Here is a 56772-nt window from a genome sequence, read left to right as displayed (position 1 = left end):
GCGAGCTCGTTCAGGCTCACCTGCGCCACGGGCATCTCCGTGAGCATCGAAGCGGCCGTGTCGAGGATCGCCTGACGGCGCGCGGCGCGCTGCTCCTCGCTGCGGGCGCGCTGGAAGTTCTTGGGCAGAGTCACCCCACCAGCTTACAGACCTGCGGTCTGTTGTTATCAGACCAGCGGTCTGCTACTTTCGAAAGGAAGCAACAGACCGCCGGTCTGTTAGTGATCGCCTTCCCTTCGAGGAGCACCCCATGTACACCGTCCCCGACCAGTCCGGAAAGCTCGCCGTCGTCACCGGCGCCAACAGCGGCACCGGCAAGGAAGCCGCGCGCCGGCTCGCCGAGGCGGGTGCCCGGGTCGTACTGGCCGTCCGTACGCCCGCCAAGGGCGAGCAGGCCCGCGCCGAGATCCTGGCCCGCCACCCGCACGCCCAGCTGGAGGTGCGCCGGATCGACCTGGCCGACCTCGCCTCGGTCGCCGCCTTCGCGGACGGGCTCCTCACCGACGGCGCCCCGCTCGACCTGCTGGTCAACAACGCCGGGGTGATGGCCCCGCCGACCCGGATGACCACCGCCGACGGGTTCGAACTCCAGCTGGGCAGCAACTTCCTCGGCCCGCTGGCCCTGACCGTACGGCTGCTCCCGGCGCTGCTCGCCGCGCCCGCGCCGCGCGTGGCGACCATGAGCAGCTCCGCCGCCAACTTCGCCCGCATCGACTTCGCCGACCTCCAGTGGGAGCGGCGGCGCTACAGCCCGATGCTCTCGTACGCGCAGTCCAAGCTGGCCGACCTGATGATGGCCCGGCACCTGGCCGATCTCGCGGCCGAGCACGACTGGCCGCTGCGCAGCACCGCCGCGCACCCCGGATACACCAAGACCAACCTCCAGACGGCCGGGGCGAGCCTCGGCGGCGACAAGCCCTCCCGGCTGCGCGGCGCGCTGACCAAGCTCGACTTCCTCCCCAAGCAGGAGGTCGGCCCGGGCACCGAGCCGCTGCTGTACGCCGCGACCAGCCCGGACGCGGCCGCGGGCGGCTACTACGGCCCGGGCGACCGGTTCGGCCTGGTCGGCCCGACGGCGCAGGCCCGCATCACCCGCCGCGCCCTGGACCGTACGGCGAACGCCCGCCTCTGGTCCGAGGCGGAGCGCCTCACCGGCGTGACGACCGCGGCGGCCCGCTGAGCGCCCCCCGCGACGCGTCCCCCACAGGGCCGCCACCGGCCCGGCTCCCCCGCAGCGGTGTCAGCAGCCCCGCCCCGACGATGGCCAGGCAGAACACCCCGGCGGCCACGCTGACCGCCGGGACCCCGTGCCGGGCGGCCAGTACGGTCAGGGCGGCCGCGCCCACCGGACCCGCGGCGTTGTGCACGGTCCAGAAGGCGGAGGTGACCCGCCCGAGCAGTGGATCCGGGGTCACCTCCTGGCGCAGGGTCATGGAGCAGACCGCGCCCAGGGTCAGCCCGAACATGAACACGGCGGCCAGTACGGCGATCACCGGCAGGCTGCGGCTGACCCCGGTCCCGGCCACCGACACGCCGATGAGGGCGGTCGCGCCCAGCCAGCAGGCGCCGAACCCGAAGGTCCGGCGCAGCGGCGCGGCCGCGAAGGCCGCGCCGACCACACCCAGCCCGCTCACGGCGATGACGTAGCCGACGGTGGCCGAGCCCAGCCCGAGATCGTGCCGGATCCGGAAGACCAGCAGGTCGGTGGCGCCCATGGTGACGAAGGTCAGCAGCGTGAGCAGCACGGTCAGCGCCCGCAGCACGGGGTGGGCCCACAGGAAGCGGACCCCGTCGAGGAACATCCCGACGAACACCTCGCGCAGCTTCCCCGCTTCGGGGGCGCCCCGCTCCGAGACCCCCTGCTCTGAGACCCCCGGCCCGTCGGCGCCCTCGCGCCCGAAGGCCACCCACCGCAGGCTCACGGCCGAGACCAGGAAGGTCGCCCCGTCCACCCCCAGGGCCCAGTCCGCGCCGACCCCGGCGGCGATGAACCCCGCGGCCGCCGGCCCGCACAGGGTCCCGAAGGCGAAGGCCGCCGTCAGCCGCCCGTTGGCGGCCGTCAGATCCTCGGCGCGGACCAGGTTCGGCACCGCCGTCACGTACGCCACGTCGAACAGCGTCTTCAAGACGGTGACCAGCGCCGTCAGTACGTACAGCACCCAGATCCGCGGCCCGGCCAGCCAGATGAACGGGACCGCGCCCAGCAGCAGCGCCCGTGCGAGATCACAGGTGATCATCAGGCGGCGCCGGTCCGTCCGGTCCACCACGTACCCGGCGAACAGACCCGTCGCGATGGCGCCGACCGCCGAGATGACCGTGATCAGGCCCATCTGGACGACGGACCCGGTGGCGTCGAGGACCAGCAGGGGCAGCGCGAGCAGCGAGATCGACCCGCCGAGGACGGACAGCGCCTGGCCGAGCCAGAAGACGTTGAAGTCGCGGTTGTGCCAGAGCGAGGGGTGGTGGACCGGGGCCGTCACCCCGCTCAGCCCAGCAGGGCGTAGACCGTCGACGCCGTCGCGGACGGCTCCTCGGCGCCCTCGGGGGTCATCGTGATGTCGGCGAAGGCCATGCGCTTGCCGAGCTTGGTCACCCGGACGCCGATCAGCACGTCCGCGCCGACCACCGGCCGCTGGAAGCTGGTCGACTGCTGGACCGTGGTCATCGGCCCGTACGCCCCGCGCGCCGCGGAGATCGCGATGACGGTGGCGGTGTCGGCGGCCGCCATCAGGGCCTGCCCGGACAGGCCGCCGCCGTCCCGGGCCAGCGCCTCTGACCAGGGCAGCCGCAGTACGGCGTGCCGCTCGCCCGTCTCCTGGACGGTCAGCCCGAGGGCGAGCACCCAGGGGGCGAAGTTGTCGGCGAGGATCTTGTCTGCGTCTGCGGGTGTCAAGGTCACCCGCAGATTGTGGCGGCCCGCCCCGGCCGCCACAACACCTTTCAGCGCAGCACGCGTTCCAGCCACGCCAGCAGGTCGGCGACGACCTCGCCCCGGTCCGTCTCGTGGAACAGCTCGTGGCGGGCGCCCTCGTACGTGCGGTACTCGACGTCCGGGTGGCCGGCCGCGCGGTAGCGCTCGACCACCAGATCGCTGAGCTCCAGCCCGTAGTTGAGCGGGTCCGCCGAGCCGACGGCCACATAGAGCGGAACGGCGGGCGGCGCGCCCGCCGGGTCGTGGAACCGGGTCGAGGCGGCCTCGTACAGCTCCCCCATCGCCCGGTCGTCGATCGCGAAGCCGCAGAGCGGGTCGGCCAGGTAGGCGTCGACCTGGGCCTCGTCCCGGCTGAGCCAGTCCGCGGGCGTACGGGCCGGCTCGAACGGCGCGTTGAAGGCGACGAGCGGATCCGCGCCGGCCTCCACGACCCTCAGGAACATCCGGTCCACGGCGGTGGTGCCGTACAGCGCGACGGCGTCGGCGTGCTCCGGCCAGTCGAGCAGGTAGTGCTGCGCGGCGAAGGAGCCGAGGCTGTGGCCGAGCAGCACCAGCGGTATGCCGGGGTGCAGTCCGCGGACCGTCTCCGAGAGCGCGGCGAGGTCGTCGACGAGCAGCTGCCAGCCGTTCTCGCCGAGCACGCCGGGCCCGGCGTTCATCGTCAGGCCGTGGCCCCGGTGGTCGGGCGCGTAGACGGCGTAGCCGCGCGCGGCCAGCTCGTCGGCCAACGGGGCGTACCGCAGGGCGTGTTCACCCATGCCGTGGGCGATCAGGACGATCGCCCGCGGATCGGGGCCGGCCGGTCCGGGGAGCCACGTGTGCACGGTCACGGTGGTGCCGTCGCTGCTGTCGAACGTGAACATCGTGACTCCCGAACCGGGTCAGAGGGTCGCTGCCAGTTCCGTACCCTGGCGGATCGCCCGCTTGGCGTCCAGCTCGGCGGCCACGTCCGCGCCACCGATGAGGTGCGGCCGGCCGCCGGCCGCGAGCAGGGCCTCGTACAGGTCGCGGCGCGGCTCCTGGCCGGTGCAGAGCACCACCGTGTCGGCGGGGACGAGCCGCTGCTCGCCGCCGACGGTGATGTGCAGGCCCTCGTCGTCGATCCGGTCGTACGTGGCGCCCGCGACGGAGACGACACCGCGGTGCTTGAGCTCCGCGCGGTGGATCCAGCCGGTGGTGGTGCCGAGGCCGGCGCCGACCTTGGTGGTCTTGCGCTGGAGGAGGTGGACCTGGCGCGGGGGCGCGGGCCGCTCGGGGGCGGTGAGCCCGCCGGGCCCGGCGTACGCGGTGTCGACGCCCCAGTGGCGGAAGTACGTCTCGGGGTCCTGGGAGGCGCCCTCGCCGCTGTCGGTGAGGAACTCGGCGACGTCGAAGCCGATGCCGCCGGCGCCGACGACGGCGACGCGCTCGCCGACGGGGGCGCCATCGCGCAGCACGTCGAGGTAGCTGACCACGTTGGCGCGCTCCACGCCCTCGATGTCGGGGGTGCGGGGGGTGACGCCGGTGGCGACGACGACCTCGTCGTAGCCCTGGAGGGTCTCGACGTCGGCGCGGGTGTTCAGCCGGACCTCGACGGCGCGGGCGGCGAGCTGGGTGCCGAAGTAGCGGATGGTCTCCTCGAACTCCTCCTTGCCCGGGATGCGGCGGGCGATGTCGAGCTGTCCGCCGATGTGGCCGGAGGCCTCGAAGAGGGTGACGGCGTGGCCGCGCTCGGCGGCGGAGACGGCGCAGGCGAGGCCGGCCGGGCCGGCGCCGACGACGGCGACGCGCTTCTTCAGCTGCGTGGGCGAGAGGACGAGTTCGGTCTCGTGGCAGGCGCGCGGGTTGACGAGGCAGCTGGTGATCTTGCCGCTGAAGGTGTGGTCGAGGCAGGCCTGGTTGCAGCCGATGCAGGTGTTGATGGTCTCGGAGCGGCCGGCCGCGGCCTTGGCGACGAAGTCGGCGTCGGCGAGGAAGGGGCGGGCCAGCGAGACCAGGTCGGCGCGGCCGTCGGCGAGCAGCTCCTCCGCGATCTCCGGGGTGTTGATGCGGTTGCTGGTGACGAGCGGGACGGAGACCGCGCCCATCAGCCGCTTGGTGACCCAGGTGTAGGCACCGCGCGGGACGGAGGTGGCGATGGTGGGGATACGGGCCTCGTGCCAGCCGATGCCGGTGTTGATGATGGTGGCGCCGGCCGCCTCGATCTCCTTGGCGAGGCGGACGACCTCGTCGAGGGTGGAGCCGCCGGGGATCAGGTCGAGCATGGAGAGGCGGTAGATGAGGATGAAGTCCTCGCCGACGGCCGCGCGGGTGCGCCGGACGATCTCCAGCGGGAAGCGCATGCGGTTCTCGTACGCGCCGCCCCAGCGGTCGGTGCGCTTGTTCGTCGCGGCGGCGATGAACTCGTTGATCAGGTAGCCCTCGGAGCCCATGATCTCGACACCGTCGTAGCCGGCGAGCTTGGCGAGGCGGGCGGCGCGGACGAAGTCCTCGACGGTGCGCTCGACCTCGATGTCACTGAGCTCGTTCGGGACGAAGGGGCTGATGGGGGCCTGGAGGGCGGTGGGGGCGACCAGGTCCTTGTGGTAGGCGTAGCGGCCGAAGTGGAGGATCTGCATCGCGATCTTCCCGCCCTCGGCGTGCACGGCCTCGGTGATCACCCGGTGCTCGGCGGCCTCGTCCTCGGTGGTGAGGCGGGATCCCCCCTCGAAGGGGCGGCCGGCGTCGTTCGGGGCGATGCCGCCGGTGACGATCAGGCCGGCGCCGCCGCGGGCACGCTCGGCGTAGAAGGCGGCGAGCCGCTCGAAGCCGCCCTGGTGCTCTTCGAGGCCGGTGTGCATCGACCCCATGATCACGCGGTTCGGCAGCGTGGTGAAGCCGAGGTCCAGGGGGCTCAGCAGGTTCGGGTACCGGCTCTGGGAACTCTGCGTGCTCATGGGGGGCGCCTCCTTGCGCGGGGGTGATGAACCTGTTCTAGCGAGGAGGGCCCGATTGTGCAACTAGGTGCATAACCAAGTGGCGGAGTTCACGCCGGCTCCTGCATGGCCGAGACCTTCCGTACGAAGACGACGGCGAAGCCGGCCGCCACGACGAAGAGCAGGTCGGACGCCATGGCGACGAGCGCGGCGGTGCGCAGCCCGGCCTGCGCCTCGGCGGCGGCGCCCATCCTGCTGGAGACCAGCGAGGCGAGCATCGCTGCGCCGAAGGAGACGCACCAGGCGGTGACGGGAGCCGCGGAAACGGGCGCGGCGGCGCGAGGGGACTTCGGCGCACTGGCCGCCCACACGCTGGTGGCGATCGCGTACGCGAGGAAGGTCCAGCCCACGAAGGGGATGAACCAGATCCCGATCGCCCAGCCCGGGCCCCGGCGGAACAGCTCCGGGGCGAAGACTCCCGCGTTCACCCGGACCCGGTGGAACCAGACGACGAACACCACGGCCGTGGGGAGCATCGCCAGCAGCGACAGGCTGGTGGCCACCGCGAACAGCCGCCCCGACGGATCCGCGTCCCGGGCGCCGTCGAGGGCCAGGTACCAGTCGGCGTCGGCGGCCAGCAGGAGCAGCCGGGTCGCCGCGCACACCCCCAGCAGCACGGTCAGGGCCAAGGCCAGCGCCCGGGGCGAGCGGAGCAGCGAGCGCGCCGGGGGCGCGCCGAGCGGAGGCAGCGATCTGGTGCCGAAGGACATGACGAGGGACCCCCCACGGGTTCACGGTGGCATGAAGAAGCCCGCCGACTCGGGCGGGCAGCCAGGACCCTACGTCACCGTCAGGACCCCGTCCACGCCGCCCCGCCCCGCCCGCCGGCGCCCGAGCAGTTCGCGCGGACGGTGCCGGGCTTCCTCCCGCAGGGCCGGGCGGCGGAAGCCGGGCCCGCGCAGGCCGGATTCCGCCGCCGTGGCCGGTCAGGCCCGGCGCAGGCGGACCGTGACGATCTGGAAGGGGCGCAGGGTGAGGGCTACCGCACCGTCCGCCGCCGGGGCGGATACCGCCGGGCCCGGCAGGGGGCGCTCCAGGAGGTCGGTCTCCGTCGCCTCCGCGATGCGGAAATCCGCCTCCAGGGACGCCTTCGCGCGGCCCCCGCGGGATTCGTAGAGGCGGACGATCACGTCACCGCTGCGGTCCTCGGCCAGTTTGACCGCCTCGACCACCACCGCGTCGTTGTCCAGCGCGAGCAGCGGGGCGACCGGGGCCGCCCCGTGGACCACCCGCTCCGGCAGGTTCAGCGCGTGGCCCTCGCGCACCGCGTCCGCGATCTCCGCGCCCGGCGCCAGTGAGAACCGCAGGGTGTGGGCGCCCTGGTCGGTCTCCGGGTCCGGATAGCGCGGGGCCCGGAGGAGGGAGAGGCGGACCGTCGTGGTCTGGCCCCCGTCCGGCCGCATGTCGCGGGTCACGTCGTGGCCGTACGTGGAGTCGTTGAGGATCGCCGTACCCCACCCCGGCTCCTCCACGTGGATCCACCGGTGCGCGCAGATCTCGAACTTGGCCGCCTCCCATGAGGTGTTGGTGTGCGTCGCGCGGTACACGTGCCCGAACTGGGTCTCCGAGGCGGACCGTTCGGCCTTCACGTCCAGCGGGAACGCGGCCTTCAGGAACTTCTCCGTCTCGTGCCAGTCCACCTCCGTGACCATGTCCACCGTCTTCGCCCCCGCCCGCAGCGTGATCGACTGGACCGCCGCCGAGCGGCCGAAGGAGCGGGAGACCCGGACCGTCACCGCGTCCGGACCGGCCTCCACCACCTCCAGCGCGTCCAGCTCCACCAGGTCGGTCACGCTGTTGCGGTAGAACGCGTCGATGTCCCACGCGTCCCACATGTTCGGGAAGTCGGGGTGGATCTGGAGCAGGTTCGCGGCCCGTCCCGGGGCCACCGCTTCCCGGCGCGCCTCCAGGTCGTACGCCGACACGACCAGCCCGCGGCCGTCGATCTCCACCAGCAGTCGCCCGTTGGCCAGGACGTGCCCGCCGCCGTGCCGCTCCTCCACGGTGGCCGGCTGGTGCCCGGCCGCCGCCTCCGGCAGGCCGGCGCCGCCGGCCGGGATGCCGCGCCGGGCGTGCGGGGCGCAGTTGAAGACCAGCTCCGCGGTGCCCTCCCCGGCCAGGGCCAGCTGCGCGGCCAGCGTGATCCCGCGCAGCTCCTCGCGTACCCGCGCGTACGTCCCGCGCGCCTCGCGGTGCACCCAGGCGATGGACGATCCTGGGAGGATGTCGTGGAACTGGTGGAGCAGCACGGTCTTCCAGATCCGCTCCAGGTCCTCGTACGGATACCCGTACCCCGGCACCCGGACCGCGGCGGTCGCGGCCCACAACTCGGCCTCGCGCAGCAGTGATTCGCTGTGCCGGTTGCCCTGCTTGGTCTTGGCCTGCGAGGTGTACGTGCCGCGGTGCAGCTCCAGGTACAGCTCGCCGGCCCAGACGGGCGCGTCCGCGTACTCGGCGTGCGCCTTCTCGAAGAACGCGTCGGGCCGCTCGATCTCCACGCGCGGGGAGCCTTCGAGGTCCCGCTGCCGCCTGGCCCGGGCCAGGTGCTCCCGGGTGGGACCGCCGCCGCCGTCGCCCCAGCCGAAGGGGACCAGTGAGCGCGAACCCCGGCCCTTCTCGCGGTAGTTGCCCGCCGCGTGTGCCAACTGCGCGCCGCCGAGATCGCTGTTGTAGGTGTCGACGGGCGGGAAGTGGGTGAAGACGCGGGTGCCGTCGATGCCCTCCCACCAGAAGGTGTGGTGCGGGAACGCGTTCACCTGCGACCAGCAGATCTTCTGCGTCAGGAACCATTTCGAGCCGGACAGCTTGACGATCTGCGGCATCGCGGCGGTGTACCCGAAGGAGTCGGGCAGCCAGACGTTGTGGGTCTCGATGCCGAACTCGTCCAGGAAGAACTTCTTCCCGTACAGGAACTGACGGGCCATCGCCTCGCCGCCGACCATGTTGGTGTCCGACTCCACCCACATGCCGCCGACCGGCACGAACTGCCCGTCCGCGATCTTCTTCTTGATCCGCTCGAAGAGCTCGGGCCGGTGGGTCTTGATCCAGTCCAGCTGCTGCGCCTGCGACATGGCGAAGACGAACTCGGGATGCGCGTCCATCAGGGCGACCATGTTGGACGTGGTCCGGGAGACCTTGCGGACGGTCTCGCGCAGCGGCCACAGCCAGGCGGAGTCGATGTGGGCGTGCCCGACGGCGCTGATCCGGTGCGCGGAGGCGTGGGCGGGGGCGGCGAGTACTCCGGTCAGGCGGGCGCGGGCCGCGGCCGCCGTGCCGGGGATGTCGCCGAGGTCCACCGCGTCGAGGGCGGCGTCGATCGCGCGCAGGATCTCGTACCGCCTGGCATCGGCCTCGCCGAGCTGCGTCATCAGGTCGTAGAGGACCTCCAGGTCCTGTACGAGCTCCCAGACCTCGGTCTCGAAGACGGCGAGGTCCATCCGGGCGAGCCGGTAGAGGGGCTGGTCGCCGCTGGTCTGCCGGTCCCCCTCGTACGTGGCCGAGTGGTCGACCAGGACGGGGTTCGAGGCGGCCTCCACGTACCACTCGACCTGCTCGCCGCCGGCCGCCGAGTCGGCGACGCGCACCCAGTCGTTGTACGGGTTCAGCGCCTTGACCTCGCTGCCGTCGGCCCGGTGGACGAGTCCCTCGCACTGGAAGCCGGGCATCATCCGGTCGAAGCCGAGGTCGAGGACGGCCTCGACCGTACGGCCCGCCCAGTCGGCCGGGACGGTGCCGGTGACCTTGAACCAGGTGGTGCCCCAGGCCGGGCCCCACGTCTCGCCGATCGCGCAGGGCTCGTACGGGGCCGCCAGGCCGTCGGCGACCGGCACGGGCTCGCCCGGCGCCTCCCAGCGCCCGATCGCCAGCGGGACCGGGCGGGAGTGGACGGCGGGCTTGATGCGCTCCTTGAGGACCCGGCGCAGGCGGTGTTCGGTGATGCTGCGGTCGTCGTGCATGACGGCTGCTCCAAGGGAGGGAGGGGTCGTATGACGGCAGGACGTGTGCGGCAGGACTCAGGTCTTGACGGCTCCCTCGCCCACCCCCTTGAAGAAGAAACGCTGGAGGGCGAAGAAGAGGAGCATCATCGGCAGGAGCGCCGCCATCGCGCCGGCGGCGATGATCCGCTGGTCGTTGGTGGTGGTGGCGCCGGCCAGGGTCTTCAGGCCGAGCTGGAGGGTGTAGTGGTCGCTGTTCGTGAGGACCAGCAGGGGCCAGAGGAAATCGTCCCAGGCGCCCATGAAGCTCGTGATGCAGACGACGGCCAGGGCTCCCTTGGCGGCGGGAAGGAAGAGCCGGGTGAACCGGGTCCACTCGTTCGCTCCGTCCAGGACGGCGGACTCCTCCACCTCCTTGGGCACGGCCAGGAAGGCCGAGCGCATGACCATGATGTTCAGGACGGAGACCGCGCCGGGGAGCCACACGCCGACGAGGGTGTCGACCAGGCCCATCTCGCGCACGGTCAGGAACATCGAGATCATCACGGACTCGAAGGGGAACATGAGCGTGGCCACCAGCACCGTGAAGACCGATTTGCGGCCCTTCCACCCGGCCCGGGAGAGGGCGTACCCGCCCATCGCCGCGAACAGCATGTTCGAGGTGATCGCGAGGACGGCCACCACCAGCGTGTTGCCGACGTACTGGAGCAGCGGGAAGGAGTCGGCGACGAGGACGTAGTTGTCGAGGGTGGGCCGCGCGGGCAGCACGCCGTCGTACACGTTCTCGGTGCGGCCGCGGATCGAGGTCAGGAACTGCCAGACGATCGGCCCGAGCATCACGACGAGCATCACGACCAGCGTGGCGTACCGGGCGGCGAGCCCGATCCGCCGGCGCCTGCGGTCGGCTCCGGTGCCGGCCGCGGTGCGCGCCGCAGCCGTGCGTGCCGTGGTGGGCGCCGCAGTGCGCGGCGTGGTGCGTGCCGTGGTGCTCAACTCTCGTCCCCCTTCGACAGGCGGCGGCCCAGCAGGCTGAAGACCAGGGTCAGCAGGAACAGCAGGATCGAGATGGCGGAGGCGTAGCCGGTCTCGCCGGAGAAGCCGAGGCCGACCTGCCGGATGAGGAAGGGCAGGGTGCGGGCGCCGCCACCGGGGCCGCCGCTCTCCCCGCCCAGGATGTAGATCTCGGTGAAGACCCGCAGCGCGGAGATGGCGGAGAGCGTGCCGACCAGCAGCATCATCGGCTTCACCTGGGGGACGGTGATGCTGAAGAAGCGGCGCACGGCGCCGGCGCCGTCGAGCGCGGCCGCTTCCTGGAGCGACGGCGAGACGTTCCCGAGGGCTGCGAGGTAGAACACCATGTAGTAGCCGAGGCCCTTCCACACGGTCACGATCATGGCGGAGACCAGCAGCATGGTGCTGTCGGTCAGGAACGGGATCGGCTCCGAGACGATGCTCAGCTTCCGGAACACGGTGTTGACGAGCCCGTCGCTGCGCAGCACCCACTGCCAGATCAGCCCGACGACCACGGCGGAGGCGATCACCGGGGTGTAGAAGGCGGAGCGGAAGAACCCGATGCCCGGGATCTTCGCCTGGACGAGCACGGCGAGGGCGAGCGGGAGGAGGACCAGACACGGCACGACGACGACCAGGTACAGCACGCTGTTGCCGGTGGCGGTCCAGAAGTCGGGGTCGGCGAAGGCGCGGGTGTAGTTGTCGAAGCCGACGAAGGTGCCGCCGCGCAGGATCTGGGCGTCGGTGAGGGACAGGATGACGGTGTTGACGAACGGCCAGAGGCTGAACAGGGCCACCATCACCAGGCCGGGGGCGAGGAAGAGGTAGGGGGTCCACCACCGGCGGTGGACCAGCCCGGTCTCGGCCTCCATGGCCGCGAGGGCCGCCTTGCGGCGCCGTCCGGCGGAGCGGGCCGGGCGTGGCGTCATTTCTGCGCCGACTTGGCGAGCAGCTGGTTCGCCTCCTCCTGGGCCTTGCGTACGGCCGTCTGCGGATCCTGCTCGCCCTGGATCGCCTTCTGCATCTCGCGGACGACCGCGTCACCGACCTGGTTGGTCCACTGGACCGGGGTGTTGGCGTCGAGTGCCGCGCTCTTGAGCTGCTCGGCGCCGACCGCGCGGGCGACCGTCTCGGCGTCCTTGCCGTCGCCCCGGTCGGCGAAGCGCGGATCGGCCAGGCCCTGGGCGTTGGACGGGTAGATGGTCGCGTTCTTCGAGAACTCCACCTGGTTGGGGCCGTTGGTGACCCACTTGGCGAACTCGGTGGCCGCGTCGAGGTGCTTGGTGTCCTTCTTGATGCCGAGGGACTGGGCGTAGATGCCGATGTGGCCGAGCTTGCCGGTGACGGCCCCCGCGACCTGGGTGCCGGCGTAGATCTGCGGGGCGTTCTGCTTGATGTCCTTGACGAAGCCCGGGGAGCCGGGACCGAAGACGAGCTTGCCGCCGCCGTAGAGCTGGTTGATGTCGTCCGACTTGAGGAGGGACTCCTTGGGCATGGCGCCCTTGGCGTACAGGTCCTTCATCCGCTGCACCCACTCGACGGCCTTGGGGGTGTCGAAGACGAAACGATCCTGCTGCTCGTTCAGGATCGCTACGCCCATCTTCTGCCAGTCCCCGGGCAGGCGGCCCTTGGGGTCGGCCATGAAGGCCGAGTAGCGGCCGCCGGACGCGGCGGCGATCTTGTCGGCGTAGTCGAAGAACTGCTCCACGCTGGTCGGCGGCTGCGCCGGGTCCAGGCCGGACTTCTCGAAGAGCTCCTTGTTGTACGTGAGGATCTCCGGGGTCACGTACCAGGGGTACGCGTACACGCCGTCGCCTTTCCCCGGGAGCTTGAACTGCTCCCACGACCCGGGGACGTACTCCTTGGCGACCTCGGGGTCGAGCCCCGCCACGTCGGCGAGCAGGCCGCGGTCACCGAGGAGCTGGAAGGAGTCGGTGGAGAGGTTGACCACGTCGGGGAGGGCGCCGGCCTGGGCGTCGGCGACGAGCTTCTCGTTGTAGCCGTCGCCCGGGACGTCCTCCCATCTGACCTTCGCCTCGGGGTACTTCTTCTCGAAGGCGTCGATGACGCCTTGTACGTAGGCCGTGAACTTGGGCTTGAGCTGGAGGGTGCGGAAGGTGATCTCCCCGGCGACCTTGCCGGTCTTCCTGCCCTCCGGCACGTCCGCCGCGCCGCCGCTGACCCCGCAGGCGGAGACCGAGAGGAACGTGCCGGCCACGAGCGTGGCGACGGCTGTACGGGTCGCGTTCGAACGGGTCATCGTCGCCACCTTCGGGGGGAGTTCCGGCCTCACTGCCGGAGCGCGCAGCCCACGCTGACCCCAAATCCAGATCGCGTCAATGCGGCCGAAGTCCGGATGGGCGGGTACCGGTGGGTCCCGATGGGTCCCGCATCACGACGACAGACGTACAGGCAGATGAAAGAGGCACAGTCAACACCGCGACGACCAGCACTAATGCGCTTTAGTTCCAGGCCGCCCCAAGGTGATATCGATTCCATAACATCGCCCGCCGGACCCCGCATGTTGACTTCTTATCGGCGGTGCAAGTGGCCGCGCACTAATGCGCTTTACCTCGCACGGGCCCAAAGCCCCGTTGCGCAGATGGGCTTCGGATGGTTGGGTTCGACCACACGGCGTGTAGCTCAGCAGCCAGAGCACCGACCTGCACAGTCGGAGGACGCAGGGGCAGAACCTGCCACGCCGGCCATGGAAGAGAACGCCGACCACCAGCCCCGGAAGCCGAAGCCCGCCATCGAGGCACAGCGCGAAGCGCTCGCCGTCTGGCGGCCGTTCGAGGACGAACTGCTGGCCCATCGACTGCGCGCCGACGCCGAGGCCCGCACGGCGCATTGGCATGCCGAGGGAGCCGCCCTCCTGGAGCGCTACCGGGCCCTGGCCGCCGAGCACACCCGGTGCACCCGGCACCTCGACCCCAAGTCCAACGCCGCCGTCCTGCGGCGCGCACTGGAGGAGGCCGTCGCGGGCCGGACCCCGTCACCGCGGTTGTCCGGTCTGCTGGGGCATGCCGTCGCGTCGATGGTCGCCAAGCGCGGCATGCCCGGTTCCGCCGAGCACACGGCACTGCGCGGGATCCAGGCCGCCGAAGCCGCCCGGCCCCCGCACCACGAGCGACACGCGCCGCTCCCCCGCGCGCTCCACGGATCCGTGGCCGAGCTGTTGGAGGACGGGGCGGTCCCCTCCGCCGAGGTGTTGGCCGAGCTGATACCGCCGCCGGCCACCACCCACACCGCGGCGCAGGCCCGGTTGGAGCTGCGGGCCATCGGCGAACTCGCCGTGGAGGCCTTCCCCGGCGCGGGGATCCCGAACCGGCTGGCGGGCACGCTGGCCCGGCTCGCGAAACCGGCCGGGCTGCCGGTGCCCATCCTCACCGAGCCGTTCGCCTCCGCCACGACGTGCGCGGTGAACGCCGACCTGTTCCCCGCCGCGTGGACGGCCGCCGACCTCCTCAAGGGCACACCGTACGAGCGCTACTACGGCATCGACTTCGCCGCGCTGCGGGACCTGGCGGAGAGGGGCGACCCGGCCGAGTTCGCCGAGCTGTGCGCCCGGCGGGCCGGGCTGCCCCCGCACCGGTGCACCGGGCCGGACGGCCCTCAGGTCGTCGCTCTCGCCCGTGAGGCGGCCGTCGACGAACAGGCGCGCATCCTCACCACGTTCAACATGGCCACCCTGGTCCGCGTGGTCGGCATCGACCCGCCGTCCGGGTGGGACGGGCTGGCGCGTGGGGCGTTCACCGCCGCCCGGCGCCGGTCGGCGACGCCCAAGAGGGCAGCCTGCGCGTGGCGGCAGCTGGTGTTCCACCTCTCGCTGTGCGACGCGGGCCGGCAGGCGGCCGTACTCGCCTGGACCGACGCGGAATGTGCCCGCCTCCCCCGGCCCGTGGCGGCCCGCCTCTCACCCGCCCTCGCGCGGCTCCGGGCGGCCGTCGCTCCCCCTACTTCATCCGGTACTCGACTTTTTCGGCGAGTTTTCCGTCCTTGAAGCAGAAGCGGTACACCGTCTCCCCCTCGGTGTCCGCGGCGGACACGTACCAGGAGCAGGCGCTGCCCTCGGGTTCGGCCGGGCCGCCCGACTTCAGGGCGCCCTTGATGAAGCTCTCCCCGGACGGCATCTTGGCGCGGACCGCGTCCTCCGGGTCTCCGACGTTCACGGACTGGTAGACGCCGGGTTCGAGCAGCGTCTTGCCCGCGGCGTCCACTACCTTCCCGACGCCGAAGAGGAGGGCCACGACGGCCGCGATGCCGAGCACCAACGCCACCCCGCAGCCGATCAGACAGCCCTTGCGCTGCGCCACGTCCGTTCCTCCGTACCTTGCCGAACCTTGCCGATCTCCTGACAACCAGACCTTCGCAAGCCACCGGCACCGCGCGCTGTCCTCCAAAGTCTTCGGCTCCCGCAACGATCGTCGCCGTTCGAGGTCGGACCCCCTCATCCGTGTATACAAGAGGCAAAAGCGAGAACGATGCGTACGATCCGGACGAAACGAGAGGAACCCACTGTGAGTGAGACCATCGAGCCTCTGATCGTCGTCGGCGTGGACGGTTCGAACCACTCCAAGGAAGCCCTGCGCTGGGCCGTCGCCCAGGCCAAGGCCATCGGCGGCCGGGTGCACGCCGTCATGAGCTGGCAGTGGAACACCAACCCGTTCGCCGTGGGCACCGGCACACCGGACGAGCTGGTAGGCGCCGAGGAGACGGCCCGCCGGCGCCTCGCGGACACCGTGGCCTCGGCCGTCGGCACCTCGCCCGGCGTCCCCGTCTTCCGCCGGGTCGAACAGGGCTCGCCGGCCCAGGTGCTGGTGGACGCCTCCAAGGAGGCGGACCTGACGGTCGTCGGCACCCGGGGCTACGGCGGCTTCAAGGGCGCCCTGCTCGGCTCGGTGAGCCAGCAGGTGGTGCAGTACGCGGCGAGCACGGTGGTCGTGGTCCGCGAGGGCGAGGACGACGACCAGGACGAGGACTGGGATTAAGGCTAGGACGATGACCCGGGGGCCGTCAGGTCACCGGGGTCGGTGTTCGCGCCGCACAGGATGACGGCCACGCGCTCGCCCAGCGGCTGCGGAGCGGTCCGTACGGCCGCCAGGGCGGTGGCCGCGCCCGTCTCGACCACGATCCGGTGCTCCTCCCACAGCGCGCGCCGGGCCGCCGTGATCGCCTGGTCCGGGACCAGGACGGAGCGTGCGTTCTTCTCCTGCGCGGCGGCCAGCGCGGCCGCCGACACCCGGGTGGCGCCCAGTGAGTCGGCGGCGACCGAGTCCACGGCCACGTCGACGATCCGGCCGGACTCCAGGGCCGCGTTCAGGGCCCGGCAGTTCTCCGGCTCGGCCGCGATCACCTGCACGCCGTGCTCGCGCGCCGCGGCCGCGACCCCCGCGAACAGCCCGCCGCCGCCCACCGCGACGACCACGGTGTCCAGCCCCGGCAGCCCGGCCCGGATCTCGTCCAGCAACGTACCCGCGCCCGCCGCGATCAGCGGGTGGTCGTACGCATGGCTGCTCAGCGCGCCGCTCTGCGCCGCGAACTCCTCGCACGCGGCCAGCGCTTCGGCGTACCGGTCGCCGACGAGCCGCACCTCGGCCCCGTACCCGCGCAGCCGCTCCACCTTCACGCGCGGCGCGTTGGCGGGCAGGAACACGGTGGCGCGGACGGACTGCGCACGGGCCGCCCAGGCGCAGGCGAGGCCCGCGTTCCCGCCGGAGGCGATGGTGACGCCCGCGTCCGGGAGGGTGCCGGCGTCCCGGTGGGCGGCCAGGAAGTTGCGGGCGCCGCGGGCCTTGAAGGACCCGGTGTGCTGGAGGTACTCCAGCGCGTACCAGAGCCCCTCGGCGGCGGGTACGACGGCGACGGGGCGGACCGATCCGGCTATCCGGTCGGCGGCGGCGCGTACGGCGGCGTAGTCGAGCTGCTGTTCCATGACGGGGTCCCTTCGTACGGCTTCGGACGGCTTCGGACGGCTTCGGACGCCTTCGGGCGGCTTCCGGCAACTGCGAGCGGCCTCAGGCGGCGGCGGGCCGGTTGGCCTCGATCAGCTGGCGCAGGGCGCCGTAGTACACCTCGTGGTCGGTCAGGGCGGGCAGTACGTCGGCCAGCCCTCCCGCGAGCACGGGGAACCCCTGCGGATCCAGGGCGGCCAGGGCCGCCCGCGAGGCGGCGGTGGCTCCGGCCGGATCCCGGTGGTCCACGAAGGCGGCGCTGCCGAGGGTGAGCAGGTACATGCGGCGGTACGCGGTCATCGCCTCGGCGGCGCTCATCCCGGCGGCCACGCTGTCCGCGAGCGCGGGCTCGACCAGCCGGGCCAGCAGCTGGCGGCCGAGCCACGGGCGGCCACCGCGGAGCATCAGCAGCCCGGGGTGCGCGACGAGCAGCCGGTACAGCGCGGTGAAGCGCAGCTCGGTGGCCTGCGCCCAGCCGGTCCCGGCCGGGATCTCGGGGAGCCGGCCGGCGAGGTGCTCGGTGCAGAGGTCGAGGAGCCCGGCGAGGTCGGTGCAGCGGCGCTGCACGGTGGCGTGGGAGACCTCCAGCCGGTCGGCGAGGGCCCGGAAGCTCAGCGCGCCCGGCCCCTCCTCGTCGATGAGGCGCAGGGCGGCGACGGCGATCACCTCGGGCGTCGCACGGTCCAGGGCTGCTGATCTCCTCGGCATGAGATACACCGTATCAGACGTCGTAACATACGCCGTAACAGACTGCGTACCGATGCACCCCCTCCCCGATCGTGTGACGCCGACTACGGCCATATTGCTGGTCATTGAGCCATAACCATCGACTTATGTTGACAGTGGGTAGTCGCACCGCTGCACTGAGCGCACTTGCAGCCCCACCTCAAGGAGTCTCCGTGCCGCCTCGCCTGCGTGCGTCGCTCCCCTGCCTGACCGCGGCCGCCCTGCTCGCCCTCTGCCTCGCCCCCGCCCCCGCGGCGGCCGAGCCCTACGCGACCTCGGACGCCCCGCTCGCGCTCACCCCGCCCATGGGCTGGAACAACTGGGCGCACTACATGTGCGACATCGACGAGGCCAAGGTGGTCGCGAACGCCGACGCACTCGTCTCCAGCGGCCTCGCGGCCAAGGGCTACGACACGGTGACGGTCGACGACTGCTGGATGACCAAGAGCCGGGACGCGGACGGCAACCTGGTCGTCGACACGCAGAAGTTCCCGCACGGCATGGCCTGGCTCGGCGAGCATCTGCACGCCAAGGGCCTGAAGTTCGGCATCTACGAGGACGCCGGCTCCCTCACCTGCGAGCGCTACCCCGGCAGCGGCTCGCCCGACGGCGGCGGCCCCGACCACTACGCCCAGGACGCCCGGCAGTTCGCGTCGTGGAAGGTCGACTACGTCAAGATGGACGGCTGCAACCTGTGGGTGCCGCCCGGGCGGACGAAGGAGCAGGCGTACCGCGACGCGTACAACGCCGTCGCCGAGGCCCTGCGTACGAGCGGCCGCGCCATGGTGCTCTCCGCCTCGGCCCCCGCCTACTTCCAGCAGGGCGAGTGGGGCGGCTCCGACTGGCACAAGGTCCTCGGCTGGGTCGGGGAGACCGGGCAGCTGTGGCGCGAGGGCAAGGACATCAAGGTCTACAACCCCACCGCGCCCGCGACCTCCCGGTGGAGCTCGGTGCTCGGCAACTACGGCTACAACCGCTGGCTCGGCCGGTACGCGGGCCCCGGCAACTGGAACGACCCCGACTTCCTGATCGCGGGCGCCCCCGGGCTCACCGAGGCCGAGAGCCGCAGCCAGGTGGGGCTGTGGGCGATGATGGCGGCCCCGTTCATCCTGTCCTCCGACGTCTCCAAGCTCACCCCGGCCGGGCTGGCCGCCCTGGGCAACACCGATCTGATCGCGCTGGACCAGGACCCGATGGGCCGCCAGGGCGCGGTGCTCTCCGCCAACGCCACGTTCGAGGTGCTGGCCCGGCCGCTGGCGGGCGGCGACCGCGCCGTCGCCGTGCTCAACCGGTCCGGCAGCGCGCGGGACGTCTCCGTACCGCTCACCGACATCGGGCTGTACTCCTGCACGGTCGACGCCAAGGACCTGTGGAGCGGCAAGAGCACCGAGGTCTCGACCTCCCTGACCGGGAAGGTGGCCGCGCACGACACGGCGGTCTTCCGGCTCACCCCGCACGAGGGGTGCGGCGCCGCCGTGCCGACCGGGCAGATCACCGGGAACGGCGCCCAGTGCGCGGACGGGGTCAACACCAGCGGGGTGGGCGCGGTGGTCCTGGCGCCGTGCACCGCGGCCGCCGACCAGCGCTGGGTGCTCGGGGCGGAGGCGAGCGTACGCCTGACCGGCAAGTGCCTGTCGGCGGGCGAGAACGGCGCCGTCGAACTGGCCGGCTGCGCGCCCGGTGAGCCGGGCCAGCGCTGGACGCACCGGCGGGACGGGGCGCTGGTCGAGGACGTGAGCGGACTGTGCCTGACGGCCCCCGCCGCGGCCGCGACCCCCGACGCCCCGGCGGAGCGGCTGCGCCTGACCGACTGCGGCGAGAACCGCGTCGACCAGGCCTGGTCCCTGCCCGTCTGACCCCGGACCACACGACGGATCGGTGACTCATCGGATGACGAACCCCACTCCCCGGCGCCCGCGGCGCGCGCAGCTGCGCCGCCGGCTCGCCCTCGCCACCCTGGTGGCCCTGCTCGGCGCCGGCTCCCCCGCACTGGCCGGCCCGGTCGACGGGGGCCACGTACGGGGCCGTGCGCCCGCGCCGGTACCGGAAGGCCCTCCCGGCTCCCCCGGCTCCCCCGGCACCCTCCACTCCCCCGCTTCCTCCGGCTCCCCCGGCGCGCCCGGGCCACGGGCCTTCGACGCCGGGCCGGCGCGGGAGGCGCTGGAGCGGCTGCTGCCGCGCCACGCCGACCAGTTCACCCTCGTGCCCGACCCGGCCGCCGGGGCCGACCGGTTCACCGTGTCCGGGTCGGCCGGCGCGATCACCGTGCGCGGATCCACGGGGGCCACCCTGCTCACCGGGGTCGGCTGGTACCTCCAGCACGTCGCCGGGGCCGACATCGGCTGGCCCGGCGAGAGCATCGGGATGCTGCCCGCGCGACTGCCCGCCGTCCCCGCGCCGGTCACCCGCAGCGCGCTCGTCCCGCACCGGTACGCCCTCAACGACACCGACGACGGCTACTCGGGCGCGTACCGCACCTTCGAGCAGCACCAGCGGCAGATCGACCTGCTCGCCCTGCACGGCATCAACGAGGTGTTCGTCCAGGCCGGCGCCGAGTACCCGTACTACCGGGCGCTCCAGGGCTTCGGCTACTCCGCCGCCGAACTGCGCGAGTGGATCCCCGGCCCCGGACACCAGAGCTGGTGGCTGCTGCAGAACCTGAGCGGCTTCGGCGGCCCGGTCTCCGAGCGGCTGATGCAGGAGCGCGCCGAGCTCGGCGGGCGGATCGCCGAGCAGTTGCGCGGGCTCGGCATGACCCCGGTGCTGCCCGGCTACTTCGGGACGGTCCCGCCGGGTTTCGCCGCCCGCAACGCGGGCGCGAAGACGGTGGCGCAGGGCGACTGGGCGGGCTTCGACCGGCCCGACTGGCTGGACCCGTCCTCGCCGGTGTTCGGAAAGCTGGCCGCCGCGTACTACGCGGAGCAGCGCGCCGTGTTCGGGGACAGCACGATGTACCGGATGAGCCCGCTGCACGAGGGCGGGACGGTGGGCACCGTCGACGTGAAGGCGGCCGCCCGGGCGGTCCAGTCGGCGCTGCACGCCGCGCACCCGGGGGCGATGTGGGCGGTGCTGGGGTGGCAGGACAGCCCGAAGGCGGAGCTGCTCGCCGGGGTGGACACCTCGAAGCTGCTGATCCTGGACGGGCTGTCCGACCGCTACAACCGGCTGGACCGCGAGGCCCGCTGGGGCGGGGTCCCGTACGCGATGGGCACGATCTACAACTTCGGCGGGCACACCACGATCGGCGCGAACACCTCGGTGTGGATCGAGCGGTTCGGCCCCTGGCGGGCCAAGGCCAACAGCGCGTTGAAGGGCATCGCCTACCTGCCGGAGGCCACCGGGACCAACCCGGCCGCCTTCGACCTGTTCACCGATCTCGCCTGGGAGCCCTCCCCGATCGACCAGCGCAAGTGGTTCGCCGATTTCGCGGGCCGCCGCTACGGCCGGCCCGACAAGGAGGCGGCGGCCGCCTGGGAGGAGCTGCGCACGGGTCCGTACAGCACCTCCTCGGGCCTGTGGTCGGAGTCCCAGGACAGCCTGTTCACCGCCCGGCCGAGCCTGGCCGCGGTGGGGGCGGCGTACTGGAGCCCCAAGTCGATGCGCTACCCGGCCGACGGGGTGCGCCGGGCCCTGGACCACCTGCTCAAGGTGGATCCGAAGCTCCGCGGCTCCAGCGCCTACCGCTTCGACCTGGTGGACACCGCCCGGCAGGCCCTGGCCAACCACTCGCGGGTGCTGCTGCCGAAGATCAAGGCGGCGTACGAGGCCAAGGACCTGACCCGGCTGCGCGCACTGACCGCCGAATGGGCGGACGGGGAACGCCGGTTGGACGCCGTCACGGGCTCCGATCCGAACTTCCTGCTCGGCAACTGGCTGTCGGCGGCCCGCTCCTGGGGTGCGGACGAGGCCGAGCAGGACCGGTACGAGTACGACGCCCGCTCGATCCTGAGCGTGTGGGGCCGACGCAGCACCAGCGAGGGCGGTTTCCTGCACGACTACGCCAACCGCGAATGGAGCGGCCTGATCCGGGAGTTGTACGCGCCCCGCTGGGCGGCCTACTTCGAGTCGCTGGAGGAGTCCCTGGTCCGGCGGGCGGCGCCCCGGGAGATCGACTGGCACGACTTCGAGGAGGAGTGGGCCCGGCGCACCACGCGGCACCCGAGCGGGGCGAACGGCCCGAGCGGGGATCCTTACGCCCTGGCGGCGGACATCGCGGCGGCCCTGAAGTCCTCGGAGGGGGCCGCCCGCTGACCTCCTACACCACGCGGGACGGCGGCGATCGGATGATGCGCTGATCACCACCCGCCCGTGGGAATCCCGCTACCCGTGCGGGGGAGAACCTGTCAGGTGGTTCGACGCGCGGGAGGCGCACTCGGTTGACTGGCTCGGAACGACCACCAGGGGCGGCCGTCGGAACATCCGGCGGTCGCCCCTTCCGACGCCGTCACACGGCCCGAAGCCTTCAGGAGTGCACCGAGCATGTCCCAGGACACCCCGCCCGCCGAGGACCGCACCCCGCCCGTGACCCTGGAGCTGCTGACGCTCCTCGCCGCCGGGGTCGCCGATCTGGCACTCGACCAGTTACGGCAGTCCGCCGAGCGGGCCCAGGACGTACTGCACCGCTCCGATCTGCGGGAACTGCTCACCGACGGGGTCGTGGAGCTGCGCAAGCGCGGCGAGCTGGCCACCCGCCGGTCGGGCGCGGGAGCGGAGAACCACCTGGAGACCATGGCCCGGCGGGCCGCCGAGCGGGTCGCCTCCGAGGGCCACCCCCGTGCATGACCACACCGGCTTCAAGGAGCGCATCGACGAGGTGCTGGTCCGGCTGGCCGACGAGGAGGAGCGGGCGCTGCTCGGCCTGCACGTCGAACTCTCCCCGCTGTCCGAGCAGTTACGCCGCTCGCTGGCCGGCGGGAAGCGGATCCGGGCCGCGTACCTGTACTGGGGCTGGCGGGCTGCGGGGCAGCCGGACTGTGAAGGGGTGATCCGGGCCGCGGCCGCGATGGAGCTCGTGCACGCGGCCGCCTGCACGCACGACGACATCATCGACGACAGCCGGATGCGGCACGGCAGGCTCACCGCGCACGCCGCGTTCGCCGCCGCCGGGCAGCGTTCCACCCCCCTCGCGATGATCCTCGGCGATCTGCTGATGGGGTACGCCGGCCACGTCTTCAGCTCCTGCGGGCTGCCCGGCGCCTACCTGGCCCGGACCGTCCCCCTCTGGGCCACGCTGCTGCGCGAGACCATGGCGGGCGAGTTCCTGGAGGTGCTCCGCACCCGGCCGGAGCCGATCCCGCAGGTGGCGGAGTCGCTGGAAGTGGCCCGCTTCAAGACGGCCAAGTACACCGTCGAGCGGCCGCTGCACCTGGGCGCCACCCTCGGCGGGGGCTCCCGCGGCCTCCTCGACGCGTTCTCCGCGTACGGGCTGCCGCTCGGCGAGGCCTTCCAGCTGCGCGACGACCTGCTCGGCACCTTCGGCGACCCGGCCAGGACCGGCAAGTCGAACGTGGACGACCTGCGGGACGGCAAACCGACCGCGCTGCTCGCCCTGACCGTCGCCGCGGCCGGCGGCGACGACCGGCGGCTGCTCGCGAAACTGGTCGGCCGACCGGACCTGGGCACCGAAGAGGCCACCGCCGTACGCGCGTTGATGGAGCGCTGCGGGGCCCGGCAGCAGGTCGAGGACATGATCCGGGAGCGCATCGCCCGGGCCACCGGCGCGCTGGACACCGTACCGATGCCCGCGGAGGCGCGGTCCGCGCTGCGCGAGCTCGCCGGTACCGCCGCCGAGCGCTCGCTGTAACCGCGGGCCGGCTCCCTGCGCCGGGGCCCGATGCCCCGCCCGGGACGCGACGCCCCGACCTGACCCGTCCCGCCCCGCCCCGCACCCGCCCCCGTACACACGAGAAGGACGAGTGAAGTGACCACCGCCGAGAACCGCGCCGAGACCGCCGCCACCCCGCCGCGCCCCCGCTACGACGACGCCGCGCTCGACGCCCTGTCCACCCAGGGCGATCCGCAGGCCGACGAGACCGTCGCCGCGATGTTCCACCGCAACGAGGTGGGCGACTTCAACACGCTCATGCGGTTCTTCACCACCGCCGGGGACCCGCTCCCCGACCGGCTCCCGGCCTCCGCCCGCGACTACTTCGAGGCCACCGCCCTGCCCCCGGCCTGGGTCGACTGGGACGTCATGGAGCAGGCCCGGCTGTTCTTCATGGACAACGCCGCCCACATCAACACCGGCCTGTCCTTCGCCGCGATGCCCGTCAGCTACGCCGTCCCCCGGATGGCCCGGCTGCTGTCCTCGACGCACTCGCTCGCGTACCCCTCTCGCCGGATGGCCAACACCGGCCAGTTCGTCACGTACCTCATGCGGACGGACTCCTTCGCCGAGGGCAGCAAGTTCATCCCGGCCGCCCAGAAGGTCCGGCTGCTGCACGCGGCGGTACGCCACCACCTGCGCCACGGCGGCCACTGGGACGTCGAGCGGGACGGCATGCCCATCTGCCAGGAGGACATGATCGCCGGGCAGACCTTCTTCTCGCTGCTGGTGCTCGACGCCATGCACCGGCTCGGCATCCACATGAGCGAGGAGGGCGCGGAGGCCTACTACTACGCCTGGCGGGTCGTGGCCGCCCTGCTGGGCTGCGACATGGCGGCCGTACCGGAGAACCTCGCCGAGGCGCGCGCGTACTGCGACCTCTACCTCCAGCGCCACCTCGGCCCCTCCCCGGAGGGCGTGCTCCTCAACGCCCAGCTGATGCGGCTGTACGAGGACGTGGTCCCCGGCACGCTGTTCGACCCGATGGTCCCGGCCACCGTCCGCTACCTGGTCGGCGACACCATCGGCGACTGGCTGGAGGTCCCGCGCAGCCCCTGGGACGCGGCGGCCAGGGCCGTCCCCGTGGTGCTGGGGCTGCTGGAGACCATCGAGGACAGCAGCCCGCTGGCGGAGTGGGCGCTCGACAAGGCGGGCTCGCTGCTCGCCGGGTTCGAGCTGTCCGCGCTGACCCGGGGGCGGGTCATGCACCACGCCATCCCGGCGGAGCTGAAGGCGGAGTACGGGGTGAAGGCGCCGCGCAGCGGCCGCTGGGTGCCGCCGGCCCCGACGCCCGTGCACTGACCCGAACGGGCGCGGACGGGCGCGGCCGGGCGCGGGTCCGCCCTGGTCCGAGTCACACTGGAAGCCGCCGGTTTCCCGGCGGACGGCGACGCGGACAGCGACGCGGACGGTGACCCGGACAGTGACCCGAACGGTGGCGCGGACGGTGACTTGCTCATGACAACCCGTGTGAAGGCGGACCCGGGGCGGCGCCGCCGCGTCCTGGGCGGCGCCGTCTGCGGTCTGGTCGCCGCCTGCGCCGGACTGGCCCTGGCGGAGCTGGCCGCGGCGGCCGTCCGGCCGGAGGCCTCCCCGGTCACCGCGGTCGGCGGAGCGGTGGTCGACCGTACGCCGGTGGGCGTCAAGGAATGGGCGATCCGCGAGTTCGGCACCGCCGACAAACTGCTGCTGGCGCTCGGGATCGTCCTCGTCCTGGGTGCGGTGGCCGCCCTGGCCGGGGTGCTCGCCGTACGGCACCTGCCCGCCGGGATCGCGCTCGCCGGCTGTTTCGGGCTGGTCGGGGCGGTGGCCGCGCTCAGCCGGCCCGAGGCGACCTGGCACGACGCGCTCCCGTCGCTGGTCGGCGGGCTGGGCGCGGCCGGGGTGCTGTACCTGCTGGTCCGCGCGTTGACCACGCCCCGTCCGGTGGGCGCGCCGCCGGGCGGGGCCTGGTCGATGGACCGGCGCGGCTTCGGGCGGCTGGTCGGCGCGGCCCTCGTGGCCTCGGCGGGGATCGGGTACGCGGGGCGGCGGCTCGGCGCGTACGGCTCGGCCGGGGCGACGGCCTCGCGGGCGGACCTGGTCCTGCCGGAGCCGGCCGTGCCCGCACCGCCCGTACCGCCCGGCGCGCAGCTGCCCGTGCCCGGGATCTCCCGCTTCCTGACCCCCAACCGGGACTTCTACCGCGTGGACACCGCGCTGGTCGTCCCCCGGGTGGACGCGGACACCTGGCGGCTGCGCATCCACGGCGAAGGCGTCACCACCCCGCTCGAATTCGGGCTGCGCGAGCTGCTGGCCCGCCCGCTCGTCGAGCACGACATCACCCTCACCTGCGTGTCGAACGAGGTCGGGGGCCCGTACGCGGGCAATGCCCGCTGGCTCGGCGTGCGCCTGGCCGACCTGCTGCGCGAGGCGGGGGTCCGGCCGCCCTCGCAGGGCGGTCCGGCGGACCAGCTCGTGTCGCGTTCGGTGGACGGGATGACGATCGGCACGCCCGTCGAGACGGTGATGGACGGCCGGGACGCGCTGCTGGCCGTCGGGATGAACGGCGAGCCGCTGCCCTTCGCGCACGGCTTTCCCGTACGGATGGTCGTACCGGGCCTGTACGGGTACGTCTCGGCGTGCAAGTGGCTGACCGAGCTGCGGCTGACGACCTTCGCGGCGTACGACGCGTACTGGGTGCGCCGGTCCTGGGCTCAGCAGGGCCCGGTCAAGACGCAGTCCCGGATCGACACCCCGCGCCCCTCCTCCGAGCCGCGGGAGGGGCCGGTGGCGGTGGCGGGGGTGGCGTGGGCGCAGCACCGCGGTATCGCCCGGGTGGAGGTACGGGTGGACGCGGGCCCGTGGCAGGAGGCCCGGCTGGGGACGGCGGACGGCAATGACACCTGGCGGGAGTGGGTGTGGGTGTGGGAGGCGAGCCCGGGGCGGCACACGCTGGAGGTGCGTGCCACGGACGGTACGGGCGCCGTGCAGACGGGTGTGCGCAGGGGGACCGTCCCCGACGGGGCGACCGGGTGGCACTCGGTGTCGGTGCGTGTCCGGCCGGGGCCGGGGAGGAAGGCATGATGCGGACATCCTGGGAAACCGACCCGCACGTCAGGAGCCGGCGTTCGTGGAGCTGACCAGTACGTCGTTCCTCGTCACCCTCATTGCCGTCACCGCGCTCGCGATGCTCGCCGCCCTGCTGCTGTGGAACCGGATCCCCGGGCCGGGGTGGGTGCGCTGGCCCGTGCGGGTGCTGATGATCGGGCTGTGCCAGCTGACGTCCATCGCGGTGATCGCGACGTGGATCAACGGCAGCTACGGGCTCTACTCCTCGTGGAACGATCTGCTGGGCACGGAGAACGCGCAGAACGCCTCGGCGATGACGGGGCCGCCGCTGGGCCGGGCCAAGTTCATCCAGGGCGGGGACGGTACGCAGAGCACCTATTTCCGGGGCTCGCATTCGAAACTGGCCGGGCAGGTGATCGTGTGGACGCCGCCCGAGTACGGGGCGCCGGGCGCGGAGAAGACCCGGTTCCCGGTGCTGATGCTGCTGCACGGTTATCCGGGCTCGCCGCGGACCTGGATCGACCTGGGCGGCATGCCGGGGACGCTGGACCAGCTGGTGCGGCTGGGCGCGGCGCTCCCGTTCATCGTGGTGATCCCGGACGTCTACCCGGGCGGGGTGAACACCGACTGCAGCAACACGCCGACGCGGAAGGTGGCCAGCTGGCTCGCGGAGGACGTGACGGACCTGGTCGCGAAGAACTTCCGTACGCTGCGCGAGCCGAAGGGCTGGGGGCTGATGGGGGTCTCGACGGGGGCGTTCTGCGCGGTCAAGCTGCCGTTGCAGTATCCGAAGGTGTTCCGGGCGGGGGCGGCCCTGGACCCGGATCCGCTGGGCGGGGATCCGCAGGTGCTGGCCGATCCGGCGCTGCGCGAGCGCAACAGCCCGCTGTGGCTGGTCCGGCAGGCCAGGGGGGCCGACGTCGGGCTGTTCCTGGCCACCTCGGCGCAGGACAAGGACAGCCCGCCGGCTCAGCTGGAGGCCTTCGGCCGGGCCGCGGCGGGCACCGGGGTCCGGGTGAAGACCCTGGTCCGCCCGTCCGGCGGCCACAACTTCCAGACCTGGACGGCGATGTACGCGGACGCGCTGGGCTGGCTGAGCACGGAGCTCTCGCCGCCCGGCGACGGCCGCGGCTAGTCGCCTAGCCCAGCCGGACGGGGAGGGATTCGACGCTGTTGCCGATGAAGCTGTGCAGGTACGGGAGTTCCGGCTCGGGGACCGCGAGGTCGAGATCGGGGAAGCGGGCGAAGAGCCGCTCCAGGGCGATGGTGGCCTCCAGGCGGGCGAGCGGGGCGCCCACGCAGTAGTGCGCGCCGTGCCCGAACGAGAGGTGGCGGGCGGCGCCGGGGCGGGTGAGGTCGAAGCGGTCGGCGTCCGGGCCGTGGAAGGCCTCGTCGCGGCCGGCCGAGGTGTAGCTGGCGAGGACCGGGGTGCCCTGCGGGATCACGGTCCCGTCGACGGTGAGGTCGCGGGCGGCGTACCGGAACGGGAACCAGCTGACCGGTGCGTCCCAGCGCAGGGTCTCGTCGACCACGTCGGACCAGGTGGCCTTGGACTCCCGGACCAGGGCGAGCTGGTCGCGGTGGGTGCACAGGGCGCGGACGGCGTTGCCGATCAGGTTGAGGGTGGTCTCGTGGCCGGCGACCAGCATCAGGCGCATGGTGCCGATGAGTTCGGCCTCGCTGAGCCGGTCGCCGTCGCCCTCGCGGGCGGCGATCAGTGCGCTGGTCAGGTCCTCGCCGGGGGCCTCCCGGCGGGCGTCGGCGATCGTGCCCATCAGCTCGACGAGCTCCCGTACGGCGGCCATCACCTCGGCGGGGGTGGTGTCGGTGGCGATGATCACCGTGTGGGACAGGTGGTGCAGCCGGTCCCGGTGCTCGGGGTCCACGCCGAGCAGCTCGCAGATGACGCTCATGGGCAGGGGCAGCGCGAACCGGGAACGCAGGTCCACGACCCCGTCGGGGGCTTCGGCGGCCGCCCGGGCGAGGTCGTCGAGCAGCGTGTCGGTCAACTCCTCGATGCGCGGCCGCAGTCGTTCCACCTGGCGGGCGGTGAAGGCGTTGCCGACCAGGGAGCGCAGCCTGCGGTGGTCGGCGCCGTCGGCGGTGTGCATGCCCTGGGCGTTGGCGAACACCCGCAGCGGCCAGTCGGGCGGGATGGTGCCGTCGTGCAGGGCGGGGAAGTGCCGGGCGTCCTTGGCCGCGTCGGGGTGGGCGAGGAACTCCTTCAGCGCTTCGTGTCCGAGGACGACGGCCCCGGGCACCCCGCCGGGCAGGACGACGTCCGCCACGGCGCCCTGGGCGCGCAGCCGGGCGTTGAGGGCGTGCGGGCAGCCGCCGGCGGGGTCGATGGCGTACGCGGGCGCGGGTGCGGGCACGGGCACGGGTGCGGGTGCGCTGTCGGGTGACAAGCCGGGTCTCCTGACCGTCTGGACGAGTGGACGAACCTCGGGCAACAGTGCGGCCTGGAGGGCGGGTTGGACAAGTCCGTTCCCGGGCCCCCCGGGCGGCGGGTGCCGGGAGGGGTCAACGGGCCAGGTGCAGCCGGGTGTGGAAGTGGCCGGCCGACTCCTTGCCGGCCGGGTCCTCGCCGAGCGCGGTGACGGCGGCCACCGCGCGCCGCTGCTCGTCGGGGTCGGTGAAGCGGCGCTGCGGCTGGGTGGCGGCGGACCGCTCGACGGTGAGTCCGTACGACTCCAGGCAGCGGGAGATCGGCCGGTAGTCGTGGGTGCGCAGGACGAAGGCGGCCACCGGCACGGGCCGCCCGGCGGCGCTGAGCAGGCGGGCGAAGGTGCGTCCGGTGAGGAAGCTGGTGCCGCCGGTGATGGTGATGAGGCCGGCGCCGGCGGCGGAGCGCCGCAGTCGCTCGCCCGGCTCCTCGGCCTCCAGGTCCACGCAGTGCCCCTCGTCGAGCAGTCCGACGGCCACCGCGTACTCCAGGGCGGGGGCCGACACGTCGATGCCGACGGCCCGTACGGCGTCGGGGCGGCGCCGGGCGGCGTAGAACTCGCGGTCCCGCTCGGCGAGTTCGGAGGTGGTCAGCTCGGCCGCCTTCGGCGAGGTGTAGCGCGCGTACAGCTCGTCGAGGGTGACGTCGTGGTTGAGGAGCGCGGTGTTGATCCCGTACGAGCAGCACACGTCGAGCACCGTCCGCCGTCCCGGGGCGAGTTCGCCGGCCAGGCCGCGGAACACCGGCTGGGCGTGGCCCGGGGTCTGGTAGGCGTACGGGCCCAGTCGGCCGAAGTATCCCCGCGGGTCGGGGAGTCCGTAGATCTCGTCGAAGCTCGTCATGCCGGCAGCGGTCATCGGGCGTACGCCTCCGAGGGTCACGGGCGGTTCTCGGGCGGATCTCGGGACCAGTCGTACCCACCTGTGCGCCGGCCTCGAAAGGCCGCCGATCCGGCCACCGGCACGGGCCGGGTGCCCGCGCCCGCGTGCCCGCGCCCGCGTGCCCGGCGGGCGGTGGCGGCGTAGGGTCGGGGCATGGCGGAAGAGCGGCGGACCCTCGAAGGCGAGGTCGCCCTGGTGGCCGGGGCGACACGGGGCGCGGGCCGGGGCATCGCGGTCCAGCTGGGCGCGCAGGGCGCGACGGTGTACGTGACGGGCCGCAGTACGCGCGGCAGCCGTTCGGAGTACGACCGGCCGGAGACCGTCGAGGAGACGGCGGAGCTGGTCACGGCGGCGGGCGGGCACGGCATCGCGGTGGTCGCGGACCATCTGGTGCCGGCGCAGGTGGAGGCGCTGGTCGGGCGGATCGACGCCGAGCAGGGGCGCCTGGACGTGCTGGTGAACGACATCTGGGGCGGCGAGCGGCTGTTCGAGTGGGACAGCACGGTGTGGGAGCACGACCTGGACAACGGGCTGCGGATCCTGCGGCTCGCGGTGGACACCCATGCCATCACGAGCCATTTCGCGCTGCCGCTGCTGCTGCGCGGGCCGGGCGGGCTGGTGGTGGAGATGACGGACGGCACGGCCGAGTACAACGCGGCCAACTACCGCGTCTCGTTCTTCTATGACCTCGCCAAGTCGGCGGTGCTGCGCATGGCGTTCGCGCTCGGGCACGAGCTGGGGCCGCGCGGGGCGACGGCGGTGGCGCTGACCCCGGGCTGGCTGCGCTCGGAGATGATGCTCGACAACTTCGGGGTGACCGAGGCGAACTGGCGGGACGCGCTGGAACAGATGCCGCACTTCGCCATCTCCGAGACCCCCTCCTACGTCGGGCGGGGTGTCGCCGCGCTCGCCGCGGACCCGGAGGTGGCGCGCTGGAACGGGCAGTCGCTCTCCAGCGCGCAGCTGGCCCGCGCGTACGGGTTCACGGATCTCGACGGCAGCAGGCCGGACGCCTGGCGCTACCTGGTCGAGGTCCAGGACCCGGGCCTCCCGGCCGACGTGACCGGCTACCGCTGACCGGGCCGCTCGCCTCCGCCGTCCCTTGCTCTCCAACAGCCCTCAGGGCAGCCGGAGTTCGCGGTCCTCCCCGAGCGGGGCGAAGAACCGCTCCACGTACGCGCCGGTGACTTCGGCCAGCGCGGGCGGGGACCAGCGGGGGCTGCGGTCCTTGTCGACGACTTGCGCCCGTATGCCCTCCACCAGGTCGGGCGCGCGCAGGGCGTGGCAGGAGACGCGGAACTCCTGTTCCAGCACCCGCTCCAGGGATCCGAGTCGCCGGGCGCGGCGGACGGCGGCCAGGGTGACCTTGAGCGAGGTCGGGGACTTGGCCAGGATCGTCTCGGCGGCCTCCTTGGCGGCCGGATCCCCCTCGGCCAGCAGCCGCTCGACGATCTCCTCGACGGTTTCGGCGGCGTAGCAGCGGTCGATCCAGGCGCGCCACCCGGCCAGTTCGCCCGGTGCGGGCCGCTGCGCGAAGCGCGGCAGCACCTCGTGCGCCGGGGCGCCGGCGAGCGCGGCGGTCAGCTCCGGCAGCCGGGCGGCGGGTACGAAGTGGTCGGCGAGAGCGCACAGCAGCGCGTCGGCCGCGCCCACGGCGGCCCCGGTCAGGGCCAGGTGGGTGCCGAGCTCCCCCGGGGCGCGGGCCAGGAGGTGCGTACCGCCCACGTCGGGGACGAAGCCGATGCCGGTCTCGGGCATGGCGACGCGGGAGCGTTCGGTGACGACGCGGACGCTGCCGTGGGCGGAGACGCCGACGCCGCCGCCCATGACGATGCCGTCCATGAGGGCCACGTAGGGCTTCGGGTAGCGGGCGATCCGCGCGTTCAGCCGGTACTCGTCGCGCCAGAAGCCCTCGGAGGCGTCGCCGCCGGCCTTCGCGTCGTCGTGGATGGCCCGGATGTCCCCGCCGGCGCACAGCCCGCGCTCGCCGGCGCCGCGGATGAGGACCTGGACGACGGCGGGGTCCTGCTCCCAGGCGGCCAGCGCCTCGGCGATCCGCAGCACCATGGGGTGGGTGAGGGCGTTGAGCGCCCTGGGGCGGTTGAGGGTGATCACCCCGGTGTGGCCCTCCGTGATGAACAGGGCCGTGTCGTCTGCGCCGTCTTCGGTCTTCACACCGGCCAGTATGTAGCGTGCAGCGGCATGCGGAAGATCATCCTGATGATGCAGGTGTCCCTGGACGGCTACTTCGAGGCCCCGGACGGGAACGCCCGTAGGTTCAGGGAAGGCGGCCGGGGTGGGCTCCGGGGGTGTGGCCGAAAGCGCGGCGGAAGACGTCGATGAAGGCGCTCGCGGAGGACCAGCCGCAGCGGTGCGCGACGGCGGTGACCGGGGTGCCGACGGCCAGCAGCCGCAGCGCCCGGTGCAGGCGCAGCTGGGTGCGCCACTGCGGGAAGGTCATGCCGAGTTCGGAGCGGAAGAGGCGGCTCAGGGTCCGCTCGCTCGCCCCTGCGCCGGCGGCCGCGCTCAGCGCCGCCAGCCCGCGGGAGTCCGCCGGATCGGCGTGCAGCAGGGCGCACACGGCCGCCAGCCGGGGGTCGGCGGGCGCGGGCAGGTGCAGGGGCTGCAGCGGCGCGGCGCGCAGCTGGTCGAGCAGGACCCCGAGCATCCGGCGCCGCTCGGGGCCCTCGTCCTCGGGGGCCCGCGTATAGGCCAGGATCAGCTCCCGCAGCAGCGGTCCCACGGCGATCACGGCGGGGGTGTCGAGGGCGAGCGGGTTGAGGCGGGTCGGCAGGCCGACGGAGTGCAGGTCGGTACGCCCGTAGGCGCGGTGCTCGTGCACCGTCCCGGCCGGGATCCACAGGGCGCGGCTGGTGGGGGCCACCCAGGTGCCGGCGTCGGTGGTGATGGACAGCACTCCGGAACCGGCGTAGGCGATCTGGTGGTCGTCGTGCCGGTGCGGGTCGATGCCGACGTGGGTGTCGAGCGCGCGGATGCTCGTCGCGGCCCGGGGGGTGTGGCGGATTTTCTGCATCACCCGGCATTTTATCGGAAGCGGGCCGCCCGCCGCAGGGGCGATCGTCGACCGGTGAACCCTTCGAAGACCGCTTCCGAGCCGCCCGCCGCAACGGGAACGCGTCCCGTGCGGCGCCGCCGCATCGCCGCCTTCGCGGCCGGCCATTCCTGCGTGGACGTCTACCAGGGCGCCGTCGCCGCGCTCGTCCCCTTCCTTGTCTCCGAGCGCGCCTACGGGTACGCCGCCGCCTCCGGCATCGTGCTGGCCGCCTCCGTGCTGTCCTCCGTGGTCCAGCCGCTGTTCGGGGCGCTGGCCGACCGGCGCGCGGTGCCGTGGCTGATCCCGCTGAGCACGGCCGCCGCCGGGCTGGGCATCGCCCTCGTCGGCGCGGACGCCGGGTATGCGGCCACCGTCGCCGCCGTGGCCCTGTCCGGGCTGGGTGTGGCGGCCTACCACCCGGCGGCCGCCCGGCTGATCCGTACCGCCGCGGGCGGCCCCGGGCACTCGGCGATGAGCTGGTTCGCGCTCGGCGGCAACATCGGCTTCGCGTGCGCGCCGCTGCTCGTCGTGGGGGCCCTGTCGGTGTCCGGACCGGCGGGCTGGGGGCTGCTGGCCCTCCCGGCCGCGCTGGGCGTCGTACTGAACCTCCCCCGGCCGGCGCGGGACCGGGCGGGTGGACCGGCGGCGGGGCCGTCCGCCGGGACGCCGGGGCCCGAGGACCGGCGGGCGTTCCTGCGGCTCTCCCTCGTGGTGGTGGTCCGGTCCGTGGCGTTCATCGGGCTGAGCACGTTCATCGCCCTGTACGTGCGCGAGCGCGGCGGCGGTGAGACGGCCGGGGCGGTGGCCCTGTTCGCCCTGTTCGCGGGCAGCGCGGGCGGCACCCTGCTGGGCGGCCGGCTGGCCGCCCGCTGGGGCCGGACCACCACCGTCAGCCGGGCGTACGCGGCCGCCGCCCCCGCCGTCGCGGGCGTGCTGTGCCTGCCCCTCCCCCTGGTGTACGTCTGCGCGGCGCTGGCGGCCGCCGCCCTGTACGTGCCGTTCTCGCTCCAGGTCACGCTGGGCCAGGACTACCTGCCGGCCCGCATGGGGACGGCCGGCGGGGTCACCCTCGGCCTGACGGTCAGCGTCGGCGGGCTGGCGAGCCCCGTCATCGGCGCCCTCGCGGACGCCACCTCCGTACGGACGGCCCTGCTCCCCCTGGCCGCCCTTCCCCTGCTGGCCTGGGCCCTGGCCCGGCGCCTGCCGGAGCCCGCACCGGGCGTCTGAGCGGACGCGGCCGGGCGGCGGGCGGCCAGCGGCGGGGCGGCCGGCTGCGCGGCGGGCAGCGGGCGGCGGGGCGGCCGGCGGCGGTCAGTCCTTCGGGAGGGCCCGGTGCGCCCGCCAGGCGGCCAGGGCCTGCTGCCGGGTGCCCTCGGGGTGGCGCTCGTGCCAGTCGCGCAGGAACCGGTTGAACTCGAACTGGGCGGCGACCTCCTGGGGTTCGGCCGCCCGGGCTCGGGTGGCGTGCCAGTGGGCGACGGCCTCGGCGAGGGTGTGTCCCGCGTGCCCGGCCACGTACTCCCGCATGAAGGCGTCGAAGTGGAAGGCCGGCCCGATCTCGCCGACGAAGAAGGCCCTGAGGACCTGACTGCACCGCTGGCCCTCCGGGATCACGGTGTCGCCGTCGACGGGGGCCGCGAGCTGCCGCCCGCCCCGGCGCGGGGCGCGGACCGGCTCCGGCGGCCGGATCCCGTCGAGTGCGGCGGCCAGCCGGGCCGTCAGCGCCACCTTGCCGCCACTGGCGGGCAGGCCCATCTTCCGGGCGAGTTCCGACAGTTCGGCCAGCGTCCAGTACCAGCGCAGCAATTCCGCCCCGGTCAGTGCCGGAGACAGGGCGGGCCGGGTTTCCTCGATATTCGTACTCATGTTCCTATTCTAAGAAGAGGCCTGCCCCGTGGCCGCCACGCCGTTCGGCGCGGACCGGAACGCCGGCGGCTCGCGGTCCGGGTTTCATGGGCGGGAGAGTGAATCCCGGAACGACCGCAGGGAGCCCGGATGACCGCCGCAGCCGACCGCACCGAACGCTCGCCCCTGACCCTCGACGACGGCACCGCCCTGGTCCTGATCGACCTCCAGCAGGGCATCCTGGCCCTGCCGACCACCCGCCCCGCCGCCGAGGTCCTCGCGAACGGCGTCCTGCTCGCCGAGGCGTTCCGCGCCCACAGGCTGCCCGTGGTGCTGGTCAGGGTCGCCTGGTCGCCCGACGGCGGCGACCTGCCCACCACCGACGTGGACCGCCCGGGCCCGGCCGCCGCCCCGCCCGCCGCGTTCTCGCAGATCCCGGCCGAGCTCGCCGCCCTCGGCGACGTCGTGGTGACCAAGCGCCACTGGGGCGCCTTCACCGGGACCGAGCTCGACCTCCAGCTGCGCCGCCGCGGCATCCACCGGATCGTCCTGGCCGGACTCTCCACCAGCGTCGGCGTCGAGTCCACCGCCCGTACGGCCTGGGAGCACAGCTACTCGCTGGTCTTCGCCGAGGACGCCACGGCCGACACCGACTCCGCGTCCCACGCCCACTCGTTCGGCAAGATCTTCCCGCGCATCGGCAGGGTCAGCACGACCGCCGAGATCCTCGCCGCCCTCGACGACGCCTGACCCGTATTCCGTCTGACGCTGCGGCATGTATTCCGCTAAACCCGGGGTCCAACACCTGACGTGACATCAAATGGCCGGAATTGTTGCCGTTTCAGCTGTGGTTATGCTCATCACCCGAGTGACTGACGACTTTTATCGATCACTTACGGGCAGAGTGGGGCGGCCGATAAACACCCCCACGTGATCGCAGGACCGGAGAATCGATGGACAGGAACCTTGTCATCCAGACCCCCGCTGGTGGCCAGGAGTTCGACGAGAGCCAAGTGCCGCTCTATTACAGCCGCAAGACCGCGGACATCCTCCACAAGTACGGACCAGGACCCAGGGTCCACTTCCACATGGGTCTGTTCGGCCCGGGCGCGACGCCGAACACCACCGTCTCCCAGCGCGTGCTCAAGCGCCGCATCGTGGAGTCCCAGGAAGCCATAGTCGAGCACGCGGCCCGCAGTTGGGGCGCGTACACCAGCCCGCCCGGCAGCGTCCTCGACATCGGCTGCGGTGTCGGCGGCGGGTCGCTCTACTGGGCCCAGGAGCACGGCGCGACGGTCACCGGGCTCACCGTCGCCGCCGATCACATACCCGTGATCCAGGACTTCGCCCGCCAGGCCGGCGTCGGCGACCGCGTCACCCCCCTCCTGGCCGACGTGCACGCCTTCACGGCCGACCGGAAGTACGACGCCGCCTACGCCAACGAGAGCTCCGGCTACATGGACCGCGAGCGCCTCTTCCAGGTCGTGGCCCGCTCCCTCAGGCCGGGCGGCTGGTTCGGCATCCAGGAGCACTTCATCTGCCGGCCCGAGTGGACCGAGTTCATCGACGGCTACTACAAGACGCGCCTCGGCACCCTCACCGAGTACCTCACCGCCGCCGAGGCGGCCGGCTTCGAGCTGGAGCAGGACGAGGACGTCACCGACCGGGTCGCCGAGTTCTGGGTGCAGTCCATGGCCTGGAACACCGCCGAGCTGGACCGCGTCGAAAGCTCCGGCCCCCGCTCCGCCTGGTCGCGCGAACGACTCCAGGAGTCCACCATCACGCACGGGAAGCTGTTCCGCATCTGGCGCGATCACGCCCTGGAGACACGGCTGCTGATGTTCCGTCTGGGCGGGGGCAGCTGACCGATGCCCCCCGCCCACGGCGACAACACCCGCCCCTCCCGCATCGGCTGGCCGCTGCCGGCCTTCTACTGGCCGTTCGAGAGGGATCTGATCCATCCCAAGGCGGCCGAGCTCGAAGAGCGGTCCATCGCCTGGATCGACGCCTTCGGCCTCTACCCGGACGCCACCGAGCGCGCCTGGGGACTGGCCACGCGCAGCGCCGACATGGTCAGCCGGATCGTGCCCTACGGCGATGTGGAGCCGATGCTGCTCTTCTCCCAGTGGTGCTACTGGGCCTTCGCCGCCGACGACTGGCAGGACTCCGGCACCGGCCCCGCGCGTACGGCGGCCGTCGCCGACCACGGAGCGCGGATGATCCGCACCCTGGAGGTGCCCGGCGCCGGCCTGCTGCCGCCCGGACCGTACACGGCCGCGCTGGACGACCTGGTGGCGCGTACGCGGGAGATGCTCACCCCCGAGCAGCTCCAGCGCCTCACCGAGGGCCTGCGGGACTGGATCTTCGGTGCCGCCGCGCGGACGGCGGCGGAGGAGCAGGGCGTCATGCCCGGCCTCAACGACTTCGCTTCGACCCGCATCTCGGTCGGCGCGACCCGGTTCCTGCTCACGTGGTGCGACGTCGCGAACGGGATCCACGTACCGGGCGAGGTGCTGTACTCCCCGCCCGTCCAGGCGCTGACCGACGCCGCCGGGTTCATCGTCGCCTGCGACAACGACGTGTTCTCGTACAACAAGGACGACCACCAGGAGCCGCTGGAGCAGAACCTGCTCAACGTCCTGGCCCGGGAGCAGGGCTGTACGCCCGCCGAGGCGCTGCCCGCCGTGTACGCGTTGCGGGACCGGTCGGTGACCCTGTTCCGCAGGCTGCGCGAGCAGCTGGCGCGGGACGCCGACGAGCAGCTCGCGCGCCATCTCGTCTCGGTGGAGCACTGGGTCTCGGGAGACACCGCGTACCACAACGGGGCGCTGCGCTACGCCAGTCCGCGCAACCGCAACGCGCTTCCCGTCGAGGGGGCCTCGTTCGACATCACCTGGCGGGACGAGCCCAGCGACCCGAGCGTCGAGCCGCTGCCGATCCCGGCCCTCGCCTGGTGGTGGCAGCAGCTCGACGACTCCTCGCGCTGAGGGCGGCGGCGCCGGGCTTCGCCGGGCGCCGCCGAGTTCGCCGAGGTCAGCGGCGGCCGCGCAGGCGGGACCACCAGGAGCCCCGGCCCGCCGGCCGCTCCCCGGCGACGGGGGCGGCTTGCGGGGCCGTACGCAGCGGCTGTGCGGCCGGCCGGTCGGCGCCGGGTACCGGCGTGGAGCCGGTGACGGTGCTGCCGCGCGGGCTGAACCGTACGGGGAGGGCGACCAGGTGACGGGACATCAGTGAGGACTTCCACTGGAGCTGGTCCTCGGCGACGGCCAGTTCCAGGTCGGGCAGCCGGGTCAGCAGGGTGTCGATGCCGGTGTCCGCGATGGCCCGGCCGATGTCCGCTCCGGGGCACTCGTGCGGGCCGCTGCTGAAGGACAGGTGCGAGCGGTTGCCGTGGACGGGCAGGGTCGCGTCCGGCCGGATCTCGGGGTCGAGGTTCGCGGCCCCGAGGCCGAGCAGCAGCATGTCCCCGGCCTTGATCGGCGTCCCGGCCAGCTCCGTGTCGCCGGTGGCCCAGCGCCCCAGGACCGTCATGAGCGGGGGCTCGTCCCACAGGACCTGCTCCAGCGCGTCCGGGAGCGTCATGTGCCCGCCGGAGAGGTTCGCGCGGAAGCGGCGGTCCGTGAGGACCATGCGCACCGTGTTCGCGATCAGGTTGGCGGTCGTCTCGAACGCCGCGATCAGCACCAGCCGCAGGTGCTCCACGATCTCCTCGTCGCCGAGCGCGGTGTGGTGCTCCAGCAGCCAGGTGGTGAAGTCCCGGCCGGGCACCTCCCGTTTGGCGGCGACCAGGTCCCGCAGGGTGACCACGACGTACTCGTTGCTCGCGAGGGCCGTCTCGGTGCCCCGGATCATGTCGCGGGCGGCCTCGACGAGGCGCGGTCCGTAGGACTCCGGCGCTCCGACGAGCTGGGTCATCACCAGCATCGGCAGCGGCTCGGCGAAGTCCGCGACCAGGTCGGCCCTGCCGGACTGGGCGAACGCGTCGATCAGCTGGTCGGCGAAGCGCTTCACGTACCGGCGCACACCGCGGCGGTCGAAGCGCTCCAGCGACTCGGTGATCGCCCCGCGCAGCCGCTCGTGCTCGACGCCGTCGACGAAGTGGCACACGGGCTGCCAGGCCGTCATCGGGGTCAGCGGGTGGTCCGGGGGGACGTTGCCCTCCTGCTGGTCCCGCCAGTGGCGCGGGTCGCGGGTGAAGCGGGACGGGGTGCGCGCCACGTCCAGGTTCTCCCGGTGGCCCAGTACCAGCCAGGCCGGGAGGTCGCCGTGGACGAGGACGGGGGCCACCGCGCCGTGCTCGGCGCGCAGCTTCTCGTACAGGCCCATGGGGTCGGCCTCGGCCTCGGCTCCGTAGAGCCGGTGGGCGGGGCAGCCGGGCGGCGGGGCGGCCGGACCCGGCTGGTGGGTGGGGGTGGTGCTCACGAGGCCTCCGGGGTCGCGGCGAGGGAGTGCAGGTAGCGCATCAGCGTCATCAGGACGTCGCGGCTGGAGTCGCGCCGGCGGGCGTCACAGAAGACCAGCGGTACGGCCGTGGGCAGGTCGAGGGCGGCGCGGAGCTCCTCCAGGGGGTGCTCGGGCGCGTCGGGGAAGGAGTTGACGGCTACGACGAACGGCACCCCGCGCTCCTCCAGCCGGCCGATCACGTCGAAGCTGACCTCCAGCCGGCGGGTGTCGACCAGGACCACCGCGCCGAGCGCGCCCTCGAACAGGCCGCGCCACAGGAACCAGAAGCGCTCCTGGCCGGGGGTGCCGAACAGGTACAGCACCAGCTCCTGGTTGATGCTGATGCGGCCGAAGTCCATGGCCACGGTGGTGGAGGTCTTGCGCTCCACCCCCGCCGTGTCGTCGACGCCGACCCCGGCCTGGGTCATCGTCTCCTCGGTGGTGAGCGGCCGGATCTCGCTGACCGAGCCGACCAGGGTCGTCTTGCCGACCCCGAAGCCGCCCACGATCACCACCTTGACTGCGGCGGCGGCCGTGGCCGGCAGCGCGTCCTCGCGCCGGGGCGCGGTGGCCCGGTCAGAGCTTTCGAAGTCCATCGATGACTGCCTCAATCAGTGCCAGGTCCGGGAGTTTGGCGGGGGCGACGGGTGGGCGGGAGAGCACGAGGTTGGCGGCGATCAGGTCACCGAGGAGGACGGTGACCACGCTCACCGGCAGGCCGAGATACGCGGAGATCTCGGCCAGCGAGAGCGGCGACTGGCACAGCCGCATGATCGCCGCGTGTTCCGGCTGCATCCCGGGCCTGGGCCCCGACTTGGCGATGATCAGCGTGACGAGGTCGAGGTGGCTGGGGTCTAAATCGCCGCTCCGGCCGCCGGTGATCACGTACAGCCGCTCGGGAGTGCCGTCCTCCCAGTCCCCGCCCGGGTTGCTCACGCCGGCTGCCCGTCGCGGCGCGGCGGGCTGCTCAGGTGTTCTCCGATCCGGGCGACGAGGTCGCGCATCCGCTGGCCCATCAGACCGGCGTCGACGCCTTCGTCGGCCAGTACGGCGAGGAAGGCGCCGGCCCCGGCCGCCATGAGGTAGAAGAAGCCGCCGTCCATCTCGATGACGACGAGCCGCATCCGGCCGCTGCTGCCCGGGAGTTCGGTGGCGACGGCGCCGGCGAGGCTCTGCAGTCCGGCGCAGGCGGCGGCGAGCCGGTCGGCGGTGTCGGTCTCCGCCCCGTACTGCGCCATGCGCAGGCCGTCCGCGGACAGGACGATGACGTGGCGGGTCTGCGGGACGCCCTCGGCCAGGTCCTTGAGCATCCAGTCCATATTGGTCTGCTGCTGGCTCATGGCTGTTCCCCCTTGCTCGCCGAGGCCGGCGAGGCATCCGTGTTCTGGCTTGCTGCGCCGCTCCGGGTCGCGGCGGTCTGGCTGTCCCCCGACAGGCCTCCCTGGAAGGCGGCCAGCCACATCCCGGGCTGTACCTCGGGCTGCGGGTCCGGCGCCGGATCGGGCGCGCGTCCGGATCCGTACGCGTACCCGGTCTCCTGCGCGTACCCGTGCCCGGCTCGGTCCGCGGCCGCCTCGGCCGCCGCCACGATCCGGTCTCCGGTGCCCGTGCCGCCGCCGCCCGCGGCCGCGGGCGCCTCGGGTGCCACGGCGCGGGTCTTGCGGCGGCGCTGCGGCAGGCCGCCCGGGGTCCGCTCGGTCACGGCGGGTACCTCGTCGGGCGCGGCCGGCATCCGGGGTCCGGTGACCGGGCGCGCCGGCTCCGGCCGTACGTCCGGGGCCCCGGGCGCGGCGGTGGTCACGGCCGTGGTCTCGCCGGTGGTCGTGCCGGCGGCGGGCGGCAGGGCGGCACGGGGGCCCGAGGCGGTGCCGATGCCGTGGGCGACGCCGGTCGCGGCGGCGGCCGTGGTGATGAGCGACTGCGGGATGACCAGCACGGCGCGTACGCCGCCGTACGCGGACGCGCGCAGCGAGACCTGGAAGTCGTACGCCTGCGCGAGCCGGCCGACCACGGCGAGGCCCAGGCGCGGGGTCTCCCCGAGGTCGGTGAGGTCGATGCCCTGCTGGGCCTGGCGGAGCATGCGCTCGGCCCGCTTGCGGGCCTCCTCGCTCATGCTCACGCCGCCGTCCTCGATCTCGACGGCGATGCCCGAGTTCACGTCGACGGCGGTCAGGTGGACCCGGGTCTGCGGCGGGGAGTAGCGGGTCGCGTTGTCCAGGAGCTCGGCGAGCGCGTGGATGAGCGGTTCGACGGCGGGGCCGACGACGGCGACCTGCGAGACGGAGTGCAGCTCCACGCGCTGGTAGTCGATGATCCGCGACATGGCGCCGCGCAGCACGCTGTACAGCGGGACGGCCTTGCTCCACTGGCGGCCGGGCCGGGCGCCGCCGAGCACGGCGATGGAGTCGGCGAGGCGGCCGATGAGGGCCGTGCCGTGGTCAAGCCGCAGCAGGTCGCCGAAGACCTTGGGGCTGCGGCCGTGCCGGTCCTCCATCTCCCGCAGTTCCTGGGCCTGTTGGTGCACGATGGCCTGAACACGGCGGGCGATGTTGACGAAGGCGCGCTGCGCGGAGTCGCGCAGGTCCTCCTCGGCGACGACGGCGTCGAGCACCGAGCGCAGCACGGCCTGGTGCGCCGCCCTGAACTCCTGCGTCAGGCCGGGCCCGTGGGTGTCGAGCTCCTCCAGGGAGGCGAGCACCTCCTCGGGGAACTCGCCCTTGCGCAGCCGCTCCACGACATCGGGCAGCAGCTCCTGCGCGAGTCGTACGGTCTCGGCCTGCTGCCGGTGCAGGGCCGACTCCTGCGCGGCGACCGTCGCCCGCAGCGCGGCGACCGCCTTGCCGCGCCGGGCGGCCTCACCGCAGGACAGGGCGACGGCCACGAAGGCCACGGCTCCCACCCAGGCGACGGGGGTGCGGGCAGGTGCGGACACCTGCACCACGGCGAACGCCGCGACGGCGGCGGTCAGCAGGGCGGGCAGCGCCCAAACGACGGGTGAGGTGGGCCCTGGACTTCCGGGCGACGATCCCACGCGAACCATCAGAACCCTCAAACGATCGAAAGCGAATGATCATATGACAACGGCCCGGAATCTTAGCGTCTATATGCGCGGCCCTTGACAGCAGGTCATGATCCGGACGGAGCCGGGAGGTTGACGCTCCGTAATATGGCTGAAACCCGCAGGTCCGCCACCCCGCCCGTGCCCGCCCCGACCCCCCGGCCACCACAGCTCGAACCCGCCTTCGCACCCCGCCCGGGACCGCGAGCCGTCCCCCGCGAAACGGCCGGATCCCGCCCCTGCCGGAGCTCGGCGGATGAGGGGGCGGGTCGGGGCGCGGCGCGTCGCGGCGCCGAGGGTCACTTGATCAGTCGCGTGGACGGTCTTGCCGTCGTGCCTGGCTGTCGCGCCGGTGAGGAGGACGGCGTCGCCGCAGACCTTCGCCTCGTACGTGCGGGCATCCTCTCCCCGGGTCAGCGGGCGGCCGGCCAGCCGGGGGTCTCGTCGAACCAACGCGCCTTGTATGCCAGGCCCTTCAGATTCAGGGCCTCGGCCGGCTCCTGCTCGTCGCGGGTGAAGAACCGTACGTGGGTGGTGAAGTCCGTCCGCCAGTCGTTCGCCGTGTAGACGTACTCCACGCCCGTGGGAGCCACGGACAGGCTCTTGAACCCGGAGCGCGGAATGCCGGCCTCCTGTCGGTCCGGCGAGGTGGCGAACCCCTTGAAGTACGTGTCGGCGACGTCGTAGCCGAACTCCAGCGCGTCCAGGTCGAACTCGTAGGCGTCGAGGTCGGTCACGACGAGCAGCTTGCGTTCCCCCGGCACGGGGGTGAGGTCGTGGGGGCCTTCCTTCCACGTCGGGTACTCGGCCCTCAGCTGCCTCGACTCACGCATCTTGTAGTCGCGGTCCTTGCTGTAGGACAGCGGCTCGGCCGCGTCGCCCCGGTACCGGTAGCCCACCAGGCGCCCGTGGACCTTCCCGGAGGTCTCCGGCCACACGTCGGCTCCCGCCGCCCACAGCATGCGCTCGGTCTCGTCCCACACCAGGGCGTGCCCGGAGCGCAGTCCCGGCAGCTCCTGGACGGGGTGCTCGGCGATCCGGGTGCTGGTGTCGTAGACCCACACCCCGTCGTTCTCGTACGGGCCGCTGGTCACGATCGCGAGCCGGTCGTCGGGAAGCACCTCCAGGGAGTGCATGGAGGTGTTGTTGCAGGCGCCGAAGAGCAGTGCCTTCGAGGCGTAGTCGATCAGGACGGCGGCGCCGCCGATGATGGCGGCGACCTTCGCCCCTCCGGCCGCCCACTTGATCTCCGTGATCCCCTCGTACTCGCGCATCGAGTTGAGGACCGCGCTGCACTCGGCGCGCTCCTCGTCGGTCATGAGCGCCTCGGCGTCGCTGGGATCCCAGGTCCACACGGGGGTCGGATCCCCCTGCTCGTAGACGCGGATCTGCTTCGCGTCGCTCTCGCCGCGTACGCCGGTGATGAACATGCTCACGATGTCTCTCCCACGGTCGGTACGGCCGACATCGGCCGATCAGCAGCCAGCCGACCACCGGTCCCCGGCCCGTCAGGGGCGTGATCGTTTCTGCCGCGGGCAGGACCACCCGACCGGCGGAACACCAGGCTGATTCACGGGTGTTCCCCGTGTGTGGGTTCCGGGGCCTTCCGCTGGACTCTCCGCAGCGATCCCGCGAAGACCACGCCGGGTCTCCGACCGGCCCCCAAAACGATCTAAAGGCCGTACCGGATGTTTCCGATACGACCTCCGACCTGTGTAAACACAAGTCGGGACGACAGGATTTGAACCTGCGACCCCTTGACCCCCAGTCAAGTGCGCTACCAAGCTGCGCCACGTCCCGTTGTGCCGTTGAGCTGGGGTTTCCCCCGTCCCGGCGGCACATGCAGAACATTACCCCACGTAGAGGGGTGCGCATGCACGGGTTTCCGGCGGCAGGGAGGATGGCGGGGTGAACGCACGGGATCGGGACGGTGAGGGGCGGGCGCGCAGCGCGCGGCCCCGGGACGGGCTGGGGCGGCCGCTGGCGTACGGGGAGCCGGGCGTGGAGCGGCAGCCCGAGGGGGTCGTACGGACGCCGGCCGAGACGGTGGCCGAGGCGCAGCGGCTGCTGGACGCCGGGATGCCGTTCCACGCGCACGAGGTGTTCGAGGACGCCTGGAAGTCCGGGCCCGAGGCCGACGCCCCGCTGTGGCGGGCCCTCGCGCAGCTGGCGGTCGGGCTCACGCACGCCGCGCGCGGGAACGCCGTCGGCGGGGCCCGCCTGCTGCGCCGCGGCGCCGAAGCCCTTGCCCTGGCCGTGCCGGAGACGGCCTCCGCCCGGGGCGGGGGTCCGTACGGGATCGACGTACCGGGGCTGGTCCGGTGGGCCCGGGAGTTGGCCCTGCGGGTGGACGACGGGCCGGCGGTCGACGCGGCGGCCCGGGCTCCGCAGCTGGCGTTCCGGCCGGACCGGCAGGACCCCGCCTGAAGCGGCGGAGGGTGCGGCCGGTCCGGAGGGGGCCTACGCGGGCTCCAGGAGGTCCCAGCGGTTGCCGTAGAGGTCCTCGAAGACCGCCACCGAGCCGTACGCCTCGTGGCGCGGCTCCTCCAGGAAGCGGACGCCCTCCGCCGTCATCCGGGTGTGGTCCCGGGCGAAGTCGTCCGTGTAGAGGAAGAAGCCGACCCGGCCGCCCGTCTGGTCGCCGACGCGGGAGCTCTGGGCCTCGTCCTTGGCGCGGGCCAGCAGCAGCGCCGCCTCGGTGGCGCCCTCGGGGCGGACCACGACCCAGCGGGAGCCGTCCGGGCGCGCGGTGTCCTCGACGAGGGTGAAGCCGAGGGCGCGGGTGTAGAAGTCGATGGCCTCGTCGTAGTCGTGGACGACGATTGCGGTGAGCGCGATGTATGCGGGCATGGCACTCATTCTGCTGGTCCGGTCAGCAGGACCACCTCCAGGGTGCGCGGGCCGTGCACACCCTCCACCCGGTCGAGTTCGATGTCGCTGGTGGCGGAGGGACCGGAGATCCAGGTCAGCGGCCGCGTCGGGTCCAGCAGGGGCAGGGCCTGCGGGACCGAGTCCACCACCTGGTCCGGGACCCGGACCACGCAGACGTGGTGGTCCGGGATCAGGGTGATGCGCCGCCGCCCCTGCCCGGGGCCGCCGTCGAGGACGATCGTGCCGGTCTCGGCGATCGCCAGGGCGCAGCCGGTCACCACGCTGTCCACCGCGTCCAGTTCGTACGGGGTGGAAGCGGGACGGTCGTCGATGCGGGTCGCGTCCGCCGCCGCGAGCCAGTACGGGGGCAGGCCGGACGGGACGAGGACCGTCCGGGCGCCGCGCCCGGCCAGCAGCCGCGCGAGGAGCGGGGCGATCCCGGAGGCGTCGGTGCGGTGCACCTTCGCGCGGTACTCCGCGAGGTTCGCGGCGAGGAGGTCGGCCGTCCCGGCGGGGGTACGGGCCCCGTGGACCCGGAGGTAGTCCCGGGGGACGGCGGGGTCGGGGGCGCCGTCCGCCGTCGCGCGGCGGATCCGGCCCAGGATGCGGTCCCTGCTGCTCACGGCGTCCCTCCCCCGGTGCCCCGCTCCCGGTCCCACCAGTCCCGGAACGACTCGGCCGGGAGCTCCGGCAGCTCCCGGCTGTCCGTCCAGGCCCGCCCGGGCCCCGGCAGCCGGCGCGGCCGCAGCCGCCGGGCCCGGGCCAGCAGCCGCTCCCCCGCGCGCAGCGCGCCCGGGTGGTCCAGGAGCAGCCGGGCGGCCCGCATCGCGGCCCGCTCGGCGGTGTGCCCCCGCGCCGGCCGGATCCGTACGCGGACGCCCTCGCGGGTCACCGGGCCGCCCTGGGCCACCCGCTCGCGCAGGTGGACCAGGACCTCCGGGATGTCGATGGCGACCGGGCAGACCTCGTAGCAGGCTCCGCACAGGGTGGACGCGTACGGCAGCGAGGCGTCGATCTCGCTCCCGGTTCCCCGCAGTTGGGGGCTCAGGATGGCGCCGATCGGGCCGGGGTAGGCGGAGCCGTACGCGTGGCCGCCGGCGCGTTCGTAGACCGGGCAGACGTTGAGGCAGGCGGAGCAGCGGATGCAGCGCAGGGCCTGGCGGCCGACCGGGTCGGCGAGGGTGTCGGTGCGGCCGTTGTCGAGCAGGACGAGGTGGAAGGCGGAGGGGCCGTCTCCGGCAATGGTGCCGGTCCACATCGTCGTGTACGGGTTCATCCGCTCGGCCGTGGAGGAGCGCGGCAGCGTCTGGAGGAAGATCTCCAGGTCCCGGAAGGTGGGGACCACCTTCTCGATGCCCACCACCGAGATCAGGGTCTCGGGCAGCGTCAGGCACATGCGGCCGTTGCCCTCGGACTCGAAGACGACCATCGTGCCCGTCTCAGCGACCATGAAGTTGGCGCCGGAGACCCCGACCTTGGCGCGCAGGAACTTCTCGCGCAGGTGGAGGCGGGCGGCCTCGGCGAGCTCGCGCGGGTCGTCGCCGAGCCCGTCCGGGGCGGGGCGGCCCCAGTGGCCCATCTCCGCCGCGAAGACGTCCCGGATCTCGGCCCGGTTGCGGTGGATGGCCGGGACCAGGATGTGGGAGGGCCGGTCGTGGCCGAGCTGGACGATGAGCTCGGCCAGGTCCGTCTCGTACGCGGCGATCCCGGCCGCTTCGAGGGCCTCGTTGAGGCCGATCTCCTGGGTGGCCATGGACTTGACCTTGACCACTTCCCGCTCGCCCGTGGCCAGCACCAGCCCGGTGACGATCCGGTTGGCCTCGTCCGCGTCGGCCGCCCAGTGGACGGTGCCGCCCGCCGCCGTCACCGACTCCTCCAGTTGGAGCAGGTAGCGGTCCAGGTGGCGCAGGGTGTGGTCCTTGACGGCCTTGCCCGCCGCGCGCAGCCGGTCCCAGTCGGCCAGCTCGGCGACGGCCCGGGCCCGTTTGTCGCGGATCGTGTGGGTGGCGCGGCGGAGGTTGGCGCGCAGCACCCGGTCCCCGACGGCCTCGCGCGCCGCGTCGGGGAACGCCGGCATCCCCATGAACGTGCCCGTCATCGCAGCGGTTCCTCCTCCGTCGAGGCCAGGATCTCGGCGAGGTGCAGCGCCCGCATCGCGTCTCCCCGGCGGCGCAGGATCCCGTCGAGGTGGGCCAGGCAGGAGTTGTCCGCCCCGCACAGCACGTCCGCGCCCGTCCCCACCGCGTTGCCGATCTTGTCGGTGCCCATGGCCGCCGACACGTCCGGGTTCTTGACCGCGAAGGTGCCGCCGAAGCCGCAGCACTCCTCGGCGCCGGGCAGCTCGACCAGGTCCAGGCCCTCCACGGCGGCGAGCAGCCGCCGCGGGCGGTCCCCCAGCCCGAGCCCGCGCAGGCCGTGGCAGGAGGGGTGATAGGTGACGGTGTGCGGGAAGTACGCTCCCACGTCGGTCACCCCCAGGACGTCCACCAGGAACTCGGTCAGCTCGTAGACGCGCGGTACGAGGTCCTCGGCCAGCGCCGCCAGCCCGGAGCCCCGCCCCTCCTGCTCCGCCTGCCGGCCGATGCGCGGGTAGTGGGTGCGGACCATCGCGGCGCAGGAACCCGACGGGGTGACCACGTACGGGTGTCCCGCGAAGGCCTCGGCGGTGCGCCGCAGCAGCGGTTCGCTCTCGCGCCGGTAGCCGGTGTTGTACTGCGGCTGCCCGCAGCAGCTCTGGGCCGCCGGGAAGTCCACGCCGACGCCGAGCCGCTCCAGCAGGCGTACGACGGCGACGCCGGTCCGCGGGTACAGCGCGTCGTTGACGCAGGTGACGAACAGGGCGGCACGCATGACGGGCAGAATAGCGGCGTGAAGAAGTTCTCAGTGATCGGCATAGGCGCGGGCGACCCGGACCACCTGACCCTCCAGGCGGTCAAGGCGATCGGCGCGGCGGACGCATTCCTCATCCTGGAGAAGGGCGAGGAGAAGGCGGATCTGACCGGGCTGCGGCGCGCGATGCTCGACGCGCACGCCCGGCCCGGCCACCGGCTGGTGGAGGGCCGCGACCCGGACCGGGACCGGACCCCGGCCGAGTACGCCCCGACCGTGGACGGCTGGCGCAGCGCGCGGGCCGGGATCTTCGAGCGGTTCGTCGCCGAGGACCTGGCGGACGGCGAGACCGGCGCGTTCCTGGTCTGGGGCGACCCCTCGCTGTACGACTCCACCCTCGCCATCCTCGACGAGGTGCTGGAGCGGGGCCGGGTGGCGTTCGAGCACGAGGTCGTGCCCGGCATCAGCAGCGTCTCCGCGCTGCTGGCCCGGCACCGGACCAACCTGAACCGGGTCGGCCGGCCGGTCCAGATCACCACCGGGCGGCGGCTGGCCGAGGGCTGGCCGCAGGACGTGGACGACGTCGTGGTGATGCTGGACGCGCGGCACGCCTTCACGGCCCACCTCGACCAGGACCTCTTCATCTACTGGGGTGCCTACGTCGGCACCCCGGACGAGATCCTGGTCTCGGGGAAGCTGGCGGAGGTCGCCGGCCGGATCGAGGAACTCCGGACCGAGGCCCGCGCCCGCAAGGGCTGGATCATGGACACGTACCTGCTGCGGCGCGGCTGAGGACCGCCTAGAGGCAGGCCGGGAGCCCGGCGGCGAGGCGCTCGTACTCCTCGGGCCGGTTGTAGACCTGCCCGCAGACGCGGATGCCGCCGCCGCCCGGCCACGGCCAGACCAGCACCCGGATGCCCAGGTCCGCCGCGATCCGCTCGCGCAGGGCGCTCGCTTCCGGATAGGTCTCGGCGGTGCCGGGCGGCAGCCGCAGGGCGCGCATGGCGAGCCCCTCGGTGTACGGGAGCGGGGTGAGCCCGGGGATCTCGGCGAGCAGGGCCGCGCCGTGGGCGGCGAGGGCGGCGTTGTGGGCCCGTACCTTCGCGGCGTCGAGCCGGTCGAGGAGGTCCAGGCCCTCGGGGGCGGCGAGCCAGCCGGTGTAGTCGGCGGTGGCCCGGTTCTCGACGGAGCGGGGGAACCCGTGCGCGTCCTCCCAGGAGGGGACCAGCGCCCGGACCCGGCCGCGGTGCGCGGGGGCGACGGCGAGGACGGCGCTGCCGGAGGGGGCGTACCCCCATTTGTGCAGGTTGCCGAACCAGAAGTCGGCGCCTCCGGCGAGCGGGTCCGCGATCATGCCGGGGGCGTGCGCCCCGTCCACGAGGGTGGTGATCCCGCGGGCGGCGAGGTCGGCGAGCAGCCGGGGCGAGGCGATGAGCCGGGCGGTGGGCGAGCTGATGTGGTCGAGCACCACCGCCCTGGTACGGGGCGTCAGCCCGGCCAGCACGGTTTCGCGTACGGCGTCCTCGTCGGGCAGGTACGGGTCCAGGGCGACCGTGGTGATGGGGGCCCGGCGGGCGGCGGCCGCGACGACGGTGCCGTAGCCGTGGTCGGTGACCAGGATCTCGTCGCCTTCGGCGAAGGGGACGGCGTCGAGCGCGAGGTTGGCGCCCTCGGTGGCGTTGGCGATGAAGGCGATGCCGTCGGGGTCGGCGCCGAGGTGCCGGGCGACGCGGGCGCGGGCTGCGGCGATCCGGTCGGGGGCGTCGATGAAGAAGGCGTCGGGATCGGCGTGCGCCTCCTCGCGCAAGGCGGCCTGGGCTTCTTGTACGGGCACCGGCACGGCGCCGAACGACCCGTGGTTCAGGTGGGAGACGGCGGGATCGAGCCGGAACAGGGCCCTCCCGCCGGGGAACTCGGCGGGGAGCCCGTTGGGGAGCCCCGTGGGGCGTATCGGCATCGGCTGGTTCATGGGACCTCCGGGGTGCGGCGCGGCAGTCCCCCGCATCATCGCTCCTCGCGCCGCCCCGGCCCAGTGGCCCCCCGGCCAACCCGATCAACCCGATCAACCCGGCCGACCGGCCGACCGGCCGTGCGGGTCCCGCCGGGGTCAGGGTCCGATCTCGAACTGCGGTGGCTTCAGGCCGCTGAGGCATGCGGTCTTCGGCGCGGCCGGGTCGTCGAAGAACGAGACGGCGATCTCCTGGGCGCACTTCGAGGTGGCGATCACCACGTGCGGCTGGTAGGGGACCGTGACGACCTTGGCCTTGCTCAGCGTACGGGCGACGTACGGCCCGTTGTCCGCCCCGGTCTGGGAGTCGAAGCCGCCCGACAGGGCGAGGGTCGGGATGTCTCCGCTCGTGGCGTCCCGGATCGAGGGCGCCGCCGCGGGGACGTCCCAGACGGCGCAGTCCGGACGGAGGAAGGCCAGCTGCGGAGCCTGGGCCTGTACCGAGCGGGGGAAGGCCGGGAAGGTTTCCTGCCCGCCCTTGAGGGCTTCGGCCTGGCTCTCGTACGGCGTCCACTCGCTGCAGAAGACGCCGTAGACGAGCCCGTGCGCGACCCTTCCGACGGCCTGCGGGCCGAGCTTGCCGCCCGCCCACTGCTGGGCGATGCGCTGCGGCTTGCCGTGCGCCAGTTCGTCGAGGGCGCGGGGTACCTGGGGCGCGACGTGGGTGGCGGAGGTCATCCAGTTCACCAGTGCTCCGCCGTCCAGTACGACCTTCACCGGCTTGTCGCTGCCGGGGAGCGTGACGGTGGTGGTGACCGGTTTGGCCTCGAGTTGGCGGACGAGCCGGTCGAAGGTGGCCGACAGGTTCGGATAGCGCTTGTTGCAGGCCGGCTGGGCCGCGCAGGCCTTGAACAGGCCGTCGAATCCCTGCCGGGCGCTGCTCCAGGTCGCCGCCGAGCCGGACCTGGAGGGCGGCAGTATGCCGTCGAGGCCCACCGAGCGCAGCCCCTCGGGGTGCAGGCGCATGTAAACCAGCGCCAGGTGGGTGCCGTAGGAGATCCCGAACAGGTTCCACTGCTTGACGCCCAGCGCGGCGCGCAGGTCCTCGTAGTCGGCGGCGCTCTCGGTGTCGTTGTAGGCGGCGAGGTCGATCCCGCGGGCCGCCAACCGGTCGCGGCAGGCCTTCGTGGCCTCGACGTGCAGGCGTTCGGTGGACGGGGCGTCGGAGACGAGGCCGACGGCGCGTGCGTTGAACTCGTCGATGTTGGGGCACAGGAGCGTCGGGTCGGCCGAGTACGTACCGCGCTGGGACATCAGGACCACGTCACGGTCGCGGTTCAGGCCGCCGTCGATCGCCATCTTCGCCTCCCCCACGGCGTCGTCGCCGGGTCCGCCGGCGAGCCACACGATGGGGTCGGGCTTCGGCTTGTCGGTCGCGGCGGGCACGATCGCGACACCGAGTCTGATCGTCCGGCCACCCGGTTCGGCCCGGTTCTCGGGCACGGTGAGCGTTCCGCAGCGGGCCTTCTTGAGCACCTCGATCGGTTCCGGCGTCTTCGGGCAGGGGCCCGGTTCGAAGCGGGCGTCGCCCACCGTCCGGGCGGCCGTGCCGATCGGCGCTCGGGGGCCGGTACTGGTGTCGGTGCGGGGCCGCGCCTGCGCGGGCGCCACGAGCAGACCGGTGAAGAGGAGGCCGGTCGCCATGCCGGCCGACGCGGCGCGGAGTCGTCGTGCGGTGCGGCGGCGACGGGACGCTTGGTCGCGTGTCATCTGGCCTCCCGGTCACTTCGGGACGATCGTGAACGGCTGGGGCTCCAGCCCGTCCGCGCAAGCGGTGTCGGGCGCGGCCGGGCGGGCGAGGAACGAGGCCAGCACGCGCTGCGCGCACGGCGACTGCGGGACCACCCAGTGGCCGATTCCGGGGACCTGGACGGCGGTCGAGCGGGACAGGTCGCGGGCCACGTCCTTCGCCCAACTCGCCCCGGTCTTCACGTCGAACGTGCCGGAGACGAGCAGCGCCGGCACCGGGCCGACCGTGGCAACCCGCTGGACGGACGCGCGGTCCGCGACGTCCAGATCCGGCACGCCGGGTCCTGGAAGGGAAGTTGCGGCGCCTGGGCCAAGGCCGTGTCCGGCCAGCCGTGGAAGGCCTTGCGGCCCGCCTTCAGCACGTCGGATTCCGAGTGGTCCGGCGCCCACTCGGCGCACGCCACCGAGTTCGTCAGGCCGTGCGCGAACACGCCGGGGTTCTGGACCGAACCGGCCGCGCGGGCCTGCGCGAAGCGCCGCGGGTTTCCGCGGGCGAGCTCGTCGAGCGCCGCCGGGACGTCCTTGGCCGGGGGCCGCGTCGATACGGTGCTTCGCCATGTGCTCCCGTTCCTGTGCCGACATCCGCTGCCGCCCGTCCGGGCACGCCGCAGCGGGTTGGTGGAACGCACCTCTTCGACGGTACCGGCTGGCACGAAACGGCGCATACGGTGAGAAACGGGCTGGTGGCGCCCTAGTCGCGCCCGCTGGTGACCGCGTAGTACTGCAGGTCCTGGACCTGCACCGTGCGGTCCGCCGCGTAGGGCAGTTTCACCTCCGCGGCGGCCTTCCCGTCGCGGACCACCGCCGCCGAGCTGGTGCCCGGGCGCAGCGGGAGCAGTTCGGAGTGGAGGCCGGCCGGGGCCTCGTGGGTGTCCTCGGCCGCGCCGACCAGCGTACGGACGGTCGCCGGGGCCGTGAGGAAGCTGAGCACCTCCACCGTGTCGCGGGACGCGGCGCTGCCCTTGCGCAAGGACATCACCAGCGACTGGGCGCCGGTGGGATCCGCGCCGGCGAACTGGGTGCGGGCGCAGACGTACAGCGTGTCGCGGACGATCTTCGGCCAGCTGCCCGTCTTGAACTTGGTCAGGTAGTACGAGGAGAGGTCCAGGTAGGCGTACCCGTTGTGCAGCGAGGGCGCGAACTGGCTGCCCTCGGAGTAGTCGTTCCAGGTCGTGAGCTGCACCCAGTCGGCGCCGTCGTCGATGGCGTGCGTCCAGGTGGAGCGCAGGGTGGCGGTGTTGCCGGCCTCGTCGTAGACGCCCTGGTTGGGGCGGGCGTCCTGGACCGACACGGGCTGCATCCAGATCTTGCCCATGCCGTGGGCCCGCTGCACGTCGCGGGTGGCGCTGTCCTGGCCGACGTAGCTGCGGCTGCCCCATTCGGAGAAGCCGTGACTGATCGGCGCGAACCGTGCGTTGTTGGCGTCGAAGTCGAGGAACGTCGGGACGAAGGCGGTGCGGATGCCGTGCCGGGTCCGCAGGAGGTCGAGGACCTGCGTCCACCAGGCGACGCTCTTGGCCTCGGCCTTGAAGGGGGAGACGACGAGCCGGCCGTCGCCGAGGCGGTGTGCGGCGGGGGCCTTGCCCAGGGCCGCGACGGCGTCGGCGAGCACGCCGGGGTCGTCGGTGTTCAGCGAGGTCATGTCCGGCATCAGCATGATCTTGAAGGCGGGGTCGACGGAGTGGGCGGCCTCCATCAGGAGTTGGGCGCGGTCCCGGTTCTGCCCGGACAGGGAGAGCATGTCGAGGGTGAACCCGTCGAGGCCCGCAGCGCGGGCGGTGCGCACCTCCTGCTCCAGGTTGGCGAGCCCAGTTGCCGCTGCGGGGCCGGACGGGCAGCGGCCGGTCGCGCAGCAGGCCTCCGTACCGCTCGTGCTTGCCGTTCTCCCCGGCCGGGTTCAGGTAGTTGCGGGTGTAGTAGTCGGCGTCGGCGCTCGCGTTGTCCAGCGAGAGGGGGTACGGGGTGAAGTAGTGCGCGAACACCAGCTTCCTGCCCGCGCCGCCGGTGCGCAGGGCGGCCGGCGAGGGCAGGTCGAACGGCAGGGCGCCGGCGGGCCGCCCGCCTGCGGCGTCCCCGGCGCCCGGGGCCCCGCCCGTGCCCTGGCCCGCACCGCCCGGGCTCGCGCCGGGTGCGGTCGGGGTCCGGCCGGTGGCGCCGGGTGCCGGGTCCCCCGTGCCCGCGTCGGGCCCGGCGGGCCAGGGCGTCCCGATCGCGGGGGCGGACGCGGCCTCTTGGCGGGCGTCGGCCGTGAACGGGTCCCAGGCGATGCCGGCGGCGGTGCAGACGCCGACGAGCAGGAAGGCGGCGGCGAGCAGAGTCAGCAGCGGCCGGCCCCGGAAGCCCGGACGGCGGCGGTGTGAACTCATCGTGGGTGCCCTCCCCTGCACGGCGCCCCGGGTACGGGGATGCAGAGCAGTACAGCCGATCGGCGGCTCCCGGACAACCGTCAGGAGCGGGGGGCCGCGATGTCCACGTTCTCCAGGATCCCGAGGGCGTCGGGGACGAGGACGGCCGCCGAGTAGTAGGCGCTGACCAGGTAGGACATGATCGAGCGCTGGTCGATGCCCATGTAGCGGACGTTCAGGCCGGGTTCGTACTCCTCGGGGATCGCGGTCGGGCGCAGGCCGATGACGCCCTCCTGGTCCTCCCCGGTGCGCAGCGCGAGGATCGAGCTGGTGTGGCCGCCGACGACCGGGATCTTGCCGCAGGGCAGCAGCGGGATGCCGCGCCAGGCGGGCACGGACTTCCCCTGCACCTCGACGTTGTCGAGGGTCAGCCCGCGCTTGTTGCACTCGCGGAAGAAGGCGGCGATGGCCTTGGGGTGGGCGAGCAGCACCTTCGTGCCGCGGCGCATGGTGACGAGCTCGTCGAGGTCGTCGGGGGTCGGCGGCCCGGACCAGGTGTTGACGCGCTGGTCGTACGCGGCGTTGTGGAGCAGCCCGAACTCCCGGTTGTTGAGCAGTTCCCACTCCTGGCGCTCACGCAACGCCTCGACGGTCAGCCGCAGTTGCTGCTCGAACTGGTTCATCGGGTCGTTGTAGAGGTCGGCGACGCGCGTGTGGACCTGCAGGACGGTCTGGGCGAGGGAGAGTTCGTACTCGCGCGGGCTGAGGTCGTAGTCCACGAAGGTGGCGGGGAGCAGGGCCTCGCCCGCGTGGCCCGAGGCGAGCTCGATGTCGGCCTCGCCGCGCCGGTTGACCGGGCGGCGGCCGTTCTCCACGTACTGCTCGAGGTGGGTGCGCAGGGCGGCGGAGCGCTCCAGGACCTCCTGGAAGGCGCGCCAGCGCAGCACCATCACGGTGCCGGCGGTCGCGGCCCGTACGGAGTAGTCCCAGCGCGGTTCGGGACGGCCGAGGGCGTCGTCGCCGAGCTGGTCGCCGTCGGCGACGACCCCGAGGACGTCCGTCGCCCCGTACTTGCCCTGGGCCCGCTTCTCCAGGCGGCCGTGGGCGATGATGAAGACCTCCTCCACGGGCGCGCCCTCCTCGACGAGGGTGTCGCCGGCGCGCAGGTCGCGTGTGACGAAGCGCACGGCGAGGTCCTCGAAGACCTCCTGGTCCGGGAAGCCCTTGAGGGTGGGGAGTTCGCTCAGGGTGGGCGCGAGGATCCGCACGTCGTCGGCGCCGGTCTGGACGAAGGAGACCCTGCCCCGGCCCACGGCGTGGCTCAGGCGCCGGTTGACGCGGTAGGTGCCGGCGCTGACGTCGACCCAGGGCAGGACGCGCGTCAGCCAGCGGGAGCTGATGCCCTGCATCTGGGGGACGGACTTGGTGGTGGTCGCGAGGTTGCGGGCGGCCGCGGTGCTGAGGGCGGCCTGCCGGGCCGCCGCTTCGGCCTCGGGGGTGGGGGCTTCGGGGGTGGTCATGCCGTGGTCCCTCCGTGCGTCGGGCCGGGTGTGCGGGTGCTGTCGGGGGCCGTGGCCCGGCCCGCCGGGTTGTAGCGGGCGGTGGTGCGGTGCCATTCGAGGTTTCCGCCGAGCCAGGCCCACACGTCGGCCAGGAAGCGGACCAGCGGCGGGAATCCGGCCGCGGCGAGGAGGGCGGACTCCTCCTCGAAGGCGTGGACGAGCTCGTCGTGGAGGTCGGCGGAGCGGCGCACCGCCTCGGCGCGCGAGCAGCCCTCCTCGGCCTCGATCAGGGCGGGCAGGTTGTAGTTGACGGCGGCGCTCTCGTCCTCGCGGTGCATGGAGTAGAGGTCGTTGACGATGACGCTGGCGGACGCCGCCTTGAGGACCGCGCCCCGCACGCGCGGGTCGGCGTACGCCTCGACCGGGAGCTCGTAGCCGCCCGCCGGGTCGAGCATCACCATGGTGGGCATGAAGCTGTTGTCCTGGCGGACGGCGAGGAACTCCCAGACGGGCGGGGTGCGTCCGGAGACCCGCCAGCCCGCCTCGGCGGTGTATCCGGAGAACAGCGCGGCCATCTCGTGCCGGTAGCGGGTGAGCTGGGAGCGGGTGGCGTACCGGGACAGGTGCTCGCTGCTGGAGCGCAGCGCGACGAGGACCGGGTCGGCGCACATGGCCTGCTCCAGCAGGGGCGCGTAGGCGGCCGGGAGGTGGGCGGGGTCGATGGCGGCCAGGGCCTGGGACAGGTGGGTGGCGATCCGGAGGGGGACGGCGCCGGCACTCTCGTCGTCGCAGTAGTAGTCGTCGGTGGCCCACTGGGCGAGGGTGCACTTGGCGGGGGCGAGCAGCCGGTCCGGGTCCTCGACGTGGGCGTACGTGAGCATGGTGTACCGGCCCATCGCGAGCGCCCGCACGTCGGCCGGCCGGCCGGCGTAGAGCCCGGTCTCCTCGGCCCAGGCGGCGAGCCGGTCCTCGACCGCCTCCGCGAGGGCCGGGTCGTCGCGCTGCGGGGGCGGGCAGTACAGCTCGGGAACGGCGGGATTGCCGCGGGAGCCGCCGGGCGCCGCGGGGCCCGCCGATGGAGCGGCCGACGGGGTGGCCGATGGGCTGTCCGGGACGGATGCGGGGCTCGGAGCGGGTACGGCCGCCGGGGCCGGGGCCGGGAGGGCGGGCCGGATCCGCAGGGTGCTGGTGCCGGGTCCGCCCGGACCCCCGCGCAGCCGGGCCAGCAGCGCCGCACGGGACGGGACGGGCGGGGCCGGCGGAACGGAAGGGTCGGGACCGCGGGACAGGTCGGACAGGTCGGACGGGTAGGGCGGGTGCGGCGGGGGGGGGGGGGGGGGGGGGGGGGGGGGG

The 56772-nt window shown here is 73.3% G+C and carries 51 protein-coding genes and 2 tRNA genes (1 of these 53 only partly in view); 18 read left to right on the top strand and 35 right to left on the bottom strand.

Going from position 1 to position 56772, the window contains the following annotated elements:
- Positions 1 to 128, bottom strand: the beginning of a protein-coding gene (locus IF02_RS0126490; RefSeq protein WP_051696576.1) for a TetR/AcrR family transcriptional regulator. It extends 598 nt beyond the left edge of the window; 128 of the gene's 726 nt are visible here — the first part of the coding sequence; it begins with the start codon at positions 126 to 128; its stop codon lies off the left edge, out of view.
- Between the two features lie 122 nt (positions 129 to 250).
- Between IF02_RS0126490 and IF02_RS0126485 the strand changes: the two genes are divergently transcribed.
- Positions 251 to 1180: an SDR family oxidoreductase gene (locus tag IF02_RS0126485; RefSeq protein ID WP_030161152.1), complete on the top strand. Its 930-nt coding sequence runs from the start codon at positions 251 to 253 to the stop codon at positions 1178 to 1180.
- Here the strand turns inward: IF02_RS0126485 and IF02_RS0126480 are convergent.
- The 9 genes from IF02_RS0126480 to IF02_RS0126440 form a co-directional block, all read right to left on the bottom strand.
- Positions 1149 to 2480 carry an MFS transporter gene (locus IF02_RS0126480; RefSeq protein ID WP_051696570.1) on the bottom strand — a complete coding sequence of 444 codons (1332 nt, stop codon included), beginning with the start codon at positions 2478 to 2480 and terminating at the stop codon, positions 1149 to 1151. The two genes, IF02_RS0126485 and IF02_RS0126480, sit on opposite strands and share 32 nt — an antisense overlap.
- A 5-nt stretch (positions 2481 to 2485) precedes the next feature.
- Complete coding sequence (locus tag IF02_RS0126475) at positions 2486 to 2899, bottom strand: PaaI family thioesterase (protein ID WP_030161150.1); 414 nt, start codon at positions 2897 to 2899, stop codon at positions 2486 to 2488.
- A 41-nt stretch (positions 2900 to 2940) separates the two neighbouring features.
- Complete coding sequence (locus tag IF02_RS0126470; RefSeq protein WP_030161147.1) at positions 2941 to 3795, bottom strand: alpha/beta fold hydrolase; 855 nt, start codon at positions 3793 to 3795, stop codon at positions 2941 to 2943.
- A gap of 18 nt (positions 3796 to 3813) precedes the next feature.
- Positions 3814 to 5847, bottom strand: a complete 2034-nt coding sequence (locus IF02_RS0126465; RefSeq protein WP_030161145.1) for an NADPH-dependent 2,4-dienoyl-CoA reductase — start codon at positions 5845 to 5847, stop codon at positions 3814 to 3816.
- An 89-nt stretch (positions 5848 to 5936) separates the two neighbouring features.
- Positions 5937 to 6596, bottom strand: a complete 660-nt coding sequence (locus IF02_RS0126460; protein ID WP_051696569.1) for a DUF4328 domain-containing protein — start codon at positions 6594 to 6596, stop codon at positions 5937 to 5939.
- 216 nt (positions 6597 to 6812) lie between these two features.
- Complete coding sequence (locus IF02_RS0126455) at positions 6813 to 9842, bottom strand: alpha-mannosidase (protein ID WP_030161141.1); 3030 nt, start codon at positions 9840 to 9842, stop codon at positions 6813 to 6815.
- A gap of 57 nt (positions 9843 to 9899) precedes the next feature.
- The gene (locus IF02_RS0126450) at positions 9900 to 10814 is read right to left on the bottom strand and encodes a carbohydrate ABC transporter permease (protein WP_030161139.1); all 915 of its coding nucleotides are present in this window, start codon (positions 10812 to 10814) and stop codon (positions 9900 to 9902) included.
- A complete protein-coding gene (locus tag IF02_RS0126445; RefSeq protein ID WP_051696568.1) occupies positions 10811 to 11761 on the bottom strand; it encodes a carbohydrate ABC transporter permease in 951 nt (316 codons plus the stop codon). The genes IF02_RS0126450 and IF02_RS0126445 overlap by 4 nt, the downstream gene beginning before the upstream one ends.
- Entirely contained in the window at positions 11758 to 13092 is a 1335-nt protein-coding gene (locus tag IF02_RS0126440; protein ID WP_051696567.1) for an ABC transporter substrate-binding protein, read from the bottom strand. The genes IF02_RS0126445 and IF02_RS0126440 overlap by 4 nt, the downstream gene beginning before the upstream one ends.
- Positions 13093 to 13464: 372 nt before the next feature.
- Between IF02_RS0126440 and IF02_RS0126435 the strand changes: the two genes are divergently transcribed.
- Positions 13465 to 13540, top strand: a tRNA-Cys gene (locus IF02_RS0126435).
- Positions 13540 to 14835, top strand: coding sequence for a hypothetical protein (locus tag IF02_RS0126430; protein WP_051696566.1), 1296 nt, complete (start codon positions 13540 to 13542; stop codon positions 14833 to 14835). Before IF02_RS0126435 ends, IF02_RS0126430 begins: the two co-directional genes overlap by 1 nt.
- Here the strand turns inward: IF02_RS0126430 and IF02_RS0126425 are convergent.
- Positions 14789 to 15148, bottom strand: a complete 360-nt coding sequence (locus tag IF02_RS0126425) for a hypothetical protein (RefSeq protein WP_030161134.1) — start codon at positions 15146 to 15148, stop codon at positions 14789 to 14791. The two genes, IF02_RS0126430 and IF02_RS0126425, sit on opposite strands and share 47 nt — an antisense overlap.
- A 204-nt stretch (positions 15149 to 15352) precedes the next feature.
- Here IF02_RS0126425 and IF02_RS0126420 point away from each other — a divergent pair, with 204 nt between their 5' ends.
- Positions 15353 to 15823, top strand: coding sequence for a universal stress protein (locus IF02_RS0126420; RefSeq protein ID WP_030161133.1), 471 nt, complete (start codon positions 15353 to 15355; stop codon positions 15821 to 15823).
- A gap of 2 nt (positions 15824 to 15825) precedes the next feature.
- Here the strand turns inward: IF02_RS0126420 and IF02_RS0126415 are convergent, their stop codons facing one another.
- A complete protein-coding gene (locus IF02_RS0126415) occupies positions 15826 to 16767 on the bottom strand; it encodes a serine/threonine dehydratase (RefSeq protein WP_030161131.1) in 942 nt (313 codons plus the stop codon).
- Positions 16768 to 16849: 82 nt separating this feature from the next.
- On the bottom strand, positions 16850 to 17494 hold the full coding sequence (locus tag IF02_RS0126410) for a TetR/AcrR family transcriptional regulator (protein ID WP_030161129.1): 645 nt from the start codon (positions 17492 to 17494) through the stop codon (positions 16850 to 16852).
- Positions 17495 to 17685: 191 nt separating this feature from the next.
- On the opposite strand from IF02_RS0126410, the gene IF02_RS0126405 reads away from it, so the two are divergent.
- The 7 genes from IF02_RS0126405 to IF02_RS0126375 all read left to right on the top strand — a co-directional run bounded on the left by IF02_RS0126405 (position 17686) and on the right by IF02_RS0126375 (position 27522).
- Complete coding sequence (locus tag IF02_RS0126405) at positions 17686 to 19368, top strand: alpha-galactosidase (protein WP_234318335.1); 1683 nt, start codon at positions 17686 to 17688, stop codon at positions 19366 to 19368.
- A gap of 34 nt (positions 19369 to 19402) precedes the next feature.
- Entirely contained in the window at positions 19403 to 21763 is a 2361-nt protein-coding gene (locus IF02_RS0126400; RefSeq protein ID WP_078622348.1) for an alpha-N-acetylglucosaminidase, read from the top strand.
- 228 nt (positions 21764 to 21991) lie between these two features.
- Positions 21992 to 22294 carry a hypothetical protein gene (locus IF02_RS0126395; protein WP_030161123.1) on the top strand — a complete coding sequence of 101 codons (303 nt, stop codon included), beginning with the start codon at positions 21992 to 21994 and terminating at the stop codon, positions 22292 to 22294.
- Complete coding sequence (locus tag IF02_RS0126390) at positions 22287 to 23315, top strand: polyprenyl synthetase family protein (protein ID WP_030161121.1); 1029 nt, start codon at positions 22287 to 22289, stop codon at positions 23313 to 23315. Before IF02_RS0126395 ends, IF02_RS0126390 begins: the two co-directional genes overlap by 8 nt.
- A 117-nt stretch (positions 23316 to 23432) precedes the next feature.
- On the top strand, positions 23433 to 24638 hold the full coding sequence (locus tag IF02_RS0126385; protein WP_051696564.1) for an oxygenase MpaB family protein: 1206 nt from the start codon (positions 23433 to 23435) through the stop codon (positions 24636 to 24638).
- A gap of 156 nt (positions 24639 to 24794) precedes the next feature.
- Positions 24795 to 26402 (top strand): molybdopterin-dependent oxidoreductase, encoded by a 1608-nt coding sequence (locus IF02_RS0126380; RefSeq protein ID WP_030161117.1) that lies wholly within the window; start codon positions 24795 to 24797, stop codon positions 26400 to 26402.
- A gap of 46 nt (positions 26403 to 26448) precedes the next feature.
- Positions 26449 to 27522, top strand: coding sequence for an alpha/beta hydrolase (locus tag IF02_RS0126375; RefSeq protein ID WP_030161115.1), 1074 nt, complete (start codon positions 26449 to 26451; stop codon positions 27520 to 27522).
- 4 nt (positions 27523 to 27526) lie between these two features.
- Here the strand turns inward: IF02_RS0126375 and IF02_RS0126370 are convergent, their stop codons facing one another.
- Together IF02_RS0126370 and IF02_RS0126365 are read right to left on the bottom strand one after the other, a co-directional pair.
- On the bottom strand, positions 27527 to 28795 hold the full coding sequence (locus tag IF02_RS0126370; protein ID WP_051696563.1) for a cytochrome P450 family protein: 1269 nt from the start codon (positions 28793 to 28795) through the stop codon (positions 27527 to 27529).
- Positions 28796 to 28910: 115 nt separating this feature from the next.
- Positions 28911 to 29690, bottom strand: a complete 780-nt coding sequence (locus IF02_RS0126365) for a hypothetical protein (RefSeq protein WP_030161110.1) — start codon at positions 29688 to 29690, stop codon at positions 28911 to 28913.
- A 177-nt stretch (positions 29691 to 29867) separates the two neighbouring features.
- Here IF02_RS0126365 and IF02_RS0126360 point away from each other — a divergent pair, with 177 nt between their 5' ends.
- Entirely contained in the window at positions 29868 to 30791 is a 924-nt protein-coding gene (locus IF02_RS0126360; RefSeq protein ID WP_030161108.1) for an SDR family oxidoreductase, read from the top strand.
- A gap of 42 nt (positions 30792 to 30833) precedes the next feature.
- On the opposite strand, the gene IF02_RS0126355 is transcribed toward IF02_RS0126360, so the two are convergent.
- Positions 30834 to 31889: an enoyl-CoA hydratase/isomerase family protein gene (locus tag IF02_RS0126355; RefSeq protein WP_199809285.1), complete on the bottom strand. Its 1056-nt coding sequence runs from the start codon at positions 31887 to 31889 to the stop codon at positions 30834 to 30836.
- 103 nt (positions 31890 to 31992) lie between these two features.
- Positions 31993 to 32748 carry a helix-turn-helix domain-containing protein gene (locus IF02_RS0126350; protein ID WP_030161106.1) on the bottom strand — a complete coding sequence of 252 codons (756 nt, stop codon included), beginning with the start codon at positions 32746 to 32748 and terminating at the stop codon, positions 31993 to 31995.
- Between the two features lie 108 nt (positions 32749 to 32856).
- Here IF02_RS0126350 and IF02_RS0126345 point away from each other — a divergent pair, with 108 nt between their 5' ends.
- Positions 32857 to 33996 (top strand): MFS transporter, encoded by a 1140-nt coding sequence (locus tag IF02_RS0126345; protein WP_030161105.1) that lies wholly within the window; start codon positions 32857 to 32859, stop codon positions 33994 to 33996.
- An 84-nt stretch (positions 33997 to 34080) separates the two neighbouring features.
- Here IF02_RS0126345 and IF02_RS0126340 read toward each other — a convergent pair whose 3' ends face one another.
- Positions 34081 to 34635: a DUF6434 domain-containing protein gene (locus IF02_RS0126340; protein WP_030161104.1), complete on the bottom strand. Its 555-nt coding sequence runs from the start codon at positions 34633 to 34635 to the stop codon at positions 34081 to 34083.
- 129 nt (positions 34636 to 34764) lie between these two features.
- On the opposite strand from IF02_RS0126340, the gene IF02_RS0126335 reads away from it, so the two are divergent.
- The 3 genes from IF02_RS0126335 to IF02_RS0126325 all read left to right on the top strand — a co-directional run bounded on the left by IF02_RS0126335 (position 34765) and on the right by IF02_RS0126325 (position 37601).
- Positions 34765 to 35364, top strand: coding sequence for a hydrolase (locus IF02_RS0126335; protein WP_051696562.1), 600 nt, complete (start codon positions 34765 to 34767; stop codon positions 35362 to 35364).
- A gap of 203 nt (positions 35365 to 35567) precedes the next feature.
- Positions 35568 to 36479 (top strand): SAM-dependent methyltransferase, encoded by a 912-nt coding sequence (locus tag IF02_RS0126330; RefSeq protein WP_030161101.1) that lies wholly within the window; start codon positions 35568 to 35570, stop codon positions 36477 to 36479.
- A gap of 3 nt (positions 36480 to 36482) precedes the next feature.
- A complete protein-coding gene (locus IF02_RS0126325) occupies positions 36483 to 37601 on the top strand; it encodes a terpene synthase family protein (RefSeq protein WP_030161098.1) in 1119 nt (372 codons plus the stop codon).
- 46 nt (positions 37602 to 37647) lie between these two features.
- Here the strand turns inward: IF02_RS0126325 and IF02_RS0126320 are convergent, their stop codons facing one another.
- The 7 genes from IF02_RS0126320 to IF02_RS0126290 form a co-directional block, all read right to left on the bottom strand.
- On the bottom strand, positions 37648 to 39036 hold the full coding sequence (locus IF02_RS0126320; RefSeq protein ID WP_030161096.1) for a cytochrome P450: 1389 nt from the start codon (positions 39034 to 39036) through the stop codon (positions 37648 to 37650).
- Complete coding sequence (locus IF02_RS0126315; protein WP_030161094.1) at positions 39033 to 39653, bottom strand: GTP-binding protein; 621 nt, start codon at positions 39651 to 39653, stop codon at positions 39033 to 39035. Before IF02_RS0126315 ends, IF02_RS0126320 begins: the two co-directional genes overlap by 4 nt.
- Positions 39634 to 39993, bottom strand: coding sequence for a DUF742 domain-containing protein (locus IF02_RS0126310; RefSeq protein ID WP_030161092.1), 360 nt, complete (start codon positions 39991 to 39993; stop codon positions 39634 to 39636). The genes IF02_RS0126315 and IF02_RS0126310 overlap by 20 nt, the downstream gene beginning before the upstream one ends.
- Positions 39990 to 40397, bottom strand: coding sequence for a roadblock/LC7 domain-containing protein (locus tag IF02_RS0126305; RefSeq protein WP_030161090.1), 408 nt, complete (start codon positions 40395 to 40397; stop codon positions 39990 to 39992). Before IF02_RS0126305 ends, IF02_RS0126310 begins: the two co-directional genes overlap by 4 nt.
- Complete coding sequence (locus IF02_RS0126300; RefSeq protein ID WP_051696561.1) at positions 40394 to 42097, bottom strand: sensor histidine kinase; 1704 nt, start codon at positions 42095 to 42097, stop codon at positions 40394 to 40396. The genes IF02_RS0126305 and IF02_RS0126300 overlap by 4 nt, the downstream gene beginning before the upstream one ends.
- Positions 42098 to 42528: 431 nt before the next feature.
- Entirely contained in the window at positions 42529 to 43545 is a 1017-nt protein-coding gene (locus tag IF02_RS0126295) for a DUF6528 family protein (RefSeq protein WP_030161086.1), read from the bottom strand.
- Between the two features lie 296 nt (positions 43546 to 43841).
- Positions 43842 to 43915: transfer RNA gene (locus IF02_RS0126290), tRNA-Pro, on the bottom strand.
- A 108-nt stretch (positions 43916 to 44023) separates the two neighbouring features.
- On the opposite strand from IF02_RS0126290, the gene IF02_RS0126285 reads away from it, so the two are divergent.
- Positions 44024 to 44542: a DUF309 domain-containing protein gene (locus tag IF02_RS0126285; RefSeq protein WP_030161085.1), complete on the top strand. Its 519-nt coding sequence runs from the start codon at positions 44024 to 44026 to the stop codon at positions 44540 to 44542.
- Between the two features lie 33 nt (positions 44543 to 44575).
- Here the strand turns inward: IF02_RS0126285 and IF02_RS0126280 are convergent, their stop codons facing one another.
- The 4 genes from IF02_RS0126280 to IF02_RS0126265 are packed head-to-tail and all read right to left on the bottom strand — an operon-like array spanning position 44576 to position 47836.
- Entirely contained in the window at positions 44576 to 44965 is a 390-nt protein-coding gene (locus tag IF02_RS0126280; RefSeq protein WP_030161083.1) for a VOC family protein, read from the bottom strand.
- A 5-nt stretch (positions 44966 to 44970) separates the two neighbouring features.
- Positions 44971 to 45609: a LutC/YkgG family protein gene (locus tag IF02_RS0126275; RefSeq protein ID WP_030161081.1), complete on the bottom strand. Its 639-nt coding sequence runs from the start codon at positions 45607 to 45609 to the stop codon at positions 44971 to 44973.
- Positions 45606 to 47084 (bottom strand): lactate utilization protein B, encoded by a 1479-nt coding sequence (locus tag IF02_RS0126270; protein ID WP_030161079.1) that lies wholly within the window; start codon positions 47082 to 47084, stop codon positions 45606 to 45608. The genes IF02_RS0126275 and IF02_RS0126270 overlap by 4 nt, the downstream gene beginning before the upstream one ends.
- Positions 47081 to 47836: a (Fe-S)-binding protein gene (locus IF02_RS0126265; RefSeq protein WP_030161076.1), complete on the bottom strand. Its 756-nt coding sequence runs from the start codon at positions 47834 to 47836 to the stop codon at positions 47081 to 47083. Before IF02_RS0126265 ends, IF02_RS0126270 begins: the two co-directional genes overlap by 4 nt.
- Before the next feature lie 18 nt (positions 47837 to 47854).
- Here IF02_RS0126265 and cobF point away from each other — a divergent pair, with 18 nt between their 5' ends.
- Positions 47855 to 48607, top strand: a complete 753-nt coding sequence (cobF, locus tag IF02_RS0126260; protein WP_030161073.1) for a precorrin-6A synthase (deacetylating) — start codon at positions 47855 to 47857, stop codon at positions 48605 to 48607.
- A 7-nt stretch (positions 48608 to 48614) separates the two neighbouring features.
- Here cobF and IF02_RS0126255 read toward each other — a convergent pair whose 3' ends face one another.
- The 6 genes from IF02_RS0126255 to IF02_RS34960 form a co-directional block, all read right to left on the bottom strand.
- Complete coding sequence (locus tag IF02_RS0126255; RefSeq protein WP_030161071.1) at positions 48615 to 49784, bottom strand: aminotransferase class V-fold PLP-dependent enzyme; 1170 nt, start codon at positions 49782 to 49784, stop codon at positions 48615 to 48617.
- Between the two features lie 138 nt (positions 49785 to 49922).
- Positions 49923 to 51467, bottom strand: coding sequence for an alpha/beta fold hydrolase (locus IF02_RS0126250; RefSeq protein ID WP_051696560.1), 1545 nt, complete (start codon positions 51465 to 51467; stop codon positions 49923 to 49925).
- A gap of 78 nt (positions 51468 to 51545) precedes the next feature.
- Entirely contained in the window at positions 51546 to 51848 is a 303-nt protein-coding gene (locus IF02_RS36145) for an alpha/beta hydrolase (protein WP_324603787.1), read from the bottom strand.
- Positions 51849 to 52263: 415 nt separating this feature from the next.
- On the bottom strand, positions 52264 to 53358 hold the full coding sequence (locus tag IF02_RS32725; protein WP_051696559.1) for a glycoside hydrolase family 71 protein: 1095 nt from the start codon (positions 53356 to 53358) through the stop codon (positions 52264 to 52266).
- A gap of 660 nt (positions 53359 to 54018) precedes the next feature.
- Entirely contained in the window at positions 54019 to 55437 is a 1419-nt protein-coding gene (locus IF02_RS0126235) for a family 2B encapsulin nanocompartment shell protein (RefSeq protein WP_030161067.1), read from the bottom strand.
- The coding region (locus tag IF02_RS34960) for a family 2 encapsulin nanocompartment cargo protein terpene cyclase (protein ID WP_324603786.1) at positions 55434 to 56772 on the bottom strand (1339 nt) is incomplete at its 5' end. The genes IF02_RS0126235 and IF02_RS34960, both read right to left, overlap by 4 nt.

It is taken from the genome of Streptomyces sp. NRRL S-244, assembly GCF_000717915.1.
GTDB lineage: Bacteria > Actinomycetota > Actinomycetes > Streptomycetales > Streptomycetaceae > Streptomyces.
This window is presented reverse-complemented; position numbering and strand designations above follow the sequence as displayed.

Bases quoted from the DNA above. Each gene is read 5' to 3' on its own strand.
- IF02_RS0126485 (WP_030161152.1), top strand. From the start codon at position 251: ATGTACACCGTCCCCGACCAGTCCGGAAAGCTCGCCGTCGTCACCGGC.
- IF02_RS0126470 (WP_030161147.1), bottom strand. From the start codon at position 3,795: ATGTTCACGTTCGACAGCAGCGACGGCACCACCGTGACCGTGCACACG.
- IF02_RS0126465 (WP_030161145.1), bottom strand. From the start codon at position 5,847: ATGAGCACGCAGAGTTCCCAGAGCCGGTACCCGAACCTGCTGAGCCCC.
- IF02_RS0126460 (WP_051696569.1), bottom strand. From the start codon at position 6,596: ATGTCCTTCGGCACCAGATCGCTGCCTCCGCTCGGCGCGCCCCCGGCG.
- IF02_RS0126455 (WP_030161141.1), bottom strand. From the start codon at position 9,842: ATGCACGACGACCGCAGCATCACCGAACACCGCCTGCGCCGGGTCCTC.
- IF02_RS0126445 (WP_051696568.1), bottom strand. From the start codon at position 11,761: ATGACGCCACGCCCGGCCCGCTCCGCCGGACGGCGCCGCAAGGCGGCC.
- IF02_RS0126440 (WP_051696567.1), bottom strand. From the start codon at position 13,092: ATGACCCGTTCGAACGCGACCCGTACAGCCGTCGCCACGCTCGTGGCC.
- IF02_RS0126430 (WP_051696566.1), top strand. From the start codon at position 13,540: ATGGAAGAGAACGCCGACCACCAGCCCCGGAAGCCGAAGCCCGCCATC.
- IF02_RS0126415 (WP_030161131.1), bottom strand. From the start codon at position 16,767: ATGGAACAGCAGCTCGACTACGCCGCCGTACGCGCCGCCGCCGACCGG.
- IF02_RS0126410 (WP_030161129.1), bottom strand. From the start codon at position 17,494: ATGCCGAGGAGATCAGCAGCCCTGGACCGTGCGACGCCCGAGGTGATC.
- IF02_RS0126400 (WP_078622348.1), top strand. From the start codon at position 19,403: ATGACGAACCCCACTCCCCGGCGCCCGCGGCGCGCGCAGCTGCGCCGC.
- IF02_RS0126395 (WP_030161123.1), top strand. From the start codon at position 21,992: ATGTCCCAGGACACCCCGCCCGCCGAGGACCGCACCCCGCCCGTGACC.
- IF02_RS0126380 (WP_030161117.1), top strand. From the start codon at position 24,795: ATGACAACCCGTGTGAAGGCGGACCCGGGGCGGCGCCGCCGCGTCCTG.
- IF02_RS0126365 (WP_030161110.1), bottom strand. From the start codon at position 29,690: ATGACCGCTGCCGGCATGACGAGCTTCGACGAGATCTACGGACTCCCC.
- IF02_RS0126360 (WP_030161108.1), top strand. From the start codon at position 29,868: ATGGCGGAAGAGCGGCGGACCCTCGAAGGCGAGGTCGCCCTGGTGGCC.
- IF02_RS0126350 (WP_030161106.1), bottom strand. From the start codon at position 32,748: ATGCAGAAAATCCGCCACACCCCCCGGGCCGCGACGAGCATCCGCGCG.
- IF02_RS0126340 (WP_030161104.1), bottom strand. From the start codon at position 34,635: ATGAGTACGAATATCGAGGAAACCCGGCCCGCCCTGTCTCCGGCACTG.
- IF02_RS0126335 (WP_051696562.1), top strand. From the start codon at position 34,765: ATGACCGCCGCAGCCGACCGCACCGAACGCTCGCCCCTGACCCTCGAC.
- IF02_RS0126330 (WP_030161101.1), top strand. From the start codon at position 35,568: ATGGACAGGAACCTTGTCATCCAGACCCCCGCTGGTGGCCAGGAGTTC.
- IF02_RS0126325 (WP_030161098.1), top strand. From the start codon at position 36,483: ATGCCCCCCGCCCACGGCGACAACACCCGCCCCTCCCGCATCGGCTGG.
- IF02_RS0126315 (WP_030161094.1), bottom strand. From the start codon at position 39,653: ATGGACTTCGAAAGCTCTGACCGGGCCACCGCGCCCCGGCGCGAGGAC.
- IF02_RS0126305 (WP_030161090.1), bottom strand. From the start codon at position 40,397: ATGAGCCAGCAGCAGACCAATATGGACTGGATGCTCAAGGACCTGGCC.
- IF02_RS0126300 (WP_051696561.1), bottom strand. From the start codon at position 42,097: ATGGTTCGCGTGGGATCGTCGCCCGGAAGTCCAGGGCCCACCTCACCC.
- IF02_RS0126295 (WP_030161086.1), bottom strand. From the start codon at position 43,545: ATGTTCATCACCGGCGTACGCGGCGAGAGCGACGCGAAGCAGATCCGC.
- IF02_RS0126280 (WP_030161083.1), bottom strand. From the start codon at position 44,965: ATGCCCGCATACATCGCGCTCACCGCAATCGTCGTCCACGACTACGAC.
- IF02_RS0126270 (WP_030161079.1), bottom strand. From the start codon at position 47,084: ATGACGGGCACGTTCATGGGGATGCCGGCGTTCCCCGACGCGGCGCGC.
- IF02_RS0126265 (WP_030161076.1), bottom strand. From the start codon at position 47,836: ATGCGTGCCGCCCTGTTCGTCACCTGCGTCAACGACGCGCTGTACCCG.
- IF02_RS0126255 (WP_030161071.1), bottom strand. From the start codon at position 49,784: ATGAACCAGCCGATGCCGATACGCCCCACGGGGCTCCCCAACGGGCTC.
- IF02_RS0126250 (WP_051696560.1), bottom strand. From the start codon at position 51,467: ATGGCGACCGGCCTCCTCTTCACCGGTCTGCTCGTGGCGCCCGCGCAG.
- IF02_RS0126235 (WP_030161067.1), bottom strand. From the start codon at position 55,437: ATGACCACCCCCGAAGCCCCCACCCCCGAGGCCGAAGCGGCGGCCCGG.